Origin of the sequence: Streptomyces sp. NPDC059201, from assembly GCF_042754585.1 — a bacterium.
Classification (GTDB): Bacteria; Actinomycetota; Actinomycetes; order Streptomycetales; family Streptomycetaceae; genus Streptomyces.
This window is the reverse complement of the sequence record NZ_JBHZBB010000018.1, coordinates 988-57,929: the sequence shown is the minus strand read 5'-3', so window position 1 is coordinate 57,929 and position 56,942 is coordinate 988. Positions and strand designations below refer to the sequence as shown.

Here is a 56,942-nt window from a genome sequence, read left to right as displayed (position 1 = left end):
CCGTCGAGGGAGCCCGGTGACCGGCGGGCGCGAGACCGACCGGGCCGCCGTCGAAGCCGTCAACACCGCCTTCTACGAGGCGCTGGAGGAGGGCGACTTCGACGGCCTCGAAGACCTCTGGCTCGACGACGGCGCCACCGACATCTCGTGCGTCCACCCCGGCTGGCCGGTCCTCACCGGCCGCGGCGAGGTGCTGCGCTCGTACGCGCTGATCATGGCGCACACCGACTACATCCAGTTCTTCCTCACCGACGTACGGATCTCCCTGGCCGGCGACACCGCCCTCGTCACCTGCACCGAGAACATCCTCAGCGGCGGCCCCGCCGAGGACGGCGCCGAGCTCGGCCCCCTCGTCGGACAGCTCGTCGTCGCCACCAACGCCTTCCGCCGGACCCCCGAGGGCTGGCGGATCTGGTCCCACCACGCCTCCCCCGTCATCGCCGGACCCGACGACGACACACCCCCCGCGACCCCGGACGACGACCCCGGATCCGCCGTCTGACGGCCCCGACAGCAAGCGCTGTCGGTGCCCGCAGGTAGATTCGATGGAGGACACCCGGCCGTCCGCACCCGGCTGCGTGCCCCCGCAACTACGACAGCAGGAGTGATTCGCGTGGATCGTGTCGCGCTGCGCGGCCTCAAGGCCCGAGGTCACCACGGCGTCTTCCCCAAGGAGCGCGAGGAGGGGCAGACCTTCATCGTGGACCTGGTCCTCGGCCTCGACACCCGCCCGGCGGCCGCCGACGACGACCTCACCAAGACCGTCCACTACGGCGTCGTCGCCGAGGAGGTCGTCGACGTGGTCCAGGGTGAGCCCGTGGACCTGATCGAGACCCTCGCCGAGCGCATCGCCCAGCAGTGCCTCAGCCACGCGGGCGTCCAGGAGGTCGAGGTGGTCGTCCACAAGCCGGACGCCCCCATCACCGTCCCCTTCGACGACGTCACCATCACCATCACCCGGAGCCGTCGATGAAAGCGAACCAGAGCGACCCCACCGTCCAGCCCGTGCCGGCGTCCGTCGTCGAGACCGTCGACGCCGCCGACATCACGCTCTCCAACCCCCGGTGGGCCGTCCTCGCCCTCGGTGCCAACCTCGGCAACCGCCTGGAGACCCTCCAGGGGGCCGTCGACGCCCTCGGCGACACCCCCGGCCTCCGCGTCAAGGCGGTCTCCCCGGTGTACGAGACCGAGCCCTGGGGCGTCGAGCCGGGCAGCCAGCCCTCGTACCTCAACGCCGTCGCCGTCGTGAAGACGACCCTGCCGCCCTCCTCCCTCCTGGAGCGCGCCCACGCCGTCGAGGAGGCGTTCCTGCGCCGCCGGGACGAGCGCTGGGGCGCCCGCACGCTGGACGTCGACATCGTCACGTACGCGGACGTGGTCTCCGACGACCCCGTCCTCACCCTCCCCCACCCCCGCGCCCACCAGCGCGCCTTCGTGCTGGCCCCCTGGCACGACGTGGACCCGGAGGCCCAGCTCCCCGGCCACGGCGCGGTGGCGGCCCTCCTGGCCGCCGTCGACCGCGCCGGCGTGACGCCCCGGACCGATCTGGAACTCCGTCTCCCCGAGTAGTCGTTACGCTACGTGGCAGACCACCCGCGACCACGTGAAGGACACCCGGTGAAACAACTGCGGCTCAAGGTGCTCGCCGGACTCTTCCTGGTCGCCGGCATCCTCTCCTGGGGCGGCGCCCGCCTGTGGGACTCCGTCGGCACGCTCCCCAGCGTGCCGCTCGCCGCGCCCATCGTCCTCGCCGTGATCGCGGTGGTCCTGACCGCCACCGCCCTCTCGATCCGGGCCCGCCTCAAGGCCCAGCGCGAGCGCCGGCCCGGAGCAAAGGGCGTCGAACCCCTGATGGCGGCCCGCGCGGTCGTCTTCGGCCAGGCCAGCGCCCTGGTCGCCGCCCTCGTCGCCGGTCTCTACGGCGGCGTGGGCGTCTTCCTGCTCGGATCCCTCGACGTCCCGGCCCGCCGCGACCAGGCGCTCTACGCCGCGGCCTCCGTCGTCGCCGGCTTCGCCGTCATCGCCGCCGCCCTCTTCCTGGAGCGCGTCTGCAAGCTCCCCGAGGACGACGAAGGCCCGGGCAGCGCCCGGGCCTGAGGCCGCTCTCCGCCGCGCGTCAGCGCGCCATGACGAGGCTCATCGCCTCGGCACGGGTCGCGGGGTCCCGCAGCTGGCCCCGGACCGCCGAGGTGATGGTCTTCGCGCCCGGCTTGCGGATGCCGCGCATCGACATGCACATGTGCTCGCACTCGACGACCACGATCACCCCGCGGGGCTCCAGGATCTCCATCAGCGAGTCCGCGACCTGCGTGGTGAGACGTTCCTGCACCTGCGGGCGGCGGGCGTAGACGTCGACCAGCCGGGCCAGCTTCGACAGACCCGTGATCTTGCCCGTCGTCGACGGGATGTACCCCACGTGGGCCACCCCGTGGAACGGGACGAGGTGGTGCTCACAGGTCGAGTACACCTCGATGTCCTTGACCAGCACCATCTCGTCGTGGCCGAGGTCGAACGTGGTCGTCAGCACGTCCTGCGGCTCCTGCCACAGGCCCGCGAAGATCTCCTTGTACGCCCGCGCCACACGCGCCGGGGTCTCCCTCAGGCCCTCGCGGTCCGGGTCCTCGCCGACCGCGATGAGGAGCTCCCGTACGGCGTTCTCGGCGCGCTTCTCGTCGAACTCGCCGATCGTGCCCTCGCCGTCCAGCGTCACCGGGTCCGTCATCTGTGCCTCGTTCCGTCTGGTCTGACTTGGCGCGAAAAAAGGCCGCGCCCCCACAGGCTAGAACCTGTGGGGGCGCGGCTTCCATTCCGGGGGTCCGGGGCTCAGGGCTCCGGGGTCTCCTCGGGGGCGATGTCGATGCCCTTGGTGGTGTCCACCGGGGCCGTGCCGTTCGCCGACGTGCCGTTCGCGCCGTTCGTCAGGGCCAGCTCCTTGGGGGAGAGCACCGGCGGACGCGTGGACGGGGTGCGGCGGGACGAGCCGGTCCAGGCCGGACGGGCCGGGCGCTTGACGATCGGCGCGAAGATCTCGGCGATCTCCTCCTTGCCCAGGGTCTCCCGCTCCAGGAGGGCCAGGACCAGGTTGTCGAGGACGTCGCGGTTCTCGACCAGGATCTCCCACGCCTCGTTGTGCGCGGTCTCGATGAGCTTCTTGACCTCTTCGTCGACCAGCGCGGCGACCTCTTCCGAGTAGTCCCGCTGGTGCGCCATCTCACGGCCGAGGAAGGGCTCGGTGTTGTCGCCGCCGAACTTGATGGCGCCGAGCCGCTCGGTCATGCCGTACTGCGTGACCATCGCGCGGGCCGTGGCGGTGGCCTTCTCGATGTCGTTCGCGGCGCCCGTCGTCGGGTCGTGGAAGACGAGCTCCTCCGCCGCGCGGCCGCCCATCATGTACGCGAGCGTGTCGAGCATCTCGTTGCGCGTGGTGGAGTACTTGTCCTCGTCCGGCAGGACCATCGTGTAGCCCAGGGCGCGGCCGCGGGACAGGATGGTGATCTTGTGGACGGGGTCGGCGTTCGGAGAGGCCGCCGCGACCAGGGCGTGGCCGCCCTCGTGGTACGCGGTGATCTTCTTCTCCTTGTCCGACATGATCCGGGTCCGCTTCTGCGGGCCCGCGACCACACGGTCGATCGCCTCGTCGAGCGCCTTGTTGTCGATCAGCTTCTGGTCCGAACGGGCGGTGAGGAGCGCCGCCTCGTTGAGGACGTTGGAGAGATCGGCACCCGTGAAGCCGGGGGTGCGGCGGGCGACGGCGCCGAGGTCGACGTCCGGCGCGACCGGCTTGCCCTTCTGGTGGACCTTGAGGATCTCCAGACGGCCCAGCATGTCGGGGCGGTCGACCGCGATCTGGCGGTCGAAGCGGCCCGGGCGCAGCAGGGCGGGGTCGAGGATGTCGGGGCGGTTCGTGGCGGCGATCAGGATGACGCCGCCCTTCACGTCGAAGCCGTCCATCTCGACGAGCAGCTGGTTGAGCGTCTGCTCGCGCTCGTCGTGTCCACCACCGAGGCCGGCGCCGCGGTGGCGGCCGACCGCGTCGATCTCGTCGACGAAGACGATGGCCGGGGCGTTGGCCTTGGCCTGCTCGAAGAGGTCGCGGACCCGGCTGGCGCCGACACCGACGAACATCTCGACGAAGTCGGAACCGGAGATCGAGTAGAACGGCACCCCGGCCTCGCCGGCGACGGCGCGCGCGAGGAGCGTCTTGCCGGTACCGGGCGGGCCGTACAGCAGCACGCCCTTGGGGATCTTGGCGCCGACGGCCTGGAACTTCGCGGGCTCCTGGAGGAATTCCTTGATCTCGTGGAGTTCCTCGACGGCCTCGTCCGAGCCGGCCACGTCGGCGAACGTGGTCTTCGGGGTGTCCTTGGTGATCAGCTTCGCCTTGGACTTGCCGAACTGCATGACGCGGGAGCCGCCGCCCTGCATCTGGTTCATCAGGAACAGGAAGACGACCACGATGAGGACGAAGGGGAGGAGCGAGAGCAGGATCGAGACGAAGGGCGACTGCTTCGTCGGGGAGACGGTGTAGCCCTTCTCGATCTGCCCGGCCTCGAACTTCTCCTGGAGCTTGTCGGCCAGGTCTGCGCCCTGGGTGCCGATGTAGCTGGCCTGGATCTTGCTGCTGTTGTCGATCTTCAGGCCGTCGACGAGCTCGGCCTTGATGATCTGTTCGTCACCGGTGGTGAGCTTGACCTGCTTGACCTGGTTCTTGTCGATCGCCTGGACGACCTTGCCGGTGTCCACCGTCTTGTAGCCCTCGGACGAGCCGACGACCTGCATCAGCACGACCACGGCGAGGACGGCCAGCACGATCCACATGACCGGCCCACGGAAGTATCGCTTCACGTCCATCCATACGGAGCGAGAACGCCCCGTCCCTCCTGCCCGTAGGTAAATGCCTCTGTGTGAGAAAGCTGTATCGAGAAAGCTGTGCGGGAAAAGCGGTGTGAGAAAAGCTGTTCTTCGGACGGTACCTCAGCATCGTCGCCCGCGACCGCCTTCCCGTGGTTCAACGGGGGGAAGGCGGTGCGGGTTCCCCGCCGGGCGGGGGTGTGCTCAGCCGCCGTAGACGTGCGGGGCGAGCGTGCCGACGAACGGGAGGTTCCGGTACTTCTCGGCGTAGTCGAGGCCGTAGCCGACGACGAACTCGTTCGGGATGTCGAAGCCGATCCACTTCACGTCGATGGCGACCTTGGCGGCGTCGGGCTTGCGCAGCAGGGTGCAGACCTCCAGGGAGGCGGGCTCGCGCGAGCCGAGGTTCGACAGGAGCCAGGACAGCGTCAGGCCGGAGTCGATGATGTCCTCGACGATCAGGACGTGCTTGCCCTTGATGTCGGTGTCGAGGTCCTTGAGGATGCGGACGACGCCCGAGGACTGGGTGCCGGCGCCGTAGGAGGAGACGGCCATCCAGTCCATGGTGACGGGGGTGGACAGGGCGCGTGCCAGGTCCGCCATCACCATCACGGCGCCCTTGAGGACTCCGACGATGAGCAGGTCCTTGCCCGCGTATTCCGCGTCGATCTTCGCGGCCAGCTCGGCCAGCTTGGCGTCGATCTCTTCCTTGGTGATGAGCACCGACTGGAGGTCGGTGCCCATGTCCTTCTCGTTCACCCGGGTCACTTTCGTTGCAGCGTGCGTCAGCCTTGCCGGATGACCAGTCTGCCACCCTGGCGGCGGGCTTCGACGCGTCCGGGCAGGTTGATGGCCCCCTGGCCGCGCCAGCCGGTGATGAGCCGGTCGAGTTCCTCGATGTGCCGGGCGAAGAGGGAGCCGGCGGGGGCGCCCTCGGCGATGACCGCGCGGCGCAGGACGCGGCGGCGCACGGCGGGGGGCAGTCCGAAGAGCTTGGAGCACTCGAGGGCGCCGGCCTCGTCGCGTACCGAGGTCTCGGCGTCGGCGGCCCAGGTGTCGAGGGCGTCGGCGTCGTCGCGGGAGAGCTGGGCCGTCCGGGCGAGGGCTTCGACGACGCCCTTGCCGAGGGCCTTCTCCAGGGCGGGCAGGCCCTCGTGGCGCAGGCGGGAGCGGGTGTAGGCCGGGTCGCTGTTGTGGGGGTCGTCCCAGACGGCGAGCTCCTGGGCGATGCACGCCTTGCGGACGGTCTGCCGGTCGAGCTGGAGGAAGGGGCGGCGGTAGCGCCCCTGGGTGCCGGAGACGGCGGCCATGCCGGAGAGGGAGCGGATGCCGGAGCCGCGGGCGAGGCCGAGGAGGACGGTCTCGGCCTGGTCGTCCCTGGTGTGCCCGAGGAGGATCGCGGTGGCGCCGTGGCGCTCGGCGGCGGCGTCGAGGGCCGCGTAGCGCGCGTCGCGGGCGGCGGCCTCGGGGCCGCCCTCGCGCCCGACGGTGACGGCGACGGCCTCGACGGGGCCGAGACCGAGGGAGGTCATGCGGTCGGCGACCTCGCCGGCGCGGCCGGAGGAGCCGTCCTGGAGGCCGTGGTCGACGGTGATGCCGCCGGCCCGGACGGGGAGCTTGCGCGCCTCGAAGGCGAGGGCGGAGGCGAGCGCCATGGAGTCGGCGCCGCCGGAGCAGGCGACCAGCACCAGAGGGTGCGCGTCGCGGGGGGCTGCGGGGTCGGTGGGGTGCTCGGTGAGGACGTCGTGGAGTACGCGGCGGACCGCCAGGCGTATCGCCGCGACCGCAGGATGGGGACCCATGGTTCGGTGCCCTTCGTGAATGGGGTGGGGTGCCTCGGTCGGAGTCTTAACGGTCGGAATGGGGTGTTCGGTCACTCAGAGTGCGACGATGGTGACAGAAACGTGGCCCTTACCCGAGCATTGCACGCCTCACCCCACGGCCAGGGTCCCTCGGATGGGTGATTGGTGGTGCGCCCCGGCGTGTTCTGCCGGGGTGATGTGGTGAGAGCCCCCTCTCCGGGGGGTCGGTTCAGGAGTCCGCCTTGCGGTGGACCCGGGCGATCCAGTCGGCGGGAGCGGCGATCTCGCTCTTGGTGGGGAGCGTGTTGGGCGAGGTCCAGACGCGGTTGAAGCCGTCCATGCCGACCTCCTCGACGACCGCGCGGACGAAGCGCTCGCCGTCGCGGTACTGGCGGAGCTTGGCGTCGAGGCCGAGGAGCTTGCGCAGCGCGAGGTCGAGGCGGGAGGCGCCGCGCGCGCGGCGGGCCTGGAACTTCTCGCGGATCTCGGCGACGGAGGGGACGACCTGCGGTCCGACGCCGTCCATGACGTAGTCGGCGTGGCCTTCGAGCAGGGACATGACGGCGGTGAGGCGGCCGAGGATCTCGCGCTGCTCGGGGGTCTGGACGAGCTCGACGAGGGACGGCGCCGGGTCGCCCTCCTCGGCCTCGGGGCGGCCGCCCGCGAGGGTCTGGGCGGCTTCGCGGAGGCGTTCGACGAAGGTGCCGGGGTCGACCTCGGTGGCGGCGAGGAATGACTGGATCTCGCCCTGGAGGTGGTCGCGGAGCCAGGGGACGGCGGTGAACTGGGTGCGGTGGGTCTCCTCGTGGAGGCAGACCCAGAGCCGGAAGTCGTGCGGGGAGACCGCCAGCTCCCGCTCGACGTGGACGATGTTGGGGGCGACGAGGAGGAGACGGCCGCCGCCCTCGGGGGCGCCGGGGAGGTCACGGCTCGCCGGGGCGAAGGTCTCGTACTGGCCGAGGATGCGGGAGGCCAGGAAGGAGAGCAGCATGCCGAGCTCGACGCCGGTGACCTTCCCGCCGACGGCGCCGAGGACGGCGCCTCCGGGGCCGGTGGTGCGGCGCTCCTGCATCTTGCCGAGGAGCGGGGTGAGCAGCTCGCGGAAGCCGGCGACGTTGGCCTTGATCCAGCCGGCCCGGTCGACGACGAGGACGGGCGTGTCGTGCGCCTCGGCGCCCTCGGGGAGCATCCGGGTGTAGGCGCGGACGTGCTCCTCGGCGGCCTTGGCGTGCCGGCGGAGTTCGGCCACGACGGCACGGGCCTCGTCACGGCCGACGTCGGGGCCCGGGCGGACCAGCCTGGTCGCGGTCGCGACCGCGAGGTTCCAGTCGACCATTCCGGACGTGCCTGCACCACCGATGCTCGTCATGCGTCAACGGTACGGGTTCGGGGCCCTTTCGGGTCCTCTCCCGTAGGTGGCGCGGGGATCACTTCTGGCCGGTGAGGGCGGCGGAGAGGCGGTCGAGGGCGGGCTGGGCGAGGTCCGGGGAGGGGGTGCGGCCGGCCAGGAAGGCGAAGGCGAGGAGGCGTCCGTCGGAGGTGACGACGGTGCCCGCGAGGGTGTTGACGCCGGTGAGGGTGCCGGTCTTGGCGCGGACGAGTCCGGCGCCCGCGGGGGCCTGTCCGTAGCGGCCGGCGAGGGTGCCGGTGAAGCCGCCGACGGGCAGCCCGGTGAGCAGGGGGCGCAGCTCGGGGCGGGCGGGGTCGGCGGCGCGGCTGAGGAGGCCGGTGAGGAGGGCGGCGGAGACGCGGTCGCGGCGGTCGAGGCCGCTGCCGTCGGCGAACCTGGCGCCGGTCAGCGGGAGGCCGAGCGTGCCGAGCTCGTCGCGGACGGCCTTCTCGGCGCCGCGGAAGGACGCGGGCTGCTTGCGGGCGAGCGCGGTCTGCCGGGCGAGGGCCTCGGCGAGGTCGTTGTCGCTGTTGGTGAGGGTGCGCTCGACGAGGTCGGAGAGGGGCGCGGAGTGCGTACGGGCGAGGGGGGCGCCCTTCGGGGTGCGGCCGGGCGCGGGGTCGCCGGTGACCTTCACGCCGGCGTCGGCGAGGTGGGCGGCGAAGGCGGTGGCGGTGTCGCGGGCCGGGTCGCCGGAGCGGGGGGCGGGTCCGCTCGCGCTGTCGTCGAGGCGGCCCTCGCGGGTCATCAGGGCGGTGACGGGGGCGATGTTCTCGTTGGGCCCGATGGGGTGGAGGGCGGCCCCCTCGTAGAGGCTCGTGTCGTAGGCGAGGCGTACGGAGGCGAGGCCGCGCTTCTTGACCGCGCGGGCGGTGTCGGCGGCGAGCGCCTTCAGCCGGGCCTCGTCGAGGGTGGGGTCGCCGCCGCCGGTGAGGGTGACCGCCGTGCCGTCGGGGGCGGCGGTGACGGTGGTGGCGATGCGGTGGTCGGGGCCGAGGGCGGAGAGGGCCGCGGCGGCGGTGGCGATCTTGACGGTGGAGGCCGGGGTCATCGGGGTGGCCGCGCCCTCCCCGTACAGCTGCTCGCCGGTGGCGGTGTCGACGACGGAGGCGGTACGCGCTCCGCCGAGGCCCGGATCGGCCAGGAGGGGGACGAGGGTGCGGGCGAGGTCCGCCGGACGGGTGCCGGGGGCGGGGTCGGGGGACCCGAGGGCGGTGAGGACGCCGGGGGAGCTGGGCGCGGGGGCGGGCCGGGTGCGCGGCGGGGCGGCGGCCGGGGCGGGGTGACGCTCGCCACCCGCCGCGGGGGCGGCGGCGCGGGCCCGCTCGGCCGTACGCTGGCCTCCGTCCCATGGGCCCGCCGCGGTCGCCGCCGCGGCGGCGAGAGCCAGACCGAGCACGGCGGAGCCCGCCGTGAGCTGCCACACCCTCGGCTCCGGCATTGCTGACCAGCCCCTTTCGCGATCACGTACGTGCGTGAGAGACACTTAATCACCGCGCGTCGTCGCGAGCATTCACTTGTGTTTGATTCAGGAGGAGCCACCCGTGGAGTTCGACGTTCTCATCGAGATCCCCAAGGGATCGCGTAACAAGTACGAGGTCGACCACGAGACCGGTCGTATCCGTCTGGACCGTCGCCTCTTCACGTCGACGGCGTACCCGACCGACTACGGCTACGTGGAGAACACGCTCGGCGAGGACGGCGACCCGCTGGACGCGCTGGTCATCCTCGACGAGCCCACCTTCCCGGGCTGCCTCATCAAGTGCCGCGCCATCGGCATGTTCCGCATGACGGACGAGGCCGGCGGCGACGACAAGCTGCTGTGCGTGCCGGCGACGGACCCGCGCATGGAGCACCTGCGCGACATCCACCACGTGCCGGAGTTCGACCGCCTGGAGATCCAGCACTTCTTCGAGGTCTACAAGGACCTGGAGCCGGGCAAGTCGGTCGAGGGCGCGGACTGGGTGGGCCGCGAGGAGGCCGAGGCCGAGATCGAGAAGTCGATCGCGCGCGCCAAGGAGCAGGGCGCTCACTGACGCCCGGTCCTCGCACGGTCCTCACAGGCTTCGACATGTGAGCTTCGTGTGATGTTCGTGGGAGGCGGTGCACCACTTCGGGTGCACCGCCTTTCGCACGTCCGTCGGACACCCATACTGGAATTCACGATTCCCTGGGTGTGAGGCGGAGAGAGTGGTGGCGGAGCCGGAGGGCCCCGAGGAGGCTCCGGAGGACCGGAAGCCCCTGTCGGACGAGGCGACCTCGGAGTTCGCGCTGCCGGAAGGGCTGGTGCCGGCGGAGCCGCCGGCGCCGGAGCCGGAGGGCTCGGCCTTCTCGCTGCCCGAGGGCCTCGCGCCCGAGCCGCCGCCGGAGCCCGAGGGCTCGGCGTTCGCCACGCCGTCGACGTACTCGGCCAAGGACTCGCCGCTCGCCTTCACCCCGGCGTACGGGGTGCCGCTGGCGCGGCTGCCGCACAACGCGCCCTGGCAGGACCGCATGCGGACGATGCTGCGGCTGCCGGTGGGAGACCGTCCGGTGGTGCCGGAGGCGGCCGAGACGAAGGGCGAGACGGGGCCCTCGGTGCCGCGCGTGCTCGACCTGAGCCTCCGCATCGGCGAGCTGCTGCTCGCGGGCGGGGAGGGCGCGGAGGACGTCGAGGCGGCGATGTTCGCGATCTGCCGGTCGTACGGTCTGGACCGCTGCGAGCCGACGGTGACGTTCACGCTGCTGTCGATCACCCACCAGCCCTCGCTGGTGGACGACCCGGTGACGGCGAACCGGACGGTACGGCGCCGGGGCACCGACTACACCCGGCTGGCGGCGGTCTACCAGCTGCTCGCCGACATCAACGCGCCGGCGCACGAGGTGTCGCCGGAGGAGGCGTACCGGCGTCTCGCGGAGATCCGGCGCAACCGGCATCCGTACCCCGGCTGGGTGCTGACGGCGGCGGCGGGCGTGCTCGCGGGCGCGGCGTCGACGCTGCTGGGCGGCGGGGCGACGGTGTTCTTCGTGGCGGCGCTGGGCGCGGTGCTCGGCGACCGGCTGGCGTGGCTGTGCGCGGGGCGCGGGCTGCCGGAGTTCTACCAGTTCCTGGTGGCGGCGATGCCGCCGGCCGCGATGGGGGTGCTGCTGACGCTGCTCCACGCGGATCTGCGGCCCTCGGCGGTGATCACGGGTGGCCTGTTCGCGCTGATCCCGGGGCGGGCGCTGGTGGCGGCGGTGCAGGACGGTCTGACCGGCTTCTACATCACGGCCTCGGCCCGTCTCCTGGAGGTCGCCTACTTCTTCGTGGCGATCGTGGTGGGCGTGCTGTCGGTGCTGTACGTGTCGGTGCAGTTCGGCGCGAAGCTCAATCCCGAGGGGGCGCTCCAGGCCGTGGAGCGGCCGGTGACGCAGACCGTGGCGGCCATGGTGCTGTGCGCGACCTTCGCCATCCTGCTCCAGCAGTCCCGGGCGACGGTGCTCTTCGCGACGCTCAACGGCGGGGTCGCCTGGGTGGTCTACGCGTCGATCGCGGTGACGGCGGAGGGGTCCACGGTGATGGCGACGGCCCTGGCGGCCGGTCTGGTGGGCCTCTTCGGGCAGCTGATGGCCCGCTACCACCACACGTCCTCGCTGCCGTACGTGACGGCGGCGATCGGCGCGCTGCTGCCCGGTTCGGCGACGTACTTCGGGGTCCTGGCGATCGCCCAGAACAACCTGGACGGGGGATTCGCCTACCTGGCGAAGGCGGCGGCGCTGGCGCTGGCGATCGCGATCGGCGTGAACCTGGGCGGCGAGTTGGCCCGGCTCTTCATGCGGGCCCCGGGTGCCGCCTCCCGCAGCGCGGCGAAGCGCACCCGAGGCTTCTGAGCCCCGCCCGGTCCGGGTCACGACGAAGCCCCGCCCCCGGCAGGAAGGCCGGGGGCGGGGCTTCGTCGGTGTCCTAGTGCTGGGTGGGGCGGCCGCCGTCCTCGCCGTACGGCGGCTGGTTCTGGCCGCCCTGGCCGCCCTGGGGGCTCTGGGCGTCGTAGCCGCCGTAGCCGGGCTGCTCGCCGTAGCTGGGCTGGCTCTGGTGGCCGCCGTAGCCGGGCTGGGGGGTCTGCGCGCCGTAGCCGGGCTGGTTGCCGTAGCCCTGGCCGGCCTGGCCGTTGTAGCCCGCCTGGTCGTTGTAGCCCGCCTGATCGTTGTAGTTCGCCTGGCCGGCGTACCCGGGCTGGCCCGCGTACCCGGGCTGAGCGGCGTAGCCACCCTGCTGGCCGTATCCGCCCTGGTCGCCGTATCCGCCCTGGTCGCCGTAGCCGGTGTAGCCGCCCTGACCGGCGTAACCGCCCTGGTCGGCGTAGCCGCCCTGCTGGCCGTACCCGCTCTGGTTGCCGTACTCGCCCTGGTTGCCGTAGCCGGTGTAGCCGCCCTGACCGGCGTAGCCGTCCTGGTTGCCGTAGCCGCCCTGGTCCTGCTGGCCGCCGGGGCCGTTCTGGCCGCCCTGGTGGCCGTAACCGCCGGGCTGCTCGCCGTAGGCGGTGTGGCCGTGGCCGGGCTGGGCGCCGGGGAGGTCCTGGTCGGCGGGGGCCGCCGGGTCGGCGGGGGCCTCGCTCCGGGCGGCGGCGGCCTTCTTCGACTGGGAGCGGGCCTTGAGGTACTCGATCACGATCGGGACGACCGAGAGGAGCACGATGCCGATGAGGATCGCCTCGATGTGCTCGTGCACGAAGTCGATCTTGCCGAGGGAGGCGCCCAGCAGCGTCACACCGGCGCCCCAGAGCACACCGCCGATGATGTTGAAGGTGATGAACGAGCGGTAGTTCATCCGGCTGACGCCCGCGATGATCGGCGTGAAGGTGCGGATGATCGGCACGAAGCGCGCCAGGATCAGCGACTTGGGGCCGTGCTTCTCGAAGAACTCGTGCGCCTTCTCGACGTTCTCCTGCTTGAAGAGCTTGGAGTCGGGGCGCCGGAAGAGCGCCGGGCCGACTTTCCGTCCGAAGAGGTAACCCACCTGGTCGCCGATGATCGCCGCGGCGACGATCAGCGTGCAGACCAGCCAGAGGGGCGAGTCGAGCTTGCCGGTGGTGACCAGGAGACCGGTCGTGAAGAGCAGCGAGTCACCGGGCAGGAAGAACCCGATGAGCAGGCCGGACTCGGCGAAGACGATGACGAGGACACCGATCAGGCCGAAAGTCTGGATCAGATAGTCCGGATCCAGCCAGCTCGGTCCGAGGGCAAGCGTGTTCACGGTTCCGGGCTCCTGCGGGTGGTGGGGGGCATGTCGGGAGGGGGACATGCGTGACGGCGCGCCCCAAGCTATCAACGTGGCGGGGGGTGCCCCGGTTCCACCTGGACGCCGCGGGATTGCGGAGCGGACCGGTCGCCCCGACGCTGGGTGATCAGGAGGTGAGTGCCGCATGGGCATCGAGGAGTACGGAGGCGGTCAGGGACCGCACCCCGACGTGCTGGTCGTGACGACGAACGACATCCCGGGCTTCGAGGTACGCCAGGTGATCGGCGAGGTCTTCGGGCTGACGGTCCGCTCACGGCATCTGGGCAGCCAGATCGGCGCCGGTCTGAAGTCGATGATCGGCGGCGAGTTGAAGGGTCTGACGAAGACCCTGGTGCAGACCCGGAACCAGGCGATGGAGCGCCTGGTGGAGCAGGCCAGGGCGCGCGGCGCGAACGCCGTGCTGATGTTCCGCTTCGACGTGACCGAGGCGGCGGATGTAGGGACCGAGGTCTGCGCGTACGGCACCGCAGTCGTCATCGCGCCCCGCGTCTGAGCCCCGGCTTACCGGGCCCCGGGCCCGGAGAGGCCGGAAGTCCCGGCCTTTCGAAGTGTTATGGGGCATTTGCTCACTTATGGTGGGGCGGTGGCCACTGATCATGAAGCGACCGCCCCCGCCGAGACCCAGGTACGGCTCCTGCTCCCGCAGGTGCTGCCCGCCCTCCTGGTGGGCGTCGGATCGGGCCTGCTGTTCCTCGGCATCAGTGAGGTCGCCGAGGCACTTCAGGCCGTCCTCTGGGAGACCCTGCCCGACGCCCTGGACATCGGCCGGTACTCCTCGCTGTGGATGATCAGCGTCCTCACGGCCACCGGCGTCGCCGTCGGACTGGTCGTCTGGAAGATGCCCGGGCACGCCGGACCCGACCCGGCCTCCGAAGGACTCGGCGGGACGCCACTGGCCCCGGTGGTCGTGCCCGGCTTGCTCCTCGCCAGCGCCCTCGCCCTCGCGGGCGGGGTCAGCCTCGGCCCCGAGCAGCCGACGATCGCCTCCGCGATCGCCCTGGCCGCCTGGCTGGGCCTGAAGGCCGCGCCGAACGTACCGGGGGCCTTCTGGGGCTCCCTCGCCGTCGCCGGCACCTTCGGCGCCCTCTTCGGCACGCCCGTCGCCGCCGCCCTCGTCCTCTCCGAGGCGCTCGTCGGGCGCCCCGGGCAGGGCTCGCTGTGGGACCGGCTCTTCGCGCCGCTCGTCGCCGCCGGGGCGGGCGCCATGACCACCCAGCTCCTCTCGGCGCCCAGCTTCGCCATGGGCCTCCCGGCGCTGGACGACCCCGGCTGGGAGGACCTCCTCGCCGCCCTCGTCGTGGCCACCCTCGCCGCCCTCTTCGGCCTTCTCGGCTGCGCCGTCTTCCCCGCCCTCCACCGGGCCTTCGGGCGGCTGCGGCACCCGATGCTGATGCTGCCCGCCGGCGGCCTGGTCCTGGGCCTGCTGGGCGCCCTCGGCGGCCATCTGACCCTCTTCAAGGGCCTGCACGAGACCAAGGAGCTCGTTGGATCCATCGGGGTGTACTCCTCCGGCGAGCTGACCAAGCTGGCCGTCGTGAAGCTCGCCGCGCTGCTGGTGGCCGCGGCCTGCGGCTTCCGCGGCGGCCGGGTCTTCCCGGCGGTCTTCATCGGCGCCGCCTTCGGGCTCGTCGCCCAGGCCCTCGTCCCGGAGATCCACCCGGCGGTCGCCGTCTCCTCCGCCGTCCTCGGCGTCCTCCTCGCGACCACCCGGCAGGGCTGGGTGAGCCTCTTCATCGCCGCCGTCCTCGCCTCCTCCCCGGCCATGATCTCGCTGCTCTGCCTGGCCACCCTGCCCGCCTGGCTGGTCGTCACCGGCCGCCCCCAGCTCGAACTCGACCACCAGGGCCGCGCCCTGCGCTGACCCGCCCGCCGAAGCCCCGACCCCGGCGCCCCGCTCACCGAAGCCCCGCTCACCGAAGACCTGCTCACCGAAGCCCCGCCCGCCGCAGAAGGAGTCCCCGATGGCCCCCCTCCACAAGGGATCCGACGACAACGACACCGAGCGCTTCCGCCGGCTCGCCCTCAACCCCTTCTACGGCGAGGCCGACCCCGTCGGCGGGATGACCCAGGCGCCGCCCCGCCACCGGCTGCCCGACGGGCCGCTGCCGCCGTCCAGCGCCTACCAGCTGGTCCACGACGAGCTGATGCTCGACGGGAACTCCCGGCTCAACCTCGCCACCTTCGTCACCACCTGGATGGAACCCCAGGCCGGTGTCCTCATGGCCGAGTGCCGCGACAAGAACATGATCGACAAGGACGAGTACCCGCGCACCGCCGAACTGGAGCGCCGCTGCGTCGCCATGCTCGCCGACCTCTGGCACGCCCCCGACCCGAGCGGGGCCGTCGGCTGCTCCACCACCGGCTCCAGCGAGGCGTGCATGCTCGCCGGCATGGCGCTCAAGCGCCGCTGGGCCCGGCGGAACGCCGACCGCTACCCGGCCACCGCCCGCCCCAACCTGGTGATGGGCGTCAACGTGCAGGTCTGCTGGGAGAAGTTCTGCACCTTCTGGGAGGTCGAGCCCCGCCTCGTCCCCATGGAGGGCGACCGCTACCACCTCGACGCCGCGTCCGCCGCCGCCCTGTGCGACGAGAACACCATCGGCGTCGTGGCCGTCCTCGGCTCCACCTTCGACGGCTCCTACGAGCCCGTCGCCGAGATCTGCGCCGCCCTCGACGAGCTCCAGGCCCGCACCGGCCTCGACATCCCCGTCCACGTCGACGGCGCCTCCGGCGCCATGGTCGCCCCCTTCCTCGACGAGGACCTGGTGTGGGACTTCCGGCTGCCCCGCGTCTCCTCGATCAACACCTCCGGCCACAAGTACGGACTCGTCTACCCCGGCGTCGGCTGGGCGCTCTGGCGCGACGCCGAGGCACTCCCCGAGGAACTGGTCTTCCGGGTCAACTACCTCGGCGGCGACATGCCGACCTTCGCCCTCAACTTCTCCCGCCCCGGCGCCCAGGTCGTCGCCCAGTACTACACGTTCCTCCGGCTGGGCCGGGAGGGCTACCGGGCCGTCCAGCAGACCAGCCGGGACGTCGCCCGGGGGCTCGCCGAACGCATCGAGGCCATGGGCGACTTCCGCCTCCTCACCCGCGGCGACCAACTGCCCGTCTTCGCCTTCACCACCGCCTCCGACGTCACCTCCTTCGACGTCTTCGACGTCTCCCGCCGGCTGCGCGAACGCGGCTGGCTCGTCCCCGCCTACACCTTCCCCGCCCACCGCGAGGACCTCTCCGTCCTGCGGATCGTCTGCCGCAACGGCTTCTCCGCCGACCTCGCGGGCCTCCTCGTCGAGGACCTGCACCGACTGCTGCCCGAACTCCGCGCCCAGTCCGGCCCGTCCACCCACGACAAGTCCGCCGCGACCTCCTTCCACCACTAGCCCGGCGGGCGGGCCCTAGGGAACGCCCACGGACGCGTCGTCCCCGCAGGCCAGCCGGAACTCCGACCAGCGCACGCCGTCCCGCGTCAGCTCGTACCGGCACCGCGAGCCCTCCCGGAGGAGACCGGCGGCGGTCCGGCGGACGTACGCGCTGCCGTCGTCCAGCTCCCGGAAGGTCCGGCCGCCGTCCAGGCTGCGGTACCCGGACCACTGGGCGGCGATCTCCACCCGGCCGCCGGGGCCCGGCACCGGCAGCCCCTCCACCGAGCGCGGCTCGTCCTCGGGGCCCGTGGTCCACATCCGCTGCCAGGTCCGGCCGCCGTCCAGGGAGCGGTGCAGCGCGCGCAGCGGGTTCTTCACCGGCTCGCCGCCCTTCAGCTCGCCCATCTCCGCCGCGTACACGGCGTCCGGGCCCACGACGACCTTCGTGTACCAGGGCGGGGCGCCGGCCGGGCTCGGGAGCCGGCTCACGGACCAACTGCGGCCCGCGTCCCGGGAGACCGCGACCGCCGCCAGCCCGGTCAGCGGCTCCACGCCCGACACCCACCAGGACCCGTCCGGCTCCGCCACCGCCGCCGGTCTGGGGTGCGCCCCCAGCGGCGGCTGCGTGACCAGCACCCTCCGCCGCCCATCCCGCGGCGAGAGGGCGACCAGGTGCTCCCGGGCACACAGCTCCGACACCGCGCCCGGGTCCGTGGCGCACTCGGTCGCGAGCGCCGCGCCCGCGGGTATGTCCGGGGTCCGCCCGGCCGGCCGCTGGTCGACCGTACGCCAGCTCCGCCCGCCGTCCGCGCTGAACCAGCCCCGCCGCGGCTCCTCCCCGCCCCCGTCCTCGATCAGCGCCCGCCCGGGACCCACCACCCACAGCTGCGCGGACACCCCGTCCGTGCCCCGCACTTCGGGCAGGGGCGAGACCCGCTGCTCCCACCGCTCGGCGCCCCGGTCGAGCACGGCCACCCGCTGGCGGCAGAAGCCGGTCTCCGGGCGGTCAGGATCGACCACGCAGTCGGCGAGCAGCGCGAAGCCGCTGCCGTCGGCCGCGAAGTCCACGCCCGCCGCCCAGCCGGGCAGCCCCGCGCCGTCCCCGATCCGCGGCGGCGCGCCGAACGCCCCGCCGGAGGAGGGCCGTTCACTCTTCCCGGCCGGACCCGGCGCGGGCTCCCGCGCCGGGTCCGGCCCTCCCGTGCAGGCGGCCAGCAGCCAGGCGAGCAGCAGTGCCACGAGCGCGCGGAGCGGAGCCGGCGCCCGGGGCACGAAAGCGGAAACGGAATCGGAAACGGAAACGCGCATCGGACTTCCCCCTGTCCCTCTTCCCTCTGTCCCTCGGTCCCTCGGGCGGTTCGCGGTGAACCGTCTGCTTCTGGTACACCGCTCACCGCGTTCGGGTTCCCGAACGGGGGGAAGATTCTTTCGAGGAGGTCCCCGGCTGGGCTCAGCCCTCGTGCTCCAGCGCGATCAGGTCGAAGGAGCCCTTGCCGTCGAGGGATTCGCGGATCACGTCCGCGTGACCGGCGTGCCGACCCATCTCCTGCACCAGGTGCAGCAGCATCCAGCGGACCGACACCCGCCCGTTCTCGGGGAACCAGGGCGCGGGCGGCAGCGGAAACGTGTCGTCCAGGCTCGGAGCCGTACGGACGAACTCCTCGGTCTCCTTGGCGACCCCGCCCCAGAAGGCGAGCACCTCGGGGATCGTCTCCCCGTCGACGAGGCGGAACCCCTCGCCCCAGGTCCCCTCGCTCCGCTGCCTCTCGTTGGGTTTCTGCTGCGCGAGGCGGAGCCAGTTCAGCTCCACCTCGGCCACGTGCTTGACCAGGCCGGAGAGGCTCAGCTCGCTGGCGCTGGGCCGGCTCGCCGCCTGCTCCTCGGTGAGGCCGAGGAGGGAGCGGCGGAGCGCGGCGCGCTGGACCTCCACGAAGTTGAGGAACGCGCCGCGCTCGTCGCCGGGAGCCTCCACGGGAACGAAAGCCACCATGATGTCCGCCTTCCATCCGTCGCCGACCGGGGTGTTTCCCGGTGCGATGCCCACGTTATGGAGGAACTAGGACTGTTTCGGTCCTAGAAGGCCCAGGAGGCCCGGACGGCCTAGAAGGGGAAGCGGCTGCGGCCGTGCTGGATCGAGATCCACTTCTGGGTGGTGAACGCCTCCACCATCGCCTCGCCGTTGAGCCGCCCGACGCCCGAGTGCTTCTCGCCGCCGAAGGGGACGATCGGCTCGTCGTGCACGGTGCCGTCGTTGATGTGGATCATGCCGGTGTGGATCCGCTTCGCGAGCCGGACGCCCCGCTCGACGTCGGCGGTGTGGACGGCGCCGCTGAGCCCGTACGGGGTGTCGTTGGCGATGCGTACGGCCTCCTCCTCGCCGTCGAAGGGGATGATCAGGGCCACCGGGCCGAAGATCTCCTGGCCGAGGACGGGGGCGTCGGCGGGGATGCCGGTCAGCACCGACGGGGAGACGAGGTTGCCCTCGACCGTGCCGCGCAGCAGCGCGGTGGCACCGGCCGCGACGGCCTGCTCGACCGCGCCGTCGACCGACTCGGCCTGCTGGGAGTTGATGAGCGGGCCGATGTGGGTGGCGGGGTCGGCCGGGTCGCCGACGCGCAGGGTCTTCACCTTCGCCACGAACTTCTCGGTGAACTCCGCCTCCAGGCGGCGGTCGACCAGGATGCGGTTGGCGGCCATGCAGACCTGGCCCTGGTGCACGAAGCGGCTGAAGACGGCCGCGTCGACCGCGTAGTCGAGGTCGGCGTCGTCGAGGACGATCAGCGCGCTGTTGCCGCCGAGTTCGAGGACGGCGTGCTTGAAGTTCTGGGCGCAGACGGTGGCCACGTGGCGGCCGACCCGGTCGGAGCCGGTGAAGGAGATGACCTTCGGGACCGGGTGGGTCAGCAGCGCGTCGCCGATCTCGGCGATGTCGGTGACGACGACGTTGAGCAGACCCGCGGGCAGGCCCGCCTCCTCCAGGATCTTCGCGACCAGGGTGCCGCCGCAGATGGGCGTGTTCTGGTGCGGCTTGAGGACGACCGCGTTGCCGAGCGCGAGGGCGGGGGCGACCGACTTGATCGAGAGGAGGAAGGGGAAGTTGAAGGGGGAGATGACGCCGACGACACCGACCGGCAGGCGGTAGACGCGGTTCTCCTTGCCGTCGACCGGGGACGGCAGGATGCGGCCCTCCGGGCGCAGCGCGAGCTGGATCGCCTCGCGCAGGAACTCCTTGGCGAGGTGCAGTTCGAAGGCGGCCTTGAGGCGGGTGCCGCCGAGCTCGGCGACGATCGTCTCGGCTATCTCGTCCTCGCGGTCCTCGACGATCCGCAGGGCGCGCTCGAAGACCAGCCGGCGGGTGTAGGGGTTGGTCTCCGCCCAGGCGGCCTGCGCGCGCTCGGCGGCGCGGTAGGCGCGGTCGACCTCACCGGCGGTGGCCACCGTGATCGAGGCGAGCTTCTCCCCGGTGTACGGGTTGAAGTCGATGATGTCCCAGGAGCCGCTGCCCGGCTTCCACTCGCCGTCGATGAACTGGTGGGCCAGGTCGGTGAAGTGCGACATGGACGGAGAACCCCTCTGCCGGCTGCCGGTCTCCGGGCGCGCGCGGGCGCCCGTCCGCCGGGGCTACTGATGCGCCGTCATCGTACTGATGTATTAGGACAGTTGGAGGAGACCCCGAAGAAGATCACGGCTTTCGGCCGGATCCGGACTGTCCTTCGCCAGCTTCTCCATCACGGCGGCGTACTGCGCGACCTCCTCGCGCTTGTCGAGATAGAGGGCGCCGGTGAGCTGTTCCAGATAGACGATGTCGGAGAGGTCGGACTCGGGGAAGCTGAGCATGGTGAAGGAGCCGCTCTCGCCGGCGTGGCCGCCGAAGCTGAAGGGCATGACCTGGAGGGTGACCCCGGGGTGCTCGGAGATCTCGATGAGGTGCTTCAGCTGCCCGCGCATGATCGCCCGGTCGCCGTACGGGCGGCGGAGCGACGCCTCGTCGAGGACGACGTGGAAGTGCGGGGCACGCTCGGAGACGAGGACCTTCTGCCGTTCGAGACGGAGCGCGACGCGGCGGTCGATGTCCGCCTGCGAGGCGCCTGGCATGCCCCGGGCGACGACCGCGTGGGCGTACTCCTCCGTCTGCAACAGGCCGTGCACGAACTGCACTTCGTAGACGCGGATGAGGGAGGCGGCGGCCTCCAGACCGATGTACGTCTGGAACCAGCCCGGCAGGACGTCGCCGAAGCTGTGCCACCAGCCGGCGAGGTTGGCCTCGCGGGCGAGGCCCAGGAGCGCGCCGCGCTCGTTCTCCTCGGTGACTCCGTAGAGAGTGAGCAGATCCTCTATGTCCCTGGCCTTGAAGCTCACCCTTCCCAACTCCATACGGCTGATCTTGGATTCGGAGGCGCGGATCGAGTAGCCGGCGGCCTCGCGCGTGATGCCCCTCGATTCGCGCAGGCGCCTCAGCTGGGAGCCCAGCAGGATGCGCCGGACAACGCTGCCGCCCGCTCCGTTCATTTCGCCTGCGGTCACGGCTCCAGCCTTCCCTTCACGGTGACGAGCCCCCGTCGAGCCCCGGATTCTGCCACCAAACGCTTCAGCGCGTACACATCTGGTTACGGAAGGGGATGCGAAGGGTCGGCTTCCGGACGAGAACCGGACACGCCGCCGTCAAGAAGATTTCCACAGATTCACCACAGGGTCGGACAGGTCCGGCACCCGGTACCGCGTGCACGTGCATCTGCCCTTGCATCCCGTCGGCGCATTCGGAACCATGGACCCCGCGCAGCCGCGTACTCGTTCGCGTTGTCGTGTTGTCGCAATGTTTCGCACTGTTTGCACCGTTGTCGCACCACCGCCGCGATTCCCGGGAGTGCCTCGCATGGGGACGAATGGATCGACCGTGCTCGAGCCTTTACGGCAGGGTCTACCGCCGATCGATCCCGGCGCCGTCTCCACCTCCGCCTCCTGCGCCCTGCCCGCGCGGTACGAAGCCGTGCGCGGGGCCCGGAAGTTCACCAGCGCGACGCTGGACAGCTGGGATCTCGGCGACCGCTTCGACGACGTGGCCCTCGTGGTCTCCGAGCTCGTCACCAACGCGCTCCGGCACGCCGTCCCCGACGGCGCCTCGCAGGACGACTCCCAGGGCCCGCCGGTGCGGCTGCACCTGATGCGCTGGGCCTCCCGCCTGGTGTGCGCGGTGCGCGACCCCAGCCGGCAGAGCCCGGAGGCGCGCGGCGGCGAGGAGGACTTCTCGGCCGAGTCGGGCCGGGGCCTGTTCCTGGTGGAGTCGTTCAGCGACAGCTGGGGCTGGCACCCGCTCGCGGGGACCTTGCAGGGCAAGGTGGTGTGGGCGCTGTTCCGGGTCGGCCCGGAGGAGTAGACGCAGAAGTCGATGGTGGAAAGGCCCCGGCGGTGACCGCCGGGGCCTTTCGCATGTCTGTGAGTCGGTTCGTTCGACCGTGGGCCGGTTCGGTCAGACCAGGTGGTCGAACTCCCCGTCCTTGACACCCAGCAGGAGCGCCTCGATCTCGGCCGGCGTGTAGACGAGCGCCGGACCGTCCGGGTGGCGGGAATTGCGCACGGCAACGTTTCCCCCCGGCAGTTTGGCGAACTCGACGCACGAGCCCTGGGAGTTGCTGTGCCGGCTCTTCTGCCACACGACGCCCCGCAGCTCCGTGGCCGCCATGCCGTTGTACGCGTGATGCGCGTGATGCACTGGTAGCTCCCCGAGTTGCTTGGTGCAGGTGTCAACTTCCCCGGATCATAGCTGCGTTCATATGCCGATGCATGAGCAGATGCACGTGCACGAGGCGTGGCGTAGCCACTACGCGACGCAGCGTGCGAAAGGCGTCCGCCGCAGGCGGGGGCACATGGGAACGCCCCCGCGATCTTCCCATCCGGGTGGACGGGAGTACGGGGGCGGTGGTTCCCGTCAGAGGGTGGGCAGGACGGAGAGGAGCTGGTCCGCGCGGTCGTGCAGGCGGACGGCCATCGGGGAGCCGTCGGGGGTCACGGCGTACCAGACCCCCCAGCCGGGGCGGCCCGCCAGTTCGAGGAGGGTCGCGGTGGTGATCCGGCCCTTCGCGTCCACGAGGTCGACCCGGCCCGCGTCCTTGGTCCCGTAGTAGAGGCCGGAGCGGAAGGTGCCCTCGCCCTGGAAGCTGACACCGGGGGTGCGCAGGTCGATGTTGCCGTCGGTGACGGAGCGGAACTGCTCCATGCCGTCCTCCCCGCCCTCCCAGTACTTGCCCTGGGCTGTGAGCCACACCGTCCACCCGGGCCCGGCCGCCACCCGTTCCCCCGCCGCCACGGTCCGCACCGGGGTGGGGATCCGCGGGTCGGTGGCGGAGGTCCGGGGAGTCGACGTCGACACGGGCGAGACGTGTGTGGTGGGTGTGATGGGGGTGGCGGAGGTGGCGGGCCGGGCGGAGGCGGTGGTGGCGGGCAGGACCGGCGGGGCGGCGAGGCCGGCGGCCGGGTGCGGGTCGCCGCCCAGGGCCGTACCGGCGGCCACGGCGGCCGAGACGCCGAGGACGGCGAGCACGGAGAGGGCGACGGTACGGCGCCGGCGGCGCGCGCGGCCCGCCCGGACGACCGCCGCCACGGGCGCGGGCCCCGGGGTCACGTCGTGGGCGGCGCGGGCGAACTCGGCGCGCAGCAGGTCGTCCCACGCGCCGGCGGCGTCGGGCCCGGCGTCGGGTGCGGAGGTCATGGGCGGGCTCCGTAGGGGGTGCGGAGGGGTGGGCCGGACAGCGGAGGAGGACCGGAGGCGAGCCGGGGGTGGGCGCGCAGGGCGGCGAGACCGCGACGGGCGTGGGTCTTCACCGTGCCGATCGAGCACTGGAGGACCTCGGCGATCTCCTGCTCGGTCAGGTCGTCCCAGTACCGCAGGACCATCACGGTGCGCTGGCGGGGGCTCAGGTCGGCTAACGCCTCCATGAGCACGGCCCGTTCCTCGACGTGCTCGGCGTGGCCCGCGTCCCGGTGCCGGGCGGGTTCCGGGAGCACCGGGACGAGCAGGTGGGCGACCCTGCGGCGGCGGAGGCGGCTGAGGTTGTTGTTGACGAGGGAGCGGCGCACATAGAGGTCGATGCCGTCGCGCGGGACCTTGTGCCAGCGTCCGTACACCTTGGCGAGGGTCGTCTGCACCAGGTCCTCGGCCTCGTGGAAGTCGCCGGTGAGCAGCTGGGCCGTGCGGACGAGCCGGGGCCACGCGGCGGTGGCGAACGCGGCGAAGTCGGCGTCCGTCCCTGGTTCTGGTGAGTGCGTCACGGTGGCGGACCTCGCGATCGTGAGGTGGTGCGGCGGGGCCCGCCCCGTGCCGGGCCCCGCCGAGCGTGCTGGACGGCCCGTCAGAAGTCCATGGCGGGCAGCTCGACGAGGAGCCGCCCGTCACGGGCGTAGAACGCGACGGAGACGTCCTTGTCGGACGGGGCGGTGTGCGCGTACCAGACGCCCCAGTCCGGCCGGCCGGGCAACTGGAGCAGGCACGCGCGCGTGACGCGGCCCTCGGCGTCGGTGAGCTCGACCCGTCCGGGCCGGACCGGGCCGCCGTAGATGCCCGAGTGGAAGGTGCCCTCGCCCTGGTGGCTGAGGGCGGGCTGGGTGAGGTCGAGGTTGCCGTCGACGACGCTGCGGAACTGCTCGAAGCCGTCCGGGCCGGTCCAGTGCTTGCCCTGGCGGGTGAGCCAGACCGTGTACCCGCCGCCCGCGTCGACGCGCTGACCGGAGCGGACGGTGCGGGCGGCGGAGGTGGGGGCTGCGGAGGCGGTGGAGACGGTGGTGGTGGAGGAGGAGGTGGGTGCGGAGGGGGCGGCGGTGGCCGGGGTGGCGAGGGCGGCGGCGGCCACTGCCGCCGTCACGGCGGCGCCCGCGGCGAGCAGGTACTTCTTCATGGGATCGCTCCTGGTTCCGGACGGTCTTCCACCCTTCTCAACTCCGCCTGTACCGCGTCCGGATGACACCTCGCCGGAACTTTCCCGGGAAAGGGGTAGAGGCGTACGGTCTCAGGCGTCGGGGCTCAGGCGTCGGCGAGGGCCGTCGACAGTTCGTCCAGGGCGGCCAGGAGCAGCCGTGCCGCCTTGCGCAGAAGCGGGTCGGTGACCTCCGTGTCCCAGGCGGCGACGGTCTCGCGGAGGTCGTCCCAGGCGGGTGCCTTGCGCTCGCGGACCGCCTTCGCGCCGCGCTCGGTCGCCTTGCGCAGCGCCTCCGCGAGGCCGGCGGCGGCGGGCAGGGGCGGGGCGCCGCGTTCGGGCAGGTGGGCCTCCAGGAGCATGGCGGCCCGCCCGAACTCGGCGAGCGCGTGCCCCGCGCCCTCGGCCGCCGCGTGCGACAGCCCTCGGTGCCGTACCGGCTCGTGGGTGGCCCGGCCCAGCGCGTCGTGCCAGGCCACGCGCGCGGTGCGGGCGGAGAGCAGGGCCTCGCGCACGTCCGGGCTGCCGGGTCCCGCGGGGTCGGCGTACCGGGCGGCGACGACCGCCGCGTACCGCCCGGAGGCGGTGAGCCAGTCGGCGAGCCTGCCCCGCAGCCTGGGCGTCTCCCAGGCGGGGTAGACGGCGTACGAGAGCATCGCGAGGAGGCCGCCGAGGAGGGTGAGGAGGACCCGGTCCCGTACGGTCTGGGTCACGCCGGACCCCTCCAGGCCGAGGAGGAAGACGACGTACGCGGCGACGCAGACCTGGCTGACCGCGTACCCCGTCTTCATCAGCAGGTACATGCCGAAGGCGCAGAGGACGGCGAGGGCGGCGGAGAGGTACTCCCCCGGGTGCGCGGTCTGCACGACGGCGCTGGCCAGCGCGACGCCGACGAGGGTGCCGCCGAAGCGGGCCACCGAGCGGGAGTACGTCTGCGAGAAGTCCGGCCGCATCACCATGACGGAGGCCATCGGCGCCCAGTACCCGTGCCCGAAGGGCAGCACCAGGCCGAGCAGATAGCCGGCGGCGGTGACCGCCGAGACCCGGATCGCGTGCCGCAGGATCGCCGACCCCGGCCGCACCTCGGCCCGCATCTTCGCGAGGACGAGCGGCGCGAGGCGGACGAGGGTGGGGCGGGTGCGGGGGGTGGGGACGGAGGGGGAGGGGGAGGGGGAGGTGGAGGGGGAGGGGGAGGTGGGGGCTGAGGCGGACGTGGAGGCTGAGGCGGAGGTGGGCGCACCACGCCTCTCCTCCGCGCTCGTCTCCGTACGCGGCTCCGCCGTCTCGACGACGTCGCCGAGGAGGGCGGCCAGGCGGAGGGCGGCGCGGTGGGAGCGGCCGGAGAGGATCGTGCCGGTGTCCGGGGTGCGGAGGGCGGCGACGGCCGCGGGGGGCAGCCGCACCGGTTTGCCGTGCCGGATGGCGTGCGCGGCGGCGTCGAGGATCTCGCCCGCCGCGGCGAGCAGCTCGCGGACGCGGTCGCGCTGCGGGCCCTCGGCGGGGGCGCCGACGGCGGGGTCCGCGAGCGAGGCGAGGACCGGCCGGATCCGCTCGGCGAGCCGCCGGGGCCCGTGGAGTTCGGTGGGCCGGCGGCGGGCCTGCCACGGGGTGACGGCGGCGGCGCTGCGGGCGGTCATCAGCGGGACCGGGTCGAACGGGGCGACGGGGTCGTGGCGCAGCCGGCGGGCGTAGTCCGCCTCGGCGGCGAGCGCGTCCGCGAGGGCGTCGCGCTGGGCGCCCCAGGGCCGGACGGGCAGCAGCACGACCAGCGCGGCCTGGACGACTCCGCCCGCGAAGATCATGGCGGCGTGCCCGGCGGCGGCCGCGACGGAGGTGGGCAGGGTGATCGTGACCAGCATGATCGCCACGTTGGAGGAGGCGATGATGCCGGCCGTGGGGCCGGCAGCCCAGACGAGCCCGGAGAGGAAGGTCCACAGGAGCAGCAGCGCGAGGAAGAGGAGCGTGTGCGAGCCGGTCAGATAGCCCAGGAAGGTGGAGACGGCGAGGCTGCCGCCGGAGGCGAGCGCGAGGGTGGGCCGGGGCCGCCAGGACCGCTGGAAGGTCGCGATGGCCGCCTGGAACGCACCGAACGCGGAGGACGCGGCGACGGTCGGCCCGAAGACGGCCAGCGAGAAGCCGATGACGAGCGCGAGCCCGAGGGCGCCCCGGGCGGCGATGACGGGCGCGAGCCGCCGCCGCTCGACGGTGAGGCCGGAGCGGGCGGTCTCCCTCAGCGCCCGGAGCCAGCTCATGATCCGAGCGTAACGACGATCAGCCCGTAACCCGACATTTCATACCACCTGGCGGGACGGCAGCCAGGCAGCCGTATGGAGGCTCTAGTCGCGCGGGTGCGGGCGCGGGCCTCGGTGGCCGAGCCGGGTCCGGTCCGGGGTGAGGGTGGCGGACTCGGCGGCGGTGGCGCCGTGGTGCCAGCCGTCCTCGTCCCACATCGCGCGGACGCGGGTCGCCCTCGTCTCCGGGAAGAGCTCGTCCGTACGGGCCGTCACCGCGACCTCGCGGGAGGCGAGGACCGGGAGCAGGGTCGGGGCCTCGGCGGCGACGCGGCGGGAGGTCGCCTCCAGGCGGGCGCCGAGCCGGTTCGCGTACGCGAGGAGGAAGGACTGCCGGAAGGACTTGGTGCGCTTGCGGCCGCCCTTCCGCTGCTCGGCCTCCGCCCGGGTCATCGCGGCGGTCCCCTGGACGAGGAGGGAGGTGTACAGCAGCTCGACCGGGTCGAGGTCGGCCTCGAAGCCGACGACCGTCGAGAAGCCGTACGCCTCGTTCCACACCGCCCGGCAGTGGTTCGCGGTCGCCACCGCGTCGAGCAGGATCGCCTTCGCCTGCTCGTACGGCGGCTCCACGCCGATCCGGACGGCGCCCGGCGTCTGCGGCGACGGGGCGCCGGCCGCGAGCCCGGCCTCGTCGAGGCTGTGGCGGGCCATCAGCTCCTGCGCCTTCGCGGTGAGCGCCTCGGCCTCCTCCGGATAGCCGGTGGCCTCCGCCTTGGCGAGGAGCGCGCGGATCCGCGTGAGCATCCGCGGCTCCCCGACGGCGGCCGGCGGCAGCGTCTCACCGGGTACGGGCCCCACCGCGTCGAGCCGGGGCAGCCGGACGAGCAGCCGGTACAGCTCCAGGACGACGGTCGCGTACGAGAACCGGTCGGCGGGCCCACCGCCCTCGTCCCCGAGCGCGTCGAGCTGCTCGCGCCAGCGCCGGGGCAGGGTCGCGTACCGCGCCGTCTCGGCCCGCACCAGGCCGGCGAGCAGCCGCAGATGCTCGTCCGCCAGCTCGCGGCGGACCGTACGCGCGAGGTCGGCGGGCTGCCACCCGTGCTCCCACAGCGTCCGCACGAACTCCTCACCGCGCCGCGCAAGCCCGACGTCAGCACCCGGGTCGGCGGCGAGCAGAGAGGCCGCCGTGTCAAGAGAGCGATCGTCCCGCCCATGCAACGCCTCCCCCAACGCCCGCCCGACAGTGGACTCCCGCGCCTCCTCCTCCTGCATGACCGCGCCCCTCGCCCTCTCCGTACCCCGCGTCGACCTCCCCCGATGGTCTCAGCCCGACTGGGTTGGTGGGGGCGCGGGTCTTGGGAGGGGGCTTTCTGAGGGGCCTCCCCGGGGTATGCCTGGCCCTACCCTGGGACGCCCGGCAGACGGCGTGACCCGGCCCCCGGCGAAACGGTTCGCTGGGGCCATGACCAGCTCCCTCACTCCTTCCGCCCCTGCCGCTGTACGGCTCCGGGGGCTCGTTCGGCGGCACGGGGAGGTCCGTGCCCTGGACGGCGTGGACCTCGACGTGGCCGCCGGGACGTTCACGGCCGTCATGGGCCCGTCCGGCTCCGGGAAGTCCACCTTGTTGCGCTGCGCCGCCGGGCTCGACCGCCCGGACGCGGGCCGCGTCGAGGTGGCGGGCACGGCCCTGGAGGGGCTGAGCGAGCGGCGGCTGACGCTGCTTCGGCGCGACAGGATCGGCTTCGTCTTCCAGTCCTTCAACCTGCTGCCGACGCTGACGGCCGCGCAGAACGTCGCCCTCCCGCTCCGGCTCGCGGGCCGCCGCCCGGCGCGCGGCGAGGTCCGGGCGGCGCTCGCCCGCGTCGGGCTCGCCGGGCGGGAGAGGCACCGGCCCGCCGAACTCTCCGGCGGCCAGTGCCAGCGCGTCGCCATCGCCCGGGCGCTGATCGCCCGCCCCGCCGTCCTCTTCGGCGACGAACCGACCGGCGCGCTCGACTCCACCACCGGCGCGGAGGTGATGGACATGCTCAGGGCCCTCGTGGACGAGGAGGGCCGCACCCTGGTCATGGTCACCCACGACCCCGTCGCCGCCGCCCGCGCCGACCGCGTCGTCTTCCTCGTCGACGGCCACCTGGCAGGCGAACTCACCACACCGACCGCAAGCGCCGTGTCGGCCCGACTCGCGGACCTCCGCCCGACGAGGGGATCCGGCACAACTGGAACCGGCACAGGCGCGAGCGCGCGCGTGGAGACGGAAAACACCGGCTCGACCGGCGACGGCACGCGCACGCGCACGGGCGCGCACGTAGGGACAGGGGGTTCGGCGTGTTGAGCGTCGTCGTGGGCGGGCTTCGGGCGCGGTGGGCGTCTTTCGTGGGCGGGTTTCTCGCGTTGGCGCTCGGTGTCGGGCTGTTGACGGCGACCGGGCTCGGCCTCGCCGCCGCGCTGGACCCGCCACCGCGCGCGCCCGAGCGGTTCGCCTCCTCCCCCGTCGTCATCCTCGGCCAGGACCAACTGACCGTGGAGGTCCGGCGAGGCCCCGGGACCGCGCTCGTCTCCCGCCCGCTCGACCGTCCACAGCCTGTGGACACCACACTGCTGCGCGAGCTCCGCGCGCGCTGGACCCTGACGGAGAAGCCGACCACCGGCACCGGCACCGGCCCCAGCACCGCGACCACCCCGGACGCCGTCGGGCTCGACGCGCCCGCCGCGCAGGTCAGGGCCCTCGTCGGCGACCGTGCGCAGGTGCTGACCGGCACCGACCGCCGCCGCGCGGACCCCGGCCACGAGCGCGACGGCCAGGAACTCACCGGCCTCAACGCCCTCCTCGGCACCGCGGGCGGCGTCGCCGCGTTCGTCTCCGTCTTCGTCGTCGCGTCCGTGTTCGCGTTCTCCGTGGCACTGCGCCGCCGCGAGTTCGGCCTGCTCCGCACCGCCGGGGCCACCCCGGGCCAGTTCCGCCGAGTGCTGCTCGCCGAGGCGGCGGTGCTGGGCGTGACCGCGTCCGCGGCGGGCTGCGGGCTCGGCGCCCTCGCCGCGCCGCTGATGGCGAAGGCCCTGGTGGCCAGGGACCTGGCGCCCGCGTGGTTCGCCGGCGCGGTCGGCGGAAGCGGTAGCGGAATCGGAAGCGGAAGCGAAAGCGCCGGATGGCCGTACCACCTGGCCTTCTGGACGGGCCTCGCCGTCGCCCTCGCCGGGGCGGCGGCCGCCGCCCACCGCGCCGGGCGGACCGGGCCGACGGCCGCGCTGAGCGAGGCGGACGTCGACCGGGACGTGCTGCCGCCGGGCCGCGCGCTGCTCGGCGCCGTACTGCTCGCCGCCGGTCTCGGGCTGCTGGTCTGGACGTACGCGACCGAGCCCTGGTCGCTGCTCAAGCGGAAGACGTACACGACCCTGCCGATGCTCCTCACCGGCGGCGCGGCCCTCCTCGCCCCGCTCCTCGTGCGTCCCGTGGCCCGGCTGCTGCCGGTGTTCCGGGGCGGGGCGGTCGGGCTCCTCGTCCGTGAGAACGGCGCGGCGGCCGTGCGCCGTACCGCCGCCGTCGCCGCGCCGGTCCTGGTGACCGTGGCGCTGGCGGGGACCCTGTTCGGCGCGTCGGAGAGCGTGGCGCGCGCCAAGGAGACGGAGGCGCGGGACCGGACGGCCGCCGCGTACGTGGCGGAGGGCCCGGGGCTGAAGCTCCCGGAGCGGCCGCCCGCGGGCACGGTCGTCGCCGCTTCCGGCCCGACCTCCCTCTTCGTACGGGACGGGGCCGAGGCGGTCGTGAAATACCGGGCCCGCGCGGTCGCCGACCCGGCCGCCTTCGCGGAGCTGGCCCGGCTCCCCGTGGTCGCGGGCGACCTGCGGGACCTGGACGACCGGTCGATCGTCGTCGACGAGGAGTTCGAGCGGCGGGGGATCGGCGAGGAGGTGGAGGTGTGGCGGGCGGACGGCACCGGTCCCGTACGGCTCCGGGTGGCGGCCGTCCTGGCCCGAGGCACCGGCGACAACGGCCCGTACGTGACGCGCGCCCAAGCCCCCGGCGCCTCGTTCGACCGCCTGGAGTCGAACCGCCCCCTGACGGCGGCCGCCACCCCCACCCCCGAGCCGCCCACCACGAACCGAGCCGCCCGAACGGGCCTCCGCCTGCTCCTTGCCCTGGTCCTGATCTACACGGTGATAGCCCTTGCCAGCACCCTGTTGATGGCCACGTCGGTACGCGGCCCGGAGCTGGCCTCCCTCCACCTGGCCGGCGCCACCCGCGCCCAGGCCCTCCGCGCGGTGACCGGCGAGTCCCTGCTCGCGGTGGCGATCGGCACGGTCCTGGGCCTGGCCGTGACGGCCACGGTCCTAGGTACCCTCGCCGCGGCCCTCTCCACCCTCTCGGCCCCGGTCACCCTGACGCTCCCCTGGACCCAAACGGCCACGGCAGCAGCCCTCTGCGCCCTGGTAGCCATCGCCTCCTCGGCCCTCCCCACATGGCGCCTCACCCGCTGACCGGCCATGGTGGAACAGGGCGGTGGCCGGGGTCGGAGCCGGGCCACCGCCCCACCCGACCCGAGGGCCCCCCGCTGCGGGCTCCGCCCCCACCGCACCCCCGCGTGGGACCCGAGCCTGAACCCGCACCCCGCGCACACCCCGTACCAATGCCACGCCCCTGACGGCCGGTACGGCGGCACCCCCACCGCACCCCCGTGTGGGCATGCGTCCCGCTAGGGGCGGGACGGGTGGGCACACGGGACGGCGCCCCCTGCCGCGCCCAGGCTTCCGCGCCTGAACCCGTGCCCCGCGCACGACGCCGTACCGGTGCCGCTTGTCCCGGAGTCCCGGGCCCCCGATCATGGGCGGATGCCGGGCCAGCGGAGACGAAAGCAGCGGGAGGCGCGCACCCGCGAGCGGTGGGCGGAGCGACACGCGCCCGGCGCGGGGCACTGGGAGCGACGGTTCGTCACCCAGGACGAGGCCGCTTGGCGGGCCGAGGTGCGCCGGGTCGGCGCCCAGGAGCCTCGGCTCGCGCCGGAGGACATCCGCCTGGACAGGCTGTGCGGCCGGGGCGACCACCCGACCACGTACGTCCTGAGCGTCTTCGTCCGGCCCGCAGCACCCTCGGCGAACCCTGCCTGACCCGCACCCCGCGCACGAAGCGGTACTGGTGCGGGTCAAGGCACCGGTGCGGAGGCACCCGCGAAGGGTGCCGTTCCGTTGTGCCCACCCTCCCCCAAGCTCTCGGCTTCGCTCGAGCAGGGGGGACCCCCATCGCCCCAGCGGAACGATTGCCCACAACGAAACGGCGCGGCGGCGGGCCCGCGCAGGCTGAGGCGCGGGGGGTGCGGGGACCACCCCGGCGGAACGGTTGCCCGGTACGGAACGGCGGCGGCGTCCTGGCACCCGCGCCGCCCCAGGCCCAGCAGACGGCTGCCCGCCACAGGGTGCGGGCTACGGCACCAGGACCAGCTTGCCCCGTGCGTGGCCCGTTTCGCTCAGTTCCTGGGCGCGGGCGGCCTCCTTGAGGGGGAGGGTTTCGGCGTGGCGGAGGCGGAGGGTGCCAGCGAGGACGGCTGCCGCCTGGGCGCTCAGCCAGGCCCGTACGCGGTCGAAGTCCGGCTCGGGGAGGCTGTACGCGATGCCGTGCTCGGCCGCGTCCGTGGCCGCGATCGTCGCGATCCGCTCCTTGTCCGCCACCCCCTCACCCCCCAGCAGCTCGATCGCCACCGGCAGCACACCGTGCCCCGCGGCGTCGAAGACGGCGTCGACGCCCTGCGGGGCCGCGGCCCGCACCCGATCCGCCAGCCCCTCCCCGTAGGCCACGGGAATCGCACCGAGCCCGCGCAGATACGCGTGGTTGGACTCGGAGGCCGACCCGACGACCGTGACCCCCGCGGCGACCGCCAGCTGCACCGCGATGGTCCCGACGATGCCGGCCGCCCCGTTCAGGAACAGCGTCTCCCCCTCCCGTACCCCGATCTGCTCCAGCACACGGGCCGCGGTCTCGCCGGCGATCGGCAGCCCCACCGCCGCCTCCCAGGACAGCCCGGCCGGCTTCGGCAGGACGTTCACGGCGAGGGCGTACCGCGCGTAGGCGCCGGTCTTCGACCAGCCGAACACCTCGTCGCCGACGGCGAATCCGGTGACGCCCTCACCGACCGCGTCGACCGTGCCCGCGACCTCGATCCCCGGCACGGCGGGAAACGTCGTCGGGAAGAACTCCTCCAGCAGCCCCCGACGCACCTTCCAGTCCATCGGGTTGACCCCCGCCGCCGCCACCCGCAGCCGCACCTCGCCAGGCCCCGGCTCCGGCACCTCGGCCGCGGTCTCGTGCCGCAGCACCTCAGGGCCGCCGAACTCCTCGAAGAGAATGGCTTCCATCGTCGCGCCTGCCGTCACCGTCGTCACTGCCGCCCCTGCCGCCCCTGCCGTCCCTGCCGTCACCGTCGTCATGTCGCCCTCCGTATCAGCGTGTTCGGCCCCGGCACCCGGGGCGTCCGCCTCTCGACGTGATCAAGCCTGCGCCAAGCGGCCCCCACTCCCCGCCCTCCCTCCGGCCAGTCCCACCTATCCGAAAGACCAGCCACCCCTCCCCTCCCCCTCGCTAGGCTGGCCGCCATGGACGTGCTCACGCTGACCACCGCGTACGAGATCCTCCGCCGGCCGCTCGGGCAGCTCCTCGGGCAGCTCTCCGCGACGCTCGCCCCGGTCATCCCGCACGTCGGCGCGGCCGAACTCTCCACGCACTGCGCGCACTCGCCGTTCAAGACGACCGGCGCGACCGACGGGCTCACCGCCGCCGACCTGGCGCCGCTGCTCGCCGCCGGGGTGCCCGGGGAGCCCTGGCAGGGGACGGCCCGGCTCGGCGGGCGTACGCGCGCGTGCATCGCGGTGACGAGCGGCGCCACCGCCCGCAACTCGGTACTCGTCCTGCTCCTCGAAGACGCCCCCGCGAACAACCCCACAAGCAGCCCCACGAACGGGCCCACGGCCGACCCCGCGAACAGCCCCACGACCGGCCCCGCGCCCGCCGGACCGGACGAACTCGCCCTGGCGCAGGCCCTGTGGGACCTGGTGACCAGCCATCTCGACCGGTTCGCGGTCGAGGCGATGCCGGGCGCGCTGGCCCGCTCCCGCGCCGCCGCCGACACGCGCGCGCGTGTCATCGCCGAGTTGACCACCGCCCACGCGGCGGCCGTCTCCTCCGTCCTGTCGGTGCTCCGCAGCCGGTCCCTGGACGACGCGGCGGCCCGGGCGACCGCCACCGACCTCGCCGCCACCGCGCTCATCGAGATCCGGGCCGCGCGGCAGCAGGACCGCGCGGTCGCGGAGGAGCCCGCCCGCGCCGCCTTCGGCCGACTCGCCGACGAACTGCGGACGATGTTCCGGCACCACGCGGTACGGCTCGTGCTCGGCCCGCCGGACGGCGACCCCTCGCTCCCCGCCGACCTCGCGCACAGCGCCCGCGCGATCGTCCGCGCACTGCTGCCGATCGCCCTCGAACAGGAGGGGGTGAGCCGGGTGCACGTCGGCTGGCGGATCACCGAGCACGAACTGCTGGCCACCGTCCGCGACGACGGCCCCGGCACCCTCGCCTCCTGCGACGTGGGCGCGGGCACGATCCGCGACCGGCTCGACGTCCTCGGCGGCCGGATCGAGCTGGAGGCCGTACCCGGCTGGGGCACGACCATGACGGCGGTCCTTCCCCTGGCCACGCCGGACGCCCCGGCCGGGGCCGCGCACCCGCTGGCCACGCTGGGCGAGCGCGAGATCGAGGTCCTGCGGCACCTCGCCCTCGGCCACCGCAACCGCCACATCGCCGGAGAGCTGAACATCAGCGAGTCCACGGTGAAGTTCCACGTCGCGAACATCCTCGGCAAGCTCGGTGTCGCCTCCCGCGGCGAAGCGGCGGCCCTCTTCCACGCGGCCGCGTGACGGAAGCGGGCAGGGGCAGGCCCCGGCCGCACGACGGAAGGCGGCAGGCCCCGGCCGCGTAACAGAAAGCGGTAGTCCCCCGGCCCCGTGACGGAAGGGGCCAAGGACAGGCCCCGGCCCCGTGCCGCGAGGGGCCGGGCCCGGACCCACCCCCCAACCCCCCGTCCCAGATGTCGTGATCCGCCACTGTCAGTGGCGGATGCCAGACTCGCAGCCATGAGCGAGAGGTGGGTGCTGGCGCCGGAGCCGGAGGGGGAGGGCGTGGTCCTCGTCCCTCTCGGGCCGGACGGCGCGCCCGCCGGGGAGGTGCGCCGCGAGCCCGATCTGGTCGCGTCCGTCCGCGCCCGGCCCGAGGTGGCGCGCTGGGTGTGGCGGTCGACGGCCGAGGTGTACCCGCGGCTGCTCGCCGCTGGCGTCCGCGTCGAGCGGTGTTACGACATCGAGGACGCCGAGCAGTTGCTCCTGGGCCACGAGGGCCGCCTCGGCGAGCCCCGCTCGGCCGCCGCCGCGTGGGCCCGGCTGCGGAACGCGCCGGTGCCGCCCGACCCGCCGCAGCGCACCGCCGAGCCCGGCTCCCAGGACTCCCTCTTCGAGCCGCGGCCGGTCGCCTCCGTCCCCTTCGAGGGCCTGCTCGCGGTCTACGCGGAGCAGCAGCGCCGCCACGACCGGGCCGAGCACCCGGGCAGGATGCGGCTGCTGACCGCCGCCGAGTCGGCCGGGATGCTGGTGGCCGCCGAGATGCACCGGGCCGGCCTGCCCTGGCGGGCCGACGTGCACCGGGACCTGCTGCACGAGCTGCTGGGCGAGCGGTACGCGGGCGGCGGCGAGCCGCGCCGGCTCGCGGAGCTGGCGGACGAGGTGTCGGCCGCCTTCGGCCGCCGGGTCAGACCCGACCTGCCCGCCGACGTGGTGAGGGCCTTCGCGCAGGCCGGGATCCGGCTGCGGTCCACCCGCCGCTGGGAGCTGGAGGAGGTCGACCACCCGGCGGTGGAGCCGCTGATCGCGTACAAGAAGCTGTACCGGATCTGGACCGCGCACGGCTGGTCCTGGCTGGCGGACTGGGTGCGCGACGGCCGGTTCCGCCCGGAGTACCTGCCGGGCGGCACGGTCAGCGGCCGCTGGACGACCAACGGCGGCGGGGCGCTCCAGATCCCGAAGGTGATCCGGCGCGCGGTCGTCGCCGACGAGGGCTGGCGGCTGGTGGTCGCGGACGCCGACCAGATGGAGCCGCGGGTGCTCGCCGCGATCTCCCGCGACCCGGGCCTGATGGAGGTCGCCGGGCACCCGGACGACCTCTACACCCGCCTGTCCGACCGGGCGTTCTCCGGCGACCGCGACCACGCGAAGCTGGCCCTGCTGGGCGCGATCTACGGCCAGACCAGCGGCGACGGCCTGAAGAACCTGGCGGCGCTGCGGCGCCGCTTCCCCCGCGCGGTGGCCTATGTCGACGAGGCGGCGAAGGCCGGCGAGGAGGGCCGGCTCGTCCGCACCTGGCTGGGCCGCACCAGCCCGAGAGCGGCCGGCGCGGGCGACGACGACGAGGCGGGCCTCCCCCAGGAAGGCCCCGAACAAGCCCCGGGCCAAGGCTCAGGACAGCGCTACGGACAGGGCTCCGGACAAGGCTCCGGACAAGGCGCCGCGGAGGAAGGCTTCACCCCGGGATACGCCTCCGGGAACGCACGCGCCCGCGGCCGGTTCACCCGTAACTTCGTCGTCCAGGGCAGCGCCGCCGACTGGGCGCTGCTGATGCTGGCGGCCCTGCGCCGGGCGCTCTCCGCCGCCGGGATGCGGGCCGAGCTGGTCTTCTTCCAGCACGACGAGGTGATCGTGCACTGCCCGGCGGAGGAGGCCGAGGCCGTGACGGAGGCGATCCGCGCCGCCGGGGACGAGGCGGGCCGGATCGCCTTCGGGGCGACCCCGGTCCGCTTCCCGTTCACGACGGCGACGGTGGAGCGGTACGCGGACGCCAAGTAGCACCCACGCACCGCCCATCCCCCACCCCACCCCACCCCATCCCTACTTGGCGGGCAGCTTCGCCCACTTCGGGTCGAGGGCGATCGTCTTCAGCTGCTCCATCGTGAGCGCGGGCTCCGCCCGGGTGGCGGCCTCGTGCTGGGTGCCGGAGTTGAAGGCGGAGACGACGACGCGGAATCCGGACTTCGTGATCGTGTCGGCGGTCCACATGACGACGCCGTCGCCGCCCTTCTCGCCGGGCTGCTGGGTGAGCTTCACCTTGCGGCCGTCGGGCAGGGTGGTGACCTCGCCGGAGCCGAAGAGCTGACCGGCGACGTCGCCCATGCCGTACTGGACGTTGACCTGGACGAGGCTCCTGCCCTTGCCGTCGTCGACGATCACGTAGCCGTACTGACCCTCACCCTCCTTCTTGACGACCTCCAGCCCCTTGGGCAGCAGCGCGCGCAGGGTGTTGGGGACGCTGTTGCCGGTGATCTCGGGCGGAGCCTTGCGCAGGTTGTGGAGCTTCCCGCCCTGTCCCGCGGGCGGCACGGCGGGCGCGGTGGGCAGCGGCGGGATCCGGTCCAGCAGCGGCCGCCACGCGTCGGCGGTGACGAGCGCCTTGAGCTGGGCGGCGGTGAAGGGCGGGTTCTCGCGGCTGATCGCGGCGCCCTTCTGCGCGGGCGCGTTGTACTCGTTCGCGTCGATCAGGAAGCCGTCCTTGGTGAGCACGGTCGCCCGCCAGTTCTTGGTCTCCTCGCGCTTGTCCGGGTACTCGTAGCCCTGGAGGACCATGAACCGCCCGCCGCCCGGGAGCGTGCCCTCGGCGCAGTCGTCGTAGGGGACGAACGTCTCGTCGGGGCAGGTCACCATGTCGGCGCCCGCCTCGGCACTGCGGCCCGCCCGGCTGAGGTAGATGCCGAAGGCGGCCTCGCCCTCGCCGTCGTCGTAGTACCCGTTGAGGCCCTGGCCCTTGCCTTCGAGGCCGTCGAACCGCCACTGGCCGGCGGGGGTGTGGGCCTTGACGATGTCGGCGATCTCGGAGAGCGGGATCTCCGCCTCCCCGGGCTTCAGCGTCCCGGTGTCCGGGGTCGCCTCCGCGGTCTCGCTCCTGCCGTTCTCGTCCGTGGCGGTGCCGCCCTCGGGCGCCGCCGCCACGGACGCCCGCTTCACCGACTGCTCGGGGGTGAGGACGGAGCCGGCGTAGACGCCGCCGACGCCGATGCCGGCGAGCGCGAGGGCGCCGCCGGTGACGGCGAGCCTGCGGCGCAGCAGCCGTCGCCGGCCGCGGGCGAGTCCGCCGGAGACCAGCTCGGGCCGGCCTTCGAGGCCGAAGCTCTCGCCGGTGCTGCGCAGCACGGAGCCGAGCTCGCCGGCGAACCCGCCGTCGGGGTCGTGGTGTTCGTTCTGGGACATGACGAGATCACCGTCTCTGCTTCAGAAGTACGAGGAGGATGAGGAAAGTTACGGCTCCGCCCCGGAAGGGGCAGCCCCCCGGAAGGACCGGTGTCCGCCCCGGAGCGAACCGGGGCTGGACGGAAGAAGACCGGGGCTGGACGGAAAGAGACCGGAGCCGAGCCGCCGCCCGGTGACGGCTCAGCGGGTGGCGAACTCGGCGATGCTGCCGCCGAGTCGCTGCCGCAGCTTGCCGAGCGCCCGCGTGGAGCGGGTGCGGACGGCCGCGGAGCTGGTGTGCAGGGCGTCGGCGGTCTCCTCGACGCTGCGGTCCTCCCAGTAGCGCAGCACCACGACCGCCCGGTCCTTCGCGGGCAGTGCGGCGAGCGCGTCGAGGAGGGCGATCCGCAGCAACGGGTCGCTGCCGTCGTCCGGGGTGTGGTCGGGCAGTTCGCCCAGCGGGCGCTCGGTCGCGGAGCGGCGGCGCTGGTGGCTGAGGAACGTGCGGACGAGGACGGTCTGGGCGTACGCGGCGGGGTTGCCGATCCGGGACACGCGCCCCCAGAGGGCGTACATCTTGCCCAGCGTCTCCTGCGTGAGGTCCTCGGCGAGGTGCACGTCCCCGCTGGTCAGCAGGCAGGCCGAACGGAAAAGCTGGCCCGTGCGTGCCGAGGCGAACTCCAGGAACTCGTCCGCGCGGGACGTTCTCATGCCCCTCCTCTCCCTGGCGGTCGCGAGTGGTCACGGGCGGTCGCCCTGTGCGACCGCGGTGCTCGCTGTCGTGCCGTACACCCCTTCGACGCGACGGGGCCGGGGAAATGTTTCACCGAACCCGCGCTCGAACGCATCCGAAGAAGCGGAATCGGGTAATCCTCTTGGTATGAACACTCTCAGCGCAGAGATCCTGGCTGGGGTCTGGCAGTCAGGTCTCGCACAACTGCTCGGCGGCCTGGTCATCGTCGCCGTACTCATCGGAGGCTTCTGGTTCGGCTACCGGGTCCGCACCCGCGAGCCCCGCCCACCGCAGCCCGACGAACAACCGCACCGCCCGGACAGCGGCGCGATCCCCGGCGAGATGTCGGAGTACCGGCGCGGGACGGAGATGCCGCACACCGACGGCGCGCACCGGCTCATGCCGTACCAGCTCAAGGACGGCGGCGGCACCGAGACCTCGCCCACCCCGCCGAGCGAGGAGAAGCGCAAGTGGGGCGGGATCTCCAGCGGTGGCTTCGGCAGCGGAGGCACCGGACACGGCGACTGACGTGCACACCACCACGCGCACCCGGCTGCGGGCGATGGCCCGCGCGCTGCTCGGCTCCGTCCCCGAGGCGGACCGGGCGGTACGGACCGCGGAGCGGGTCCTCGCCCCGTACGGCCCCGGCCCCCGCACCCGCCGGGGCCCGGGCCCCGTCCCCGATCCGGGCCCGTCCCCCGAGGCCGTCCTCGCCCGGGTCTGCCTGGGCCGGCTCCGGGCCCGCGAGGCCCGCCGCACCGACCCGTGGGACCCCTGGTCGGACACCCCGGACAGCCCCGGCCTGACCCCGGCCGAACGGCTCGTCCTCGTCCTCCACGACCGCTACGACGTCCCGTACGAGACCCTCGCCCTCGTCCTGGAACGCGCCCCGGCGGCGGTCCGCCAGATCGGCGCCCGCGCGAGGGCCCGGGTCCGGGGCACCGAGGAGATGCCGGAACCCGATCCGGTACGCCTCAGGGCGGCCGTGGACGCGGTCCTCGCCGCCGCCCAGGAGGGCGACACGGCCGCCCTGCGCGCCCTGCTCGACCCGGACGCGGTCCTGCGCGCCGACCCCGGCGCCGTACGCGGCGGAGTCCGGCCCGCCCACGGCGCCCCGGCGGTGGCCCGCGTCCTGGCGGCCCGCGCGGCGGTCGCCCGCCCGGTCCTGGTGGACGGGGCCCCGGGCCTGGTCGCCGCCCCGGACGCCGTCTACCGCTTCACGGCCCCGGCCGGCCCGATCACCTCGATCGACGTCCTGGCGGACCCACCCCACGTGAACCGCCTGGCGATCACGCCCTAGCGCGTACGGGTTCCACTCCATCCGCCCGCCGCCCGGCCCGCCCCGCGATGTGACCGGGCACGGCGGCGGCGATCTCGGGCGGCAGTACGGGATCGGGCACCGGGTCGCCGAAGGTGGTCACCACCGGCAGCACCCCCGCCCACAGCCCCAGCTCCGCGTCCTCGGAGTCCCCGTCGTCCGGCGGCCCGCTCCGCGTCTTCACCGACGCCTCGGTGAGGTCAAGCGCCAGCAGCGAGGTCGCCGCCAGCTCCTTCCGGCTGGGCTGCCGCACGTACTCCCACTGCCCCGGGCTGCTCTGCTCGGTCAGCGCCCGCAGCCCCCGCAGCTTCTCCTCGGGATCGGTCACCAGCTCGGGAACGCCGTAGATCATCGCGCACCGGTAGTTCACCCCGTGCTCGAACACCGACCGCGCCAGCACCAGCCCGTCCACATGCGTCACCGTCACACACACCGTGCTCCCCGGCGCCTGCACCAGACTCCGACTGGCCACCGACCCGTGCACGTACAGCCGGTCCCCGTCCACCCCGTACGCCGTCGGCACCACCATCGGCACCCCGTCCACGGTCACCCCGAGATGACACAGCCACCCCGCCGCCAACACCGCGTCCAGATCCCCCCGCAGATACGACCCCTTCTCCCGCATCCGCCGCAACCGCGTCCGCCCGGTCCCCCCGACCACCCGCTCGCCCACGATTCCCCCTGCTCCCGAAGCACAGCCCAAAAACGGCCCGGACATGAAAAAACCCCAGGTCACGGCGAGTGAGTCCTGGGGTGATTCCGAGCCGCCTTCGGGATTCGAACCCGAGACCTACGCATTACGAGTGCGTTGCTCTGGCCAACTGAGCTAAGGCGGCGTGCTGCGCGACACCATGGTGGGTGCAGCAGCGTCGCCAAGTCTACACAGTTTCGCGGGGTGCTCCGACCAGGGTCGGAGGGGGTGGCTCCGGGGGTTATGAGCAGCGCTTTCCTTCGGTGGGCGGGGTGCCTTCGAGGAGGTAGGTGTTGATGGCGGTGTCGACGCAGTCGCTGCCGCGGCCGTAGGCCGTGTGGCCGTCGCCCTCGTAGGTGAGGAGGGTGCCGGAGGAGAGCTGGTCCGCGAGGGACTCGGCCCAGCGGTAGGGGGTGGCGGGGTCACGGGTGGTGCCGACGACGAGGATGGGGGCGGCGCCCTCGGCGGTGATGCGGTGCGGGCGGCCGGTGGCCGGGGAGGGCCAGTAGGTGCAGTTCAGAGCCGCCCAGGCGAGGCCCGTACCGAAGACCGGGGACGCCTTGTCGAAGGACGGGGCGGCCAGTTGGGCGCCGGACGGGTCCTGGTAGGCGGGGGGCAGGTCGAGGCAGTTCACGGCGGCGTTGGCGAACATCAGGTTCGCGTACGAGCCGTCCGGCTCCCGCTCGTAGTAGCTGTCGGCGAGCGCCAGGAGCGCTGAGCCCTCGCCGCCGATCGCCCGGGTCAGGGCCTCCCGCAGCTGCGGCCAGGCGCCCTCGTCGTACATGGCGGCGATGACGCCGGTGGTCGCCAAGGACTCGCCGAGGTCGCGGTCCTCGCCGGTGGGGACCGGCGCGGCGTCCGTGGCGCGGAAGAACTTCTTCAGGGCCTCCCCGGCCGCCGCGACCGACTCGGTGCCGAGCGGGCAGTCGGGCTGGGCGACGCAGTCGGCGGCGAAGGCCCGGAAGGCGGTCTCGAAGCCGGCCGTCTGGTCCCGGTTGAGGTCGAGCGCGGAGAGGGACGGGTCCATCGCCCCGTCGAGGACGAGCCGGCCGACCCGCCCGGGGAACAGCTCGGCGTAGGTCGCGCCGAGGAAGGTGCCGTACGAGGCGCCGACGTAGTGCAGCTTCGCGTCGCCCAGCGCCGCCCGCAGGATGTCCATGTCCCGGGCCGTCTCCACCGTGGAGACGTGCGGCAGGACCGCGCCGCTGCGCTTCTCGCACCCCGCCGCGAACCGCTTGAACGAGGCGGCCAGCGCGTTGACCTCCGCCGCGTCGTCCGGGGTCTGGTCGATCTGTGTGTACGTGTCCATCTCGGGGCCCGTCAGGCAGTCGACCGGCTCGCTGCGGCCGACCCCGCGCGGGTCGACGGCCACCATGTCGTAGCGGGCCCGCACCGGCTCGGGGTAGCCGATGCCCGCGTACCCCTGGAGGTAGTCGACGGCCGAGCCGCCCGGACCGCCCGGGTTCACCAGGAGCGAGCCGATCCGCTGCCCGGGGCCGCTCGCCCGCACCCGGGAGACGGCCAGCTTGATCTCCGGCCCGTCCGGCTTCGCGTAGTCCAGCGGGGCCCTCAGCGTCGCGCACTGGAAGCCGGTGACGCCGCAGTCCCGCCAGGACAGCTTCTGCCCGTAGTACTTCTTCAGCGCCTCCGGCGAGGGCGCCGGCGAGGCCACCGGCCGCGCCGACCCCGCCCTCGACCCCACCGGGGCGGCCGCGTCGCTCCCGCCCGTGCAGCCGGAGAGGATCAGCCCGGCGGCGGCGAGCGCCGTGGCGGAGGTACGGAGGAGACGCCTGGAGTCCATGCCCGGAGCGTATCCGGACGAGTACGGAACGTGTCCAATCGCGGGGCGTACGGTGCCGGGTCCGGGAACTCCGGGGCTCGGGGCCCGGGGCCCGGGGCTCGGGGCTGGGGTCAGTCGCGGAGGGCCATCGCCATCGCCTCCACCGCGAGCAGCGGGGCGACGTTGCGCTCCAGGGCCTCGCGGCAGGCGAGGACGGCCTCGACCCGGCGCAGGGTCCGCTCCGGGGTGGTGTCGTGGGCGATCCGCTCCACCGCGTCCCGTACATCCTCGTTGGCCAGGGCCGAACGCGTGCCCAGCTGGAGCGTCAGCACGTCCCGGTAGAAACCGGTGAGGTCGGTGAGGGCGAGGTCCAGGGTGTCGAGCTGGGTGCGCCGGCCGCGGCGCTTCTGCTTCTCCTCCAGCTCCTTCATCATCCCGGCGGTGCCGCGCGGCATCCGTCCGCCCTGGACGGCGCCGAGCGCCGCCTTCAGCTCCTCGGTCTCCTTGGTGTCGACCTCCTCGGCGACCTGCTTCGCGTCCTCCGCCGCCGCGTCCACCAGCTCCTGGGCGGCCTTGAAGCAGCCGCCGATGTCCGCCACGCGCAGGGGCAGCTTGAGGACGACGGCGCGGCGGGCGCGGGCCCGCTCGTCCGTGGCGAGCCGCCGGGCCCGGTCGACGTGCCCCTGGGTGGCCCGGGCCGCCGCGTGGGCGATCTCCGGTTCGATGCCGTCACGCCTGATCAGCAGGTCGGCGACGGCCTCGACCGGCGGGGTGCGCAGGGTCAGGTGGCGGCAGCGGGAGCGGATCGTCGGCAGGACGTCCTCGACCGAGGGGGCGCAGAGCATCCAGACGGTGCGGGGGGCGGGCTCCTCGACGGCCTTCAGCACGGCGTTGGCCGACTTCTCGTTGAGCCGCTCGGCGTCGGTGACGAGGATGATCTGCCAGCGGCCGTTGGCCGGTGACGTGAACGACTTGCGGACGGTGTCGCGCATGTCCTTGACGAGGATCTCGGTGCCGACGGCGGAGACCGTCGTCACGTCGGCGTGGGTGCCGACGAGCACCGTGTGGCACCCGGTGCAGAAGCCGCAGCCCGGCGCCCCGCCGAGGGCCCGGTCCGGGCTCACGCACTGGAGCGCCGCCGCGAAGGCCCGCGCCGCGTCGGTCCGGCCCGCGCCGGGAGGACCGGTGAAGAGCCAGGCATGCGTCATCTTCGACGCCTCGGGGGCGAGCTCACCGGCGGCCTGAGCGGTGACGAGCGCGTCGGCATCCCGCGCGGCGGCCGCCAACTGCTCCTCAACCCGCCCCTGTCCAACCAGGTCGTCCCATACGCCCATGTCTGCCCCTCCTGAAGGTACGCCCCCCATTGTGAGGCAGCCGACTGACAACCGGCCCCGCCGAGCTTCCGGCGGCGGGGTGGGGGCGCGCTCCGGTGGGCCGGTGTGCCGGTGGGCCGGTGTGCCGGTGTGCCGGTGTGCCGGTGGGCCGGTGGGCCGGTGGGCCGGTGGGCCGGTGGGCCGGTGGGCCGGTGGGCCGGTGGGCCGGTGGGCCAGCGCGGCACTCTTGCCGTCCGGCAGTCGGCCGTCCGGCCGCCCGGCGTCTGCCGGGCCAGCGGCCCGGCAGCCCGAGCAGGCCGAGCAGGCCGAGCAGGCCGAGGCAACGCTCTGGCAGTAGGACCGTCCGGCGAGCCGGTGGTCCGAAGGACCGACGCGACGCTCCTGCCGTCCGGCAGTCGGCCGTCCGGCCGCCCGGCGTCTGCCGGGCCAGCGGCCCGGCAGCCCGAGCAGGCCGGGCAGGCCGGGCAGGCCGAGGCAACGCTCTGGCAGTACGACCGTCCGGCGAGCCGGTGGTCCGAAGGACCGACGCGATGCTCCCGCCGTCCGGCGAGGCAAGGGTCCGGCAAGCTGCCGTCGCGCTCCTGCCGTCCGGGCCGTCAGGCCGCCTGGCCGTCCGGCAACGGGCGGCCGGCGGCCCAACGGCCCGGGCGGGCCCGCTAGCCGACCGGCCGAAACAGCGCTCTGGCAGTACAACAGTCCAGCAGCGCGGCGAGCGCGGCGAGCCGATACTCCAGCGGGCCGACGCCGCGCCCTTGCCGACCGGCCATCCGGCGGCTCCGCCGTCCTGCGGCGCCGCCATCCGACTGCCCGGCTGTCCGGCCGCCCGGCGGCCCACCGCTCCGCCTCAGCGGCGCCGGCGGCGGCCGTCCTCGGCGGTCCCGTTCCCGTCGTCGCCCCTGTCGTTCCTGCGCTTCCCGTCCCCGTCCTCGTAGCCGCCGAACAGTTCGTCGGCGAGGCTCGGGAGGTCGTCGAGCGGGGTCTCTTCCGCCCAGTCCGAGCGGCGGCGCGGGCGGCCCTGCTCGTCGAGCTGGGGCAGCTCGCGGGTGACGTCGTTCGAAGTCGCCCCACCGGTCGCCCGCTCGTCCCGGAAGAAGTCCTGCGGAACCCGGTCCACCGGATCGGCCCGCCGCTCGTCCCTCACGGGCGGCAGCACGGCGGTCTCGTCCGCAGCGGCATCCCTCACGGGCGGCAGCACGGCCGTCTCGTCCGCAGCCGCATCCCGCACCGGCGGCAACACAGCCGTCTCATCCACAGCCGCATCCCGCACCTGCGGCAACACAGCCGTCTCGTCCTCGGGGCGCGCGTCCTCCGGGCGGACGACCGGGGTCGCCACGGTGACCTCGTTCGGCGAGACGGTCGGGGCGTCGCCGCCCGCACCCGCACCCGCCTCCACGCCAGCACCAGCACCAGCACCCGCACCCGCACCCGAGTCCTTGCCCAGCTTCACGACCGGCGTCTGGACCGTGACCTCGCTCGCCGACTGCTCGGCCGCCCTCCGCTCGGCGGCGGCACGCGCGTCAGCGGCACGCTTCTCCGCAGCCGCACGCTCTTCCGCGGCAGCCCGCTCGGCAGCAGCCCGCTTCTCGGCCGCGGCCCGCTCAGCAGCAGCCCGCTTCTCCGCCGCAGCACGCTCGGCCGCCGCGCGCTCAGCCGCCGCCTTCTCCGCCGCAGCCTTCGCCGCCTGCTCGGCGGCCAGTTTCTCCGCGGCGGCGACGGCCTCCTCCGCGGCCTTCGCGGCGGCGGCCGCGGCCGCCAGTCGGCGGGCTTCCTCGGCGCGGAGGAGGGCTTCCTCCGCCTTGCGCTGCTTCTCCTGGCGGAGTGCCTCGGCCTCGGCGCGGAGGCGGGCCTCCTCCTCGGCCTGCTTGCGGAGCCGTTCCGCCTCCTCGCGGCGGGCCTTCTCCTCGGCCGCGCGCCTGCGGGCCTCCTCCTCGGCGGCGAGCCGGGCCTCCTCGGCCCTGCGCCGGGCCTCCTCCGCCTGCCGCTCGGCCTCCAGACGGCGCGCCTCTTCCTCCTCGCGGCGCTTGCGCTCCTCCTCCTCGGCGCGCAGCTTGGCGAGCTGCTCCTGGCGCTCGCGCTCCAGGCGCTCCTCCTCGGCCTTGCGGGCGGCCTCTTCCTCGGCCTTGCGCCGGGCCTCCTCCTCCGCCTTGCGGCGGGCCTCCTCCGCGGCCTTCACCTCGGCCTCGGAGAGGGGCAGCATCCGGTCGAGCCGGTGGCGTACGACGGTGGTGACGGCCTCGGGCTCCTGCCCGGCGTCGACGACGAGGTAGCGGCTCGGGTCGGCGGCGGCGAGGGCGAGGAAACCGGCCCGCACGCGCGCGTGGAACTCCGGCGGCTCCGACTCCAGCCGGTCAGGCGCCTCCGTGAACCGCTCCCGGGCGGTCTCCGGCGAGACGTCGAGGAGGACGGTCAGGTTCGGTACGAGCCCGCCGGTGGCCCAGCGGGAGATGCGGGCGATCTCGGTCGGCGAGAGGTCGCGGCCGGCGCCCTGGTAGGCGACGGACGAGTCGATGTACCGGTCGGTGAGGACGATGGCGCCCCGCTCCAGGGCGGGCCGGACCAGGGAGTCGACGTGTTCGGCGCGATCGGCGGCGTACAGCAGCGCCTCCGCGCGGTTCGAGAGGCCGGCCGAGGAGACGTCGAGCAGGATCGAGCGGAGCCGCTTGCCGATGGGGGTGGCGCCGGGCTCGCGGGTGACGACGACCTCGTGGCCCTTGGCCCGGATCCAGTCGGCGAGCGCCTGGACCTGGGTGGACTTGCCGGCGCCGTCGCCGCCCTCCAGGGCGATGAAGAAGCCGGTGGCGGCCGGGGCCTGGGCGGGGTCGGCGCCGCGCAGCGCGTCGCGCAGGTCGCGGCGGAGCGGTACGCCCGCGCGGTCGTCGGTCTTGGCCAGGACGAGCGCGGCGACGGGCAGCAGCAGGGCGCCGACGAGGGCGAGCGTGAACGCGGCGCCGCCGTGGTCGAAGACGAAGGTGCCGGAGTCGGAGACCAGCCGGTGCGGGCCGATCACGGCGGCGAGCAGCGGCGCGGCGAGCGCGCCGACGGCGATGGCCACGCGCGCGGTGGCCTGGAGGTGCGCGGTGGTGCGCTCCCGGCGCGGCTCCTCGGTCTCCTGGTCGATGAGGACGTGCCCGGTGTTGGCGGCGACGCCCGCCGCGTATCCGGCGAGGAGGGCGAGGAGGAGCACGGTCGCGGTGTCGGGCACGAGGCCGACGGCGATCAGGGCGATGCCGGTGACGGCGAGGGCGAGGGCGAGCAGCCGGCGCCGGGAGAGCACCGGCAGCACGGAGCGCGCGGTGCGGATGCCGACGGCGGTGCCGCCGCTGAGCGCGAGCACGAGCAGCGCGTACGTGACGGGCCCGCCGCCGAGGTCGAGGGCGTGCAGCGCGGCGAGCGAGGCGGCCCCGCCGATGGCGCAGGCGACGGTGGCGCAGGCCAGCACGAGCAGCGGTACGGCTCCGGTGCGGCCCTTGTCGGCGGCGGGGCGGCGCAGCCCCTCCAGCGGCGAGCGGGGGCGCGGGGTCTGCCCGCCGGGCAGGGTCATCGCCGCGAGGACGCTGACGGAGGCGGCGAAGAGGCCGGCGGCGACGTACGTGCCGAGGGCGGCCTGGTGGAGCGAGAACCAGTCGATGCCGGAGCCGAGCAGGTTGCCGATGAGGGTGGCGACGAGCAGGACGGCGGCGGCGGCCGGCACGGCGAGGAAGGCGGTGCGCTGGGTGAGGGTGCGCAGGGCGCCGAGGTGGTCGGGGAGCGGCCGGACGGCGTCGCCCTCGACGGGCGCGGCGGGCAGCAGCGCGGGGGCGGCGCCTTCGCGGCAGACGGCCCAGAGGCGTTCGGCCGCGCCGGTGAGGAAGACCGTGCCGAGCAGGAACCACACGGCGCTGCCGGGGGTCCAGTCGATCCACAGGGGCGCGATGACGAGCAGCGCGATCCGCAGCCCGTCGGCGCCGATCATGGTCCACCGCCGGTCGAGGGCGGCGCCGGGCGCGGTCAGGGCGGTGAGCGGGCCGAGCAGGACGGCGCCGAAGAGGACGGTGGCGAGCAGCCGGGTGCCGACGACGGCGGCCACGGCGAAGGCGACGCCCCGGGAGCCGCCGCCGAACTCGCCGCCCGCGGTCGTGGCCTGGAGGGCGAGCAGGACGAGGACGAGGAGGGCGAGGGCGTCGCCGACCCCGCCCACGACCTGGGCGCTCCACAGCCGGCGGAGCGGCTGGTGGCGGACGAGGGCCCGTACGGCGCGCTCCCGGGAGTCCGCGACGAGGGCCGCGTCGAAGACGGGGGCGGCGCCGGGGGCGGGTGCGGCTTCGGAGTCGCCCAGAAGCTCTGGCTGCTCTGCTCGCGTCATCCGTCCACCCTATCCGGACGGCCTGGCTCAACGGGTCCACAGCCGAACATATGTAGGAAGAGCGAGAGCATCGCTCCCGCCCTTCCCAAGATCCCGACCGCCCGGACTCACGATCCCGGCCGCCCGGACCACTCCGGTGCTTCGCCGCCCGGACTACTCCGGCTTCGCAGCGGCAGCCTTCTTCGTGGCCGTCTTCTTCGCCGCGGTGGTCTTGGCCGTCGTGGTCTTCTTCGCCGCCGTCTTCTTCGCCGCGGTGGTCTTGGCCGCCGTGGTCTTCTTCGCGGCCGTCTTCTTGGCCGCGGTCTTCTTCGCCGGGGCCTTCTTGGCGGTCTTCTTGGCCGGTCCCTTGGCGCGCTTCTCGGCGAGCAGCTCGTAGCCGCGCTCCGGCGTGATCGTCTCGACGCTGTCGTCGGTGCGCAGCGTCGCGTTGGTCTCTCCGTCGGTGACGTACGGGCCGAAGCGGCCGTCCTTGACGACGACGGGCTTCTCGCTGACGGGGTCGGTGCCGAGCTCCTTCAGCGGCGGCTTGGCGGCGGCCCGGCCACGCTGCTTGGGCTGGGCGTAGATCGCCAGCGCCTCCTCCAGCGTGATGGTGAAGAGCTGGTCCTCGCTGGTCAGCGACCGCGAGTCGGTGCCCTTCTTGAGGTACGGGCCGTACCGGCCGTTCTGCGCGGTGATCTCGACGCCCTCGGCGTCGGCGCCGACGACGCGCGGCAGCGACATCAGCCGGAGCGCGTCCTCCAGGGTGACCGTGTCGAGGGACATCGACTTGAACAGAGAGGCGGTGCGCGGCTTGACCGCGTTCTTGCCGGTCTTCGGGGTGTCCTCGGGCAGGACCTCGGTGACGTACGGGCCGTACCGGCCGTCCCTGGCGATGATCTGGTTGCCGCTGACGGGGTCGGCGCCGAGCTCGAAGTCGCCGCTGGGCTTGGCCAGCAGCTCCTCGGCGTGGGCGACGGTCAGCTCGTCGGGGGCGAGGTCCTCGGGGACGTCGGCCCGCTGGTGGCCCTCCTGGTCCTTCTCGCCGCGCTCGACGTAGGGGCCGTAGCGGCCGACGCGCAGCATGATGCCGTCGCCGACGGGGAAGGAGGAGATCTCGCGGGCGTCGATGGCGCCGAGGTCGGTGACGAGCTCCTTGAGGCCGCCGAGGTGGTCGCCGTCGCCGTTTCCGGCGTCGGCGGCGCCCGAGCCCTCGGGGCCGCCCTCGCCGAAGTAGAAACGCTTCAGCCACGGCACGGACTGGGCCTCGCCGCGGGCGATGCGGTCGAGGTCGTCCTCCATGCGGGCGGTGAAGTCGTAGTCGACGAGCCGGCCGAAGTGCTTCTCCAGCAGGTTGACCACGGCGAAGGAGAGGAAGGACGGCACGAGGGCCGTGCCCTTCTTGAAGACGTAGCCGCGGTCGAGGATCGTGCCGATGATCGAGGCGTACGTCGACGGGCGGCCGATCTCGCGCTCTTCCAGCTCCTTGACCAGGGTGGCCTCGGTGTAGCGGGCGGGCGGCTTGGTGGCGTGGCCGTCGGCGGTGATCTCCTCGGCGGAGAGCGCGTCGCCCTCGGCGACCTGCGGGAGGCGCCGCTCGCGGTCGTCGAGCTCCGCGTTCGGGTCGTCGGCGCCTTCGACGTACGCCTTCATGAAGCCGTGGAAGGTGATCGTCTTGCCGGAGGCCGAGAACTCGGCGTCGCGGCCGTCGGCGGAGGTGCCGCCGATCTTGACGGTGACCGAGTTGCCGGTGGCGTCCTTCATCTGGGAGGCGACGGTCCGCTTCCAGATGAGCTCGTAGAGCCGGAACTGGTCGCCGGTCAGGCCGGTCTCGGCCGGGGTGCGGAAACGATCACCCGAAGGCCGGATCGCCTCGTGCGCCTCCTGCGCGTTCTTGACCTTGCCCGCGTAGACGCGCGGCTTCTCCGGCAGGTAGTCGGCGCCGTACAGCTGCGTCACCTGGGCGCGGGCGGCCACGACGGCCGTGTCGGAGAGCACGGTGGAGTCCGTACGCATGTAGGTGATGAAGCCGTTCTCGTACAGCTTCTGCGCCACCTGCATGGTCGCCTTCGCGCCGAAGCCGAGCTTGCGGCTGGCCTCCTGCTGGAGGGTGGTGGTGCGGAAGGGCGCGTACGGGGAGCGGCGGTACGGCTTCGACTCGACCGAGCGGACCGAGAAGCGGGTGTCGGCGAGGGAGGCGGCGAGCGCGCGGGCCTTCTCCTCGTCGAGGTGGAGCACGGCCTCGCTCTTCAGCCGCCCGTCGGCGCCGAAGTCACGGCCCTGGGCGACGCGCTTGCCGTCGACGGACGCGAGGCGCGCGGTCAGCGACGAGGGGTCGGAGGGGTCGCCGGCGCGGCCGGTGGAGAAGGTGCCGGTGAGGTCCCAGTACTCGGCGGAGCGGAAGGCGATGCGCTCGCGCTCGCGCTCGACGACGAGGCGGGTGGCGACGGACTGCACGCGGCCGGCGGAGAGGCCGCGCATGACCTTCTTCCACAGGACCGGGGAGACCTCGTAGCCGTAGAGGCGGTCGAGGATGCGGCGGGTCTCCTGGGCGTCGACCATCCGCTTGTTGAGCTCGCGCGGGTTGGCGACGGCGGCCTGGATCGCGTCCTTGGTGATCTCGTGGAAGACCATCCGGTGGACGGGGACCTTGGGCTTGAGGACTTCCTGGAGGTGCCACGCGATGGCCTCGCCCTCGCGGTCCTCATCGGTGGCGAGGAAGAGTTCGTCGGACTCGGCGAGCAGGTCCTTGAGCTTCTTGACCTGAGCCTTCTTGTCGGCGTTGACGACGTAGATGGGCTGGAAGTCGTGCTCGACGTCGACGCCGAGGCGGCGGACCTCGCCGGTGTACTTCTCCGGCACCTCGGCGGCGCCGCTGGGGAGGTCACGGATGTGCCCGACGCTCGCCTCGACGACGTAGCCGGGGCCGAGGTAGCCCTTGATCGTCTTCGCCTTGGCAGGCGACTCGACGATGACGAGTCGGCGGCCGCCGTGTGCGGTCTCGCTGGTCGGGGACAACTTCGCTCTTCTCTCCGGTCGACGCGGTCTGCGCTGGCACGCACGTCAGCGACACCCTCGGTGACGCTGGCGTCGCTGCGGAGTGTGACGGTACAACCCGCCCCCGTGTCAAACAGGGAAAGCCCGCAACGGCCACTCGAACGGTAACCCGACTCCTGCCCTTCCTGCCGCCCGGACTGCCGGACCGGCGGGGCGGCCGGGTGTGGAGCGCGTCTCAGCGAGTGGCGCGGGCGCGGCTCAGAGGCGGCCGAAGCACCAGACGCCGAGGGCGAGGAAGAGCGCCCCGGAGAGGGCTGCGAGGAGGGCGGCGGCGCGGGGCGGGACGCCGAGGGCGACGGGCTCGCCGTGCCGGACGCGGACCGTGGTCCACAGCAGCAGCGCGCCTCCGAACAGCGCGAACGCCGTTCCCGCGAAGATCGCCGGCCCGCTCTCCATGCCCGTACCCGCTTCCCGTCCCACCGCCGTACCCGCGCGGTCTGTGTCTCCCCGGAGGGGTCCTGGAAGGGAGGCTGACAGCTTCCGGCGTCAGGGACGCGAATTCCGGGTGAACGACGCGGGCCGGACCGTCCGGTTTCACGAAGATGGCCGGTAGTGCCCCACTACTCCGCGGCGCGCTCCTCCTCCGGAAGCAGGGACTCCGGGGTGAGGAAGCCCTCCTCGACGAGGAGGCGGATGGCCTGCGGGGTGCGGTCCCGCAGCAGCACCGGGTCCTCGCCCATGAGCTGGGCGATGGCGTCGAGGATCCGGCCGGCGCTGAGGGAGCCGTCGCAGACGCCCGCGAAGCCGGCGCCCACGTGGTCGACCCGGGTGGCGCGGCGCATGCCCCGGTTCTGGCGCAGGACGACGTGCTCGGGGTCCTCGGCGCCGGGCAGCCCGACCTGCTCCTGGACGACCTCGGGGGCGAGGGTGAAGCTGTCCGCGAGCAGCGCGGCGTCGTCATGGGTGCGCAGGTAGTCCTGGCGCTCGAAGTGGGCACGGACGGCCGGGCCGAGCGGCTGCTCCACGGGGTGCGGCCACTCCTCGATCACGATCGACGGCTCCGCCTTCCCCGCGGCCACCTCCGGGTCGCGCCGCAGGGTGATCCAGCCGAAGCCGATCGACCGGGTCCCGCTCGCCTCGAAGGCGTCCATCCAGCGCTCGTACGCCCCCCGGTACGCCTCGGGGTCGCCGCGGTGGTCGCCACTGTCCCGCAACCACAGCTCGGTGTACTGGGTGACGTCCTGCACCTCGCGCTGGACGATCCAGGCGTCGCAACCGCGCGGCACCCAGGAGCGGAGCCGGTCCTGCCACTCCTCGCCGTCGACGTGCTGCCAGTTGGCCAGGAACTGGGCGTATCCCCCGTCGTTCAGCCGCTCGCCGGCCTGCTGGACGAGGGTGCGGCACAGGTCGTCGCCGCTCATCCCGCCGTCCCGGTAGGTGAGCCCGGAGCCGGGGGAGATCACGAACGGCGGGTTGGAGACGACCAGGTCGTACGTGTCGCCGTCCACCGGCTCGTAGAGCGAGCCCTCCAGCAGCTCGGCCTCGCGCGCCCCGGAGAGGGCGAGCGTCAGCCGCGTGAAGTCCAGCGCCCGCGGGTTGAGGTCGGTGGCGGTGACCAGGGTGCTGTGCTGGGCGGCGTGCAGGGCCTGGATGCCGGAGCCGGTGCCGAGGTCGAGCGCGGCGGCGACCGGGGTGCGGACGGTGATGCCGGCGAGGGTGGTGGAGGCGCCGCCGACACCGAGGACGACGCCCTCCTCCTTGCTGCCGATGCCGCCGGCGCCGCCGACGGCACAGCCCAGGTCGGAGACGATGAACCAGTCCTCGCCGTCCGGGCCGCCGTACGGCCGGACGTCGACGGTCGCGCGCACCGCGCCGTCCTCCCGGACCACCCAGCCGTCGGCCAGCGCCTCGTCCAGCGGGAGGGCGGCGGCGGCCCGGCCAGGCTCGACGGCCCGCTGGAGCAGGAAGAGCCGGACGAGGGTCTCCAGCGCGGAGTCCCCGCGGGTGGCCCGCAGAGCGGGCACGGTCTCGCTGCGGGCCAGCGCGGCGTAGGCCGGGGCACCGAGCAGGTCGAGCAGACCATCGGCGGTGAAGTCCGCGGCGAGCAGAGCCTCGCGCAGGAGGGCGGCGCGCGCGGGCACCGGAAGGCTGGCAGTCAGACTCGTCGTACTCACGCCCCCATTGTGACCGCCCCCTCCGACAACAGACCCCCCGACAGCCCGACGACCGGCAACGGACCTGTCTGGTACGGGGCGCTGGTCGGGCTGTGCCGGGCCGAGCCGGGCCAGGCCCGGCCGGACCGCGTCGGGCCTGCCCGCGCGCGTCCGGGCCCGGGCCCCGCGCGCCTCAGGCCGCGTCAGGCGGCCTCCGGGCGCGTCGCGTTCCGGCGCCGGCTACTCCGCGGAGGCGGACGGCTTCGGGGAGGCGGCGGTGGTGGGGGTGGCCGTGGCCGTGGAGCCTGCCTTCGGGGAGGCGGAGCCGGTCGGCGTCTTGGGGACCGACAGGGTCGGCTTCTGGCAGCCGGGCTGCTTGGCCATGGCCTGGCCCAGCTCGCCGTTCTCCAGGTTGGCCAGCGCGTTCTGGTCCATCTTCTCGATCTTGGTGAGGCCGTCGGCGACGTTCTTCAGCCCCTCGGCGAACTTCTGCTGGTTCGTCGGGTCGAGCGCGTCGACCTGCTTCTTCAGCCCGTCGTAGGCGACGGCGGTCGCGTTGAGCTCCGCGATGACGTCCTTCTGGACCTTCTCGCCGTTCTCGATCGGCGGGACGCCGGCCGTCTCGACGGCCTTGGCCAGCGCCCGGTCGGCGTCCGCGATGTCCTTGAACGCCTTGGAGTCGGCGGCCTGGATCTCCGCCGGACGGCTGTCCGCCGCGGTCGAGATGATGATCTGGTGGGCGTCGGCCCGCTTCTGGATCTGCGGCTTCGCCTGGTCGCAGAACGACTTGGCCCAGTCGTTGACCTTGTCGCCCTCGTCGTCGCTACAGCCGGACAGCACGAGCACCAGTACCGCACCGCCGGACAGCGCTGCCACAAGCTTCTTGTTCACCGGATCGGTCCCTTCCAAGACTCTCGGCCCCGGAACATACACGCCGCGCGGGCGACTTCCACCTTTCGTACGACGGATTCCTCCCGTGTTGAATCCGTTTGAACCAAGCGGCGCCGGGCCTTCGGGCACCGCGCGCGCCCCGGAAATGAGACGGACGCCACGTCAGGCGACAGCCACCCTGCGCCGTTTGGAGGCGCGCACCGCGACGGCCACCACGAGCAGCGCGAGGACGGCGATCCCGGCCCGCGCCCAGGCGTTCGCGTCCTCGCCGTAGCCGTAGCGCACCACGGCCGGGGCGATCAGCAGCGCCACCAGGTTCATCACCTTCAGGAGCGGGTTGATCGCCGGTCCGGCGGTGTCCTTGAACGGGTCGCCGACGGTGTCGCCGATCACCGTCGCCTCGTGCGCCGGACTGCCCTTGCCGCCGTGGTTGCCGTCCTCGACCAGCTTCTTCGCGTTGTCCCAGGCACCGCCGGAGTTGGCCAGGAAGACCGCCATCAGCGCGCCGGTGCCGATCGCCCCGGCGAGGTACGCGCCGAGCGGGCCGACGCCGAGCGCGAACCCGACGGCGACCGGGGCGGTGACGGCGAGCAGCCCGGGCGTGGCGAGTTCGCGCAGCGCGTCCTTGGTGCAGATGTCGACGACCCGCCCGTACTCGGGGAGCTCGGTGCCGTCCATGATCCCGGGGTGCTCGCGGAACTGGCGGCGGACCTCGTACACCACCGAACCGGCGGACCGGGAGACCGCGCTGATGGCCAGTCCGGAGAAGAGGAAGACGACGGCGGAGCCGAGGATCAGCCCGACGAGGTTGTTGGGCTGGGAGATGTCCATGGAGAGGGTCAGCTCCCCGGCGCGCGCGCCGACCTCGGCGACCGAGGTGGCGATGGCGTCCCGGTACGAGCCGAAGAGCGCGGCGGCGGCGAGGACGGCGGTGGCGATCGCGATGCCCTTGGTGATCGCCTTGGTGGTGTTGCCGACGGCGTCCAGCTCGGTGAGGACCTGCGCTCCGGCGCCCTGGACGTCCTTGGACATCTCCGCGATGCCCTGCGCGTTGTCGGCGACGGGCCCGAAGGTGTCCATGGCGACGATCACGCCGACCGTGGTGAGCAGCCCGGTCCCGGCGAGTGCGACCGCGAAGAGCGCCAGCATCACGGAGGCGCCGCCGAGCAGGAAGGCCCCGTAGACGGCGAGGGCGATGAGCAGCGCCGCGTACACGGCGGACTCCAGGCCGATGGCGACGCCGGCGAGGACGACGGTGGCGGGGCCGGTGAGCGAGGAGCGGCCGATGTCCTGGACGGGCCGGCGGCCGGTCTCGGTGAAGTAGCCGGTGAGCCGCTGGATGAGCGCGGCGAGCAGGATCCCGATGGCGACGGCGACGAGCGCGAGGACCCGGGGGTCGCCGGCGCGCCCGGTCAGCCCGGGTTCGGTGACGCCCTCCAGCTCGGCGTAGGACGACGGCAGGTAGACGAAGGCGGCGACGGCGACCAGCACGAGGGAGACGACGGCGGAGACGAAGAAGCCGCGGTCGACGGCGCGCATCCCGCCGCGGTCGGAGTGCCGGGGGGAGACGGCGAGGATGCCGATGACGGCGGTGAGGACCCCGATGGCGGGCACGATCAGCGGGAAGACCAGGCCGTGGTCGCCGAAGGCGGCCTTGCCGAGGATGAGGGCGGCGACCAGGGTGACGGCGTACGACTCGAAGAGGTCGGCGGCCATGCCCGCGCAGTCGCCGACGTTGTCGCCCACGTTGTCGGCGATGGTGGCGGCGTTGCGCGGGTCGTCCTCGGGGATGCCCTTCTCGACCTTCCCGACCAGGTCGGCGCCGACGTCGGCGGCCTTGGTGAAGATGCCGCCGCCGACCCTCATGAACATGGCGATGAGGGCGGCGCCGAGGCCGAAGCCCTCCAGGACCTTGGGCGCGTCGGCGGCGTAGACGAGGACGACGCAGGCGGCGCCGAGCAGCCCGAGACCGACCGTGCACATGCCGACGACCCCGCCGGTGCGGAAGGCGATCCGCATGGCCCGGCGGGCGGCCTCGGCGGGTTCCAGCCCGGGCCGGCCAGGGGCCGGGGCGGCCTCCCGGGCGGCGGCCGCGACCCGGACGTTGGCCCGGACGGCGAGCCGCATCCCGACGTATCCGGTGACCGCCGAGAACAAGGCGCCGACCAGGAAGAACAGCGAGCGTCCGGCCCGCTGCGACCAGGAGTCGGCGGGCAGCGCCATGAGCAGGAGGAAGACGACGACGGCGAAGAGCGCGATGGTACGCAGCTGGCGGGCGAGGTAGGCGTTGGCGCCCTCCTGCACGGCGGCGGCGATCCGGCGCATCGCCGGGGTGCCCTCGTCGGCCTTGAGCACCTGGCGGCCGAAGAGCCGGGCGGTGACCAGTGCGGCGAGGGCGACACCGGCGACGACGGCGACGATCGTCCGGTTCCCGCTGGTGAGCACCGCCGCGGCGAGGGCGGCGGGGGCCTGGGCCAGTTCCGGTTCGGGGTGCATGGGCACGGATCATAGGCAGCCGAAGCGGGACAAACCGCCTTCCGCAGGCGGCACCCCGCCGGAATCCATCGATTGCCCCGGACGCGAACGTGAGAGGAGGAGGCCCCCCCCGGCGGGGGGGCCACCCCCGAAACCACTCCCAAAACACCCGGGTGAGCCACGGGGGGGCGCCAGAACG

At 73.6% G+C, this 56,942-nt stretch carries 47 protein-coding genes and 1 tRNA gene (1 of these 48 running past the window's edge); 18 read left to right on the top strand and 30 right to left on the bottom strand.

The genetic code is table 11. The annotated features are described in order from the left end of the window. From folP to ACFXMG_RS37205, 5 genes are all read left to right on the top strand, one after another. Positions 1-20: the 3' end of a dihydropteroate synthase gene (gene folP, locus ACFXMG_RS37225; RefSeq protein WP_383827786.1), read on the top strand. Its footprint begins 844 nt before the window's first position; the window shows 20 of its 864 coding nt (coding positions 845-864); its start codon lies beyond the left edge, outside the window; its stop codon occupies positions 18-20. Continuing rightward, complete coding sequence (locus ACFXMG_RS37220; protein ID WP_383827785.1) at positions 17-502, top strand: nuclear transport factor 2 family protein; 486 nt, start codon at positions 17-19, stop codon at positions 500-502. Before folP ends, ACFXMG_RS37220 begins: the two co-directional genes overlap by 4 nt. A 111-nt stretch (positions 503-613) precedes the next feature. Beyond that, positions 614-973 carry a dihydroneopterin aldolase gene (gene folB, locus ACFXMG_RS37215; protein ID WP_015034453.1) on the top strand — a complete coding sequence of 120 codons (360 nt, stop codon included), beginning with the start codon at positions 614-616 and terminating at the stop codon, positions 971-973. After that, on the top strand, positions 970-1,569 hold the full coding sequence (folK, locus tag ACFXMG_RS37210) for a 2-amino-4-hydroxy-6-hydroxymethyldihydropteridine diphosphokinase (protein WP_383827783.1): 600 nt from the start codon (positions 970-972) through the stop codon (positions 1,567-1,569). Before folB ends, folK begins: the two co-directional genes overlap by 4 nt. Positions 1,570-1,617: 48 nt before the next feature. Then, positions 1,618-2,097, top strand: a complete 480-nt coding sequence (locus tag ACFXMG_RS37205; protein ID WP_383827781.1) for a DUF3180 domain-containing protein — start codon at positions 1,618-1,620, stop codon at positions 2,095-2,097. Positions 2,098-2,116: 19 nt separating this feature from the next. On the opposite strand, the gene folE is transcribed toward ACFXMG_RS37205, so the two are convergent. From folE to dacB, 6 genes are all read right to left on the bottom strand, one after another. Continuing rightward, entirely contained in the window at positions 2,117-2,722 is a 606-nt protein-coding gene (gene folE / locus ACFXMG_RS37200; protein WP_383827779.1) for a GTP cyclohydrolase I FolE, read from the bottom strand. Positions 2,723-2,823: 101 nt separating this feature from the next. Next, complete coding sequence (ftsH, locus tag ACFXMG_RS37195; RefSeq protein ID WP_383827777.1) at positions 2,824-4,851, bottom strand: ATP-dependent zinc metalloprotease FtsH; 2,028 nt, start codon at positions 4,849-4,851, stop codon at positions 2,824-2,826. A 204-nt stretch (positions 4,852-5,055) separates the two neighbouring features. Beyond that, positions 5,056-5,595, bottom strand: a complete 540-nt coding sequence (hpt, locus tag ACFXMG_RS37190; RefSeq protein WP_067161225.1) for a hypoxanthine phosphoribosyltransferase — start codon at positions 5,593-5,595, stop codon at positions 5,056-5,058. Positions 5,596-5,636: 41 nt separating this feature from the next. Continuing rightward, entirely contained in the window at positions 5,637-6,653 is a 1,017-nt protein-coding gene (gene tilS / locus ACFXMG_RS37185; RefSeq protein WP_383827775.1) for a tRNA lysidine(34) synthetase TilS, read from the bottom strand. A gap of 229 nt (positions 6,654-6,882) precedes the next feature. Continuing rightward, entirely contained in the window at positions 6,883-8,022 is a 1,140-nt protein-coding gene (locus ACFXMG_RS37180) for a zinc-dependent metalloprotease (RefSeq protein ID WP_383827773.1), read from the bottom strand. Between the two features lie 58 nt (positions 8,023-8,080). Continuing rightward, entirely contained in the window at positions 8,081-9,484 is a 1,404-nt protein-coding gene (gene dacB / locus ACFXMG_RS37175; protein ID WP_383827771.1) for a D-alanyl-D-alanine carboxypeptidase/D-alanyl-D-alanine-endopeptidase, read from the bottom strand. 103 nt (positions 9,485-9,587) lie between these two features. Here dacB and ACFXMG_RS37170 point away from each other — a divergent pair, with 103 nt between their 5' ends. Together ACFXMG_RS37170 and ACFXMG_RS37165 are read left to right on the top strand one after the other, a co-directional pair. Next, the gene (locus tag ACFXMG_RS37170; RefSeq protein WP_043226556.1) at positions 9,588-10,079 is read left to right on the top strand and encodes an inorganic diphosphatase; all 492 of its coding nucleotides are present in this window, start codon (positions 9,588-9,590) and stop codon (positions 10,077-10,079) included. 154 nt (positions 10,080-10,233) lie between these two features. Next, on the top strand, positions 10,234-11,892 hold the full coding sequence (locus tag ACFXMG_RS37165; protein WP_383827769.1) for a threonine/serine exporter ThrE family protein: 1,659 nt from the start codon (positions 10,234-10,236) through the stop codon (positions 11,890-11,892). A 73-nt stretch (positions 11,893-11,965) separates the two neighbouring features. On the opposite strand, the gene ACFXMG_RS37160 is transcribed toward ACFXMG_RS37165, so the two are convergent. Next, positions 11,966-13,255, bottom strand: a complete 1,290-nt coding sequence (locus ACFXMG_RS37160) for a VTT domain-containing protein (RefSeq protein ID WP_383827494.1) — start codon at positions 13,253-13,255, stop codon at positions 11,966-11,968. Positions 13,256-13,424: 169 nt separating this feature from the next. Between ACFXMG_RS37160 and ACFXMG_RS37155 the strand changes: the two genes are divergently transcribed. The 3 genes from ACFXMG_RS37155 to ACFXMG_RS37145 all read left to right on the top strand — a co-directional run bounded on the left by ACFXMG_RS37155 (position 13,425) and on the right by ACFXMG_RS37145 (position 16,683). Next, the gene (locus ACFXMG_RS37155; RefSeq protein ID WP_383827492.1) at positions 13,425-13,793 is read left to right on the top strand and encodes a YbjQ family protein; all 369 of its coding nucleotides are present in this window, start codon (positions 13,425-13,427) and stop codon (positions 13,791-13,793) included. 90 nt (positions 13,794-13,883) lie between these two features. Then, positions 13,884-15,161 carry an ion channel protein gene (locus ACFXMG_RS37150; RefSeq protein ID WP_383827489.1) on the top strand — a complete coding sequence of 426 codons (1,278 nt, stop codon included), beginning with the start codon at positions 13,884-13,886 and terminating at the stop codon, positions 15,159-15,161. Positions 15,162-15,261: 100 nt separating this feature from the next. Next, a complete protein-coding gene (locus ACFXMG_RS37145) occupies positions 15,262-16,683 on the top strand; it encodes a glutamate decarboxylase (protein ID WP_383827487.1) in 1,422 nt (473 codons plus the stop codon). Positions 16,684-16,698: 15 nt separating this feature from the next. Here the strand turns inward: ACFXMG_RS37145 and ACFXMG_RS37140 are convergent, their stop codons facing one another. The 4 genes from ACFXMG_RS37140 to ACFXMG_RS37125 form a co-directional block, all read right to left on the bottom strand. Continuing rightward, entirely contained in the window at positions 16,699-17,937 is a 1,239-nt protein-coding gene (locus tag ACFXMG_RS37140) for an exo-alpha-sialidase (RefSeq protein WP_383827485.1), read from the bottom strand. 178 nt (positions 17,938-18,115) lie between these two features. Next, complete coding sequence (locus tag ACFXMG_RS37135) at positions 18,116-18,655, bottom strand: DinB family protein (RefSeq protein WP_383827483.1); 540 nt, start codon at positions 18,653-18,655, stop codon at positions 18,116-18,118. Between the two features lie 110 nt (positions 18,656-18,765). After that, entirely contained in the window at positions 18,766-20,223 is a 1,458-nt protein-coding gene (locus tag ACFXMG_RS37130; RefSeq protein ID WP_383827481.1) for an aldehyde dehydrogenase family protein, read from the bottom strand. 93 nt (positions 20,224-20,316) lie between these two features. Beyond that, the gene (locus ACFXMG_RS37125; RefSeq protein WP_383827479.1) at positions 20,317-21,189 is read right to left on the bottom strand and encodes a helix-turn-helix domain-containing protein; all 873 of its coding nucleotides are present in this window, start codon (positions 21,187-21,189) and stop codon (positions 20,317-20,319) included. A 349-nt stretch (positions 21,190-21,538) separates the two neighbouring features. On the opposite strand from ACFXMG_RS37125, the gene ACFXMG_RS37120 reads away from it, so the two are divergent. Next, positions 21,539-22,039, top strand: a complete 501-nt coding sequence (locus tag ACFXMG_RS37120; protein ID WP_383827477.1) for an ATP-binding protein — start codon at positions 21,539-21,541, stop codon at positions 22,037-22,039. 93 nt (positions 22,040-22,132) lie between these two features. On the opposite strand, the gene ACFXMG_RS37115 is transcribed toward ACFXMG_RS37120, so the two are convergent. The 6 genes from ACFXMG_RS37115 to ACFXMG_RS37090 all read right to left on the bottom strand — a co-directional run bounded on the left by ACFXMG_RS37115 (position 22,133) and on the right by ACFXMG_RS37090 (position 28,075). Next, positions 22,133-22,345, bottom strand: a complete 213-nt coding sequence (locus ACFXMG_RS37115; protein ID WP_030219358.1) for a DUF397 domain-containing protein — start codon at positions 22,343-22,345, stop codon at positions 22,133-22,135. A 246-nt stretch (positions 22,346-22,591) separates the two neighbouring features. After that, positions 22,592-23,371 (bottom strand): hypothetical protein, encoded by a 780-nt coding sequence (locus ACFXMG_RS37110; RefSeq protein ID WP_383827475.1) that lies wholly within the window; start codon positions 23,369-23,371, stop codon positions 22,592-22,594. Next, positions 23,368-23,931 carry a SigE family RNA polymerase sigma factor gene (locus ACFXMG_RS37105; RefSeq protein ID WP_383827473.1) on the bottom strand — a complete coding sequence of 188 codons (564 nt, stop codon included), beginning with the start codon at positions 23,929-23,931 and terminating at the stop codon, positions 23,368-23,370. The genes ACFXMG_RS37110 and ACFXMG_RS37105 overlap by 4 nt, the downstream gene beginning before the upstream one ends. An 80-nt stretch (positions 23,932-24,011) precedes the next feature. Next, positions 24,012-24,554 (bottom strand): hypothetical protein, encoded by a 543-nt coding sequence (locus ACFXMG_RS37100; RefSeq protein ID WP_383827471.1) that lies wholly within the window; start codon positions 24,552-24,554, stop codon positions 24,012-24,014. Positions 24,555-24,679: 125 nt separating this feature from the next. Beyond that, positions 24,680-26,824: an FUSC family protein gene (locus tag ACFXMG_RS37095; protein ID WP_383827469.1), complete on the bottom strand. Its 2,145-nt coding sequence runs from the start codon at positions 26,822-26,824 to the stop codon at positions 24,680-24,682. A gap of 84 nt (positions 26,825-26,908) precedes the next feature. Beyond that, positions 26,909-28,075 (bottom strand): DUF2786 domain-containing protein, encoded by a 1,167-nt coding sequence (locus ACFXMG_RS37090; protein ID WP_383827467.1) that lies wholly within the window; start codon positions 28,073-28,075, stop codon positions 26,909-26,911. Positions 28,076-28,265: 190 nt separating this feature from the next. On the opposite strand from ACFXMG_RS37090, the gene ACFXMG_RS37085 reads away from it, so the two are divergent. The 3 genes from ACFXMG_RS37085 (at position 28,266) to ACFXMG_RS37075 (ending at position 31,906) form a co-directional block, all read left to right on the top strand. Further along, positions 28,266-29,135, top strand: coding sequence for an ABC transporter ATP-binding protein (locus ACFXMG_RS37085; RefSeq protein WP_383827465.1), 870 nt, complete (start codon positions 28,266-28,268; stop codon positions 29,133-29,135). 41 nt (positions 29,136-29,176) lie between these two features. Further along, a complete protein-coding gene (locus ACFXMG_RS37080; protein ID WP_383827463.1) occupies positions 29,177-31,279 on the top strand; it encodes an FtsX-like permease family protein in 2,103 nt (700 codons plus the stop codon). Between the two features lie 351 nt (positions 31,280-31,630). Continuing rightward, positions 31,631-31,906 carry a hypothetical protein gene (locus tag ACFXMG_RS37075; protein ID WP_383827461.1) on the top strand — a complete coding sequence of 92 codons (276 nt, stop codon included), beginning with the start codon at positions 31,631-31,633 and terminating at the stop codon, positions 31,904-31,906. 312 nt (positions 31,907-32,218) lie between these two features. Here ACFXMG_RS37075 and ACFXMG_RS37070 read toward each other — a convergent pair whose 3' ends face one another. After that, positions 32,219-33,148 (bottom strand): NADP-dependent oxidoreductase, encoded by a 930-nt coding sequence (locus tag ACFXMG_RS37070; protein WP_383827459.1) that lies wholly within the window; start codon positions 33,146-33,148, stop codon positions 32,219-32,221. Positions 33,149-33,385: 237 nt separating this feature from the next. On the opposite strand from ACFXMG_RS37070, the gene ACFXMG_RS37065 reads away from it, so the two are divergent. After that, positions 33,386-34,702 carry a LuxR C-terminal-related transcriptional regulator gene (locus tag ACFXMG_RS37065; RefSeq protein WP_383827457.1) on the top strand — a complete coding sequence of 439 codons (1,317 nt, stop codon included), beginning with the start codon at positions 33,386-33,388 and terminating at the stop codon, positions 34,700-34,702. Between the two features lie 216 nt (positions 34,703-34,918). Then, positions 34,919-36,676 (top strand): bifunctional 3'-5' exonuclease/DNA polymerase, encoded by a 1,758-nt coding sequence (locus tag ACFXMG_RS37060; protein WP_383827455.1) that lies wholly within the window; start codon positions 34,919-34,921, stop codon positions 36,674-36,676. A gap of 42 nt (positions 36,677-36,718) precedes the next feature. Here the strand turns inward: ACFXMG_RS37060 and ACFXMG_RS37055 are convergent, their stop codons facing one another. Both ACFXMG_RS37055 and ACFXMG_RS37050 read right to left on the bottom strand, forming a co-directional pair. Beyond that, positions 36,719-38,071, bottom strand: coding sequence for a hypothetical protein (locus tag ACFXMG_RS37055; RefSeq protein ID WP_383827453.1), 1,353 nt, complete (start codon positions 38,069-38,071; stop codon positions 36,719-36,721). Between the two features lie 180 nt (positions 38,072-38,251). Continuing rightward, positions 38,252-38,761, bottom strand: coding sequence for a SigE family RNA polymerase sigma factor (locus tag ACFXMG_RS37050; protein ID WP_383827451.1), 510 nt, complete (start codon positions 38,759-38,761; stop codon positions 38,252-38,254). Positions 38,762-38,930: 169 nt separating this feature from the next. On the opposite strand from ACFXMG_RS37050, the gene ACFXMG_RS37045 reads away from it, so the two are divergent. Together ACFXMG_RS37045 and ACFXMG_RS37040 are read left to right on the top strand one after the other, a co-directional pair. Beyond that, complete coding sequence (locus ACFXMG_RS37045) at positions 38,931-39,311, top strand: DUF6479 family protein (RefSeq protein ID WP_383827449.1); 381 nt, start codon at positions 38,931-38,933, stop codon at positions 39,309-39,311. Between the two features lies 1 nt (position 39,312). Next, positions 39,313-40,083 carry an RNA polymerase subunit sigma-70 gene (locus ACFXMG_RS37040; protein ID WP_383827447.1) on the top strand — a complete coding sequence of 257 codons (771 nt, stop codon included), beginning with the start codon at positions 39,313-39,315 and terminating at the stop codon, positions 40,081-40,083. Here the strand turns inward: ACFXMG_RS37040 and ACFXMG_RS37035 are convergent. The 10 genes from ACFXMG_RS37035 to ACFXMG_RS36990 all read right to left on the bottom strand — a co-directional run bounded on the left by ACFXMG_RS37035 (position 40,073) and on the right by ACFXMG_RS36990 (position 56,764). Further along, positions 40,073-40,726 carry a pyridoxamine 5'-phosphate oxidase family protein gene (locus tag ACFXMG_RS37035; RefSeq protein ID WP_383827445.1) on the bottom strand — a complete coding sequence of 218 codons (654 nt, stop codon included), beginning with the start codon at positions 40,724-40,726 and terminating at the stop codon, positions 40,073-40,075. The two genes, ACFXMG_RS37040 and ACFXMG_RS37035, sit on opposite strands and share 11 nt — an antisense overlap. Positions 40,727-40,863: 137 nt before the next feature. Further along, positions 40,864-40,937: transfer RNA gene (locus ACFXMG_RS37030), tRNA-Thr, on the bottom strand. 96 nt (positions 40,938-41,033) lie between these two features. Further along, complete coding sequence (locus tag ACFXMG_RS37025) at positions 41,034-42,593, bottom strand: alpha/beta fold hydrolase (protein WP_383827443.1); 1,560 nt, start codon at positions 42,591-42,593, stop codon at positions 41,034-41,036. Between the two features lie 110 nt (positions 42,594-42,703). Beyond that, positions 42,704-43,906 (bottom strand): DNA polymerase III subunit delta', encoded by a 1,203-nt coding sequence (locus tag ACFXMG_RS37020; protein WP_383827441.1) that lies wholly within the window; start codon positions 43,904-43,906, stop codon positions 42,704-42,706. A gap of 844 nt (positions 43,907-44,750) precedes the next feature. Further along, positions 44,751-48,248 carry a dTMP kinase gene (gene tmk / locus ACFXMG_RS37015; protein ID WP_383827439.1) on the bottom strand — a complete coding sequence of 1,166 codons (3,498 nt, stop codon included), beginning with the start codon at positions 48,246-48,248 and terminating at the stop codon, positions 44,751-44,753. A 153-nt stretch (positions 48,249-48,401) separates the two neighbouring features. Next, positions 48,402-51,245: a type I DNA topoisomerase gene (gene topA / locus ACFXMG_RS37010; protein WP_383827437.1), complete on the bottom strand. Its 2,844-nt coding sequence runs from the start codon at positions 51,243-51,245 to the stop codon at positions 48,402-48,404. 237 nt (positions 51,246-51,482) lie between these two features. Continuing rightward, positions 51,483-51,680 carry a hypothetical protein gene (locus tag ACFXMG_RS37005; RefSeq protein WP_383827435.1) on the bottom strand — a complete coding sequence of 66 codons (198 nt, stop codon included), beginning with the start codon at positions 51,678-51,680 and terminating at the stop codon, positions 51,483-51,485. 164 nt (positions 51,681-51,844) lie between these two features. Further along, positions 51,845-53,398, bottom strand: coding sequence for a methyltransferase (locus ACFXMG_RS37000; RefSeq protein WP_383827433.1), 1,554 nt, complete (start codon positions 53,396-53,398; stop codon positions 51,845-51,847). A gap of 219 nt (positions 53,399-53,617) precedes the next feature. After that, on the bottom strand, positions 53,618-54,268 hold the full coding sequence (locus ACFXMG_RS36995) for a small secreted protein (protein ID WP_383827431.1): 651 nt from the start codon (positions 54,266-54,268) through the stop codon (positions 53,618-53,620). A 162-nt stretch (positions 54,269-54,430) separates the two neighbouring features. Continuing rightward, positions 54,431-56,764: a sodium-translocating pyrophosphatase gene (locus ACFXMG_RS36990; protein ID WP_383827429.1), complete on the bottom strand. Its 2,334-nt coding sequence runs from the start codon at positions 56,762-56,764 to the stop codon at positions 54,431-54,433. Positions 56,765-56,942 lie beyond the last annotated feature (178 nt).

Excerpts from the sequence above, each read along its gene's own strand:
- folK (WP_383827783.1), top strand. The coding sequence starts at position 970 with ATGAAAGCGAACCAGAGCGACCCCACCGTCCAGCCCGTGCCGGCGTCC.
- folE (WP_383827779.1), bottom strand. The coding sequence starts at position 2,722 with ATGACGGACCCGGTGACGCTGGACGGCGAGGGCACGATCGGCGAGTTC.
- ftsH (WP_383827777.1), bottom strand. The coding sequence starts at position 4,851 with ATGGACGTGAAGCGATACTTCCGTGGGCCGGTCATGTGGATCGTGCTG.
- hpt (WP_067161225.1), bottom strand. The coding sequence starts at position 5,595 with ATGGGCACCGACCTCCAGTCGGTGCTCATCACCAAGGAAGAGATCGAC.
- tilS (WP_383827775.1), bottom strand. The coding sequence starts at position 6,653 with ATGGGTCCCCATCCTGCGGTCGCGGCGATACGCCTGGCGGTCCGCCGC.
- ACFXMG_RS37180 (WP_383827773.1), bottom strand. The coding sequence starts at position 8,022 with ATGACGAGCATCGGTGGTGCAGGCACGTCCGGAATGGTCGACTGGAAC.
- dacB (WP_383827771.1), bottom strand. The coding sequence starts at position 9,484 with ATGCCGGAGCCGAGGGTGTGGCAGCTCACGGCGGGCTCCGCCGTGCTC.
- ACFXMG_RS37155 (WP_383827492.1), top strand. The coding sequence starts at position 13,425 with ATGGGCATCGAGGAGTACGGAGGCGGTCAGGGACCGCACCCCGACGTG.
- ACFXMG_RS37145 (WP_383827487.1), top strand. The coding sequence starts at position 15,262 with ATGGCCCCCCTCCACAAGGGATCCGACGACAACGACACCGAGCGCTTC.
- ACFXMG_RS37135 (WP_383827483.1), bottom strand. The coding sequence starts at position 18,655 with ATGGTGGCTTTCGTTCCCGTGGAGGCTCCCGGCGACGAGCGCGGCGCG.
- ACFXMG_RS37130 (WP_383827481.1), bottom strand. The coding sequence starts at position 20,223 with ATGTCGCACTTCACCGACCTGGCCCACCAGTTCATCGACGGCGAGTGG.
- ACFXMG_RS37120 (WP_383827477.1), top strand. The coding sequence starts at position 21,539 with ATGGGGACGAATGGATCGACCGTGCTCGAGCCTTTACGGCAGGGTCTA.
- ACFXMG_RS37115 (WP_030219358.1), bottom strand. The coding sequence starts at position 22,345 with ATGGCGGCCACGGAGCTGCGGGGCGTCGTGTGGCAGAAGAGCCGGCAC.
- ACFXMG_RS37110 (WP_383827475.1), bottom strand. The coding sequence starts at position 23,371 with ATGACCTCCGCACCCGACGCCGGGCCCGACGCCGCCGGCGCGTGGGAC.
- ACFXMG_RS37100 (WP_383827471.1), bottom strand. The coding sequence starts at position 24,554 with ATGAAGAAGTACCTGCTCGCCGCGGGCGCCGCCGTGACGGCGGCAGTG.
- ACFXMG_RS37095 (WP_383827469.1), bottom strand. The coding sequence starts at position 26,824 with ATGAGCTGGCTCCGGGCGCTGAGGGAGACCGCCCGCTCCGGCCTCACC.
- ACFXMG_RS37090 (WP_383827467.1), bottom strand. The coding sequence starts at position 28,075 with ATGCAGGAGGAGGAGGCGCGGGAGTCCACTGTCGGGCGGGCGTTGGGG.
- ACFXMG_RS37085 (WP_383827465.1), top strand. The coding sequence starts at position 28,266 with ATGACCAGCTCCCTCACTCCTTCCGCCCCTGCCGCTGTACGGCTCCGG.
- ACFXMG_RS37075 (WP_383827461.1), top strand. The coding sequence starts at position 31,631 with ATGCCGGGCCAGCGGAGACGAAAGCAGCGGGAGGCGCGCACCCGCGAG.
- ACFXMG_RS37070 (WP_383827459.1), bottom strand. The coding sequence starts at position 33,148 with ATGGAAGCCATTCTCTTCGAGGAGTTCGGCGGCCCTGAGGTGCTGCGG.
- ACFXMG_RS37065 (WP_383827457.1), top strand. The coding sequence starts at position 33,386 with ATGGACGTGCTCACGCTGACCACCGCGTACGAGATCCTCCGCCGGCCG.
- ACFXMG_RS37060 (WP_383827455.1), top strand. The coding sequence starts at position 34,919 with ATGAGCGAGAGGTGGGTGCTGGCGCCGGAGCCGGAGGGGGAGGGCGTG.
- ACFXMG_RS37055 (WP_383827453.1), bottom strand. The coding sequence starts at position 38,071 with ATGTCCCAGAACGAACACCACGACCCCGACGGCGGGTTCGCCGGCGAG.
- ACFXMG_RS37050 (WP_383827451.1), bottom strand. The coding sequence starts at position 38,761 with ATGAGAACGTCCCGCGCGGACGAGTTCCTGGAGTTCGCCTCGGCACGC.
- ACFXMG_RS37045 (WP_383827449.1), top strand. The coding sequence starts at position 38,931 with ATGAACACTCTCAGCGCAGAGATCCTGGCTGGGGTCTGGCAGTCAGGT.
- ACFXMG_RS37035 (WP_383827445.1), bottom strand. The coding sequence starts at position 40,726 with ATGCGGGAGAAGGGGTCGTATCTGCGGGGGGATCTGGACGCGGTGTTG.
- ACFXMG_RS37025 (WP_383827443.1), bottom strand. The coding sequence starts at position 42,593 with ATGGACTCCAGGCGTCTCCTCCGTACCTCCGCCACGGCGCTCGCCGCC.
- ACFXMG_RS37020 (WP_383827441.1), bottom strand. The coding sequence starts at position 43,906 with ATGGGCGTATGGGACGACCTGGTTGGACAGGGGCGGGTTGAGGAGCAG.
- tmk (WP_383827439.1), bottom strand. The coding sequence starts at position 48,248 with ATGACGCGAGCAGAGCAGCCAGAGCTTCTGGGCGACTCCGAAGCCGCA.
- ACFXMG_RS37005 (WP_383827435.1), bottom strand. The coding sequence starts at position 51,680 with ATGGAGAGCGGGCCGGCGATCTTCGCGGGAACGGCGTTCGCGCTGTTC.
- ACFXMG_RS36990 (WP_383827429.1), bottom strand. The coding sequence starts at position 56,764 with ATGCACCCCGAACCGGAACTGGCCCAGGCCCCCGCCGCCCTCGCCGCG.